This window comes from Streptomyces sp. NPDC056628 (assembly GCF_042792555.1).
Classification (GTDB): domain Bacteria; phylum Actinomycetota; class Actinomycetes; order Streptomycetales; family Streptomycetaceae; genus Streptomyces.
Window position 1 is genome coordinate 1 of record NZ_JBHTWG010000008.1, and the last position, 55,966, is coordinate 55,966.

A 55,966-nucleotide genomic window follows, 5' to 3' on the forward strand; every position below is an offset into this window, starting at 1 on the left:
CCCGCGGGAAGTTCCCGCGGGTCGCCGCCCGTTCCGGAGTCGCTTGGTCCGTCCTCGGTGGGGCGGACCCACTTGCTCAGGACGACTTGCGCGCCCGCGTCGTCTTGGCGGCCGTCTTCTTCGCCGCCGTCTTCTTCGCGGCGCCGGTGGCCTTGTCGGCCGTCCTGGCCGTCGCCGTCCCGCGCGTCGCGGAGCCGGCCGCGACGGTCTTCCTGGCCGTCTTGCGCGGGGCCTTCACCAAGGCGGCGTCGCTGATCCGGTCGGCGTCGAGGACCTCGCGCAGGAACTTGCCGGTGTGACTGGCGGGAACCGCGGCGACCTCCTCGGGTGTGCCCTCGGCGACGACGAGGCCGCCTCCGGCACCGCCCTCGGGACCCATGTCGACGAGCCAGTCGGCGGTCTTGATCACGTCGAGGTTGTGCTCGATGACGATGACCGTGTTGCCCTTGTCGACCAGGCCGGAGAGGACCTTCAGCAGCTTGCTGATGTCCTCGAAGTGCAGACCGGTGGTCGGCTCGTCGAGGACGTAGACCGTGCGGCCGGTGGAGCGCTTCTGGAGCTCGCTGGCGAGCTTCACGCGCTGCGCCTCGCCGCCGGACAGCGTGGTCGCCGCCTGACCGAGCCGGACGTAGCCGAGACCGACGTCGTTCAGCGTCTTGAGGTGCCGGTTGATCGCCGGGACGGCCTCGAAGAAGTCCATGGCCTCCTCGATCGGCATGTTCAGGACCTCGGCGATGGACTTGCCCTTGTAGTGGACCTCCAGGGTCTCCCGGTTGTACCGGGCTCCGTGGCAGACCTCGCACGGGACGTAGACGTCCGGGAGGAAGTTCATCTCGATCTTGATGGTGCCGTCGCCCGCGCAGTTCTCGCAGCGGCCGCCCTTGACGTTGAAGGAGAAGCGACCGGGCAGGTAGCCGCGGACCTTCGCCTCGGTGGTCTCGGCGAACAGCTTGCGGATGTGGTCGAAGACACCGGTGTACGTCGCCGGGTTGGACCGGGGCGTACGGCCGATGGGCGACTGGTCGACGTGCACGACCTTGTCGACCAGGTCGTCGCCGTCCACGCGGGTGTGCCGTCCGGGGACGCTGCGGGCGCCGTTCAGCTCGCGCGCCAGGTGCGTGTACAGGATGTCGTTGACCAGGGTCGACTTGCCCGAGCCGGAGACGCCGGTCACCGCGGTGAAGACGCCGAGCGGGAAGGAGACGTCGATGTCCTGGAGGTTGTTCTCCCGGGCGCCGCGGACCGTGAGCTGCCGGGACGGGTCGAGCGGACGCCGGACGTCGGGCACCGGGATGGCCTTCTTGCCCGCCAGGTACTGGCCGGTCTGCGACTCGTCGTTGGCGAGCAGCTCCTTCAGGGAGCCGCTGTGCACGACCTTGCCGCCGTGCTCGCCGGCACCGGGGCCGATGTCGACGATCCAGTCCGCGACCTTGATGGTGTCCTCGTCGTGCTCGACGACGATGAGCGTGTTGCCCATGTCGCGCAGGCGGACCAGGGTCTCGATCAGCCGGTGGTTGTCCCGCTGGTGCAGCCCGATGGACGGCTCGTCGAGGACGTACAGGACGCCGACGAGTCCGGAGCCGATCTGGGTGGCGAGCCGGATGCGCTGGGCCTCGCCGCCGGACAGGGTGCCGGCCGCGCGGTTGAGCGAGAGGTAGTCGAGGCCGACGTCGACCAGGAACCGCAGCCGCTCGTTGACCTCCTTCAGCACGCGCTCGGCGATCTTCTTGTCGCGGGCGCTCAGCTTCAGTTCGCCCAGGAAGTCCGCGCAGTCGCTGATGGACATGGCGGCGACCTCGGCGATGGACTTCCCCATGACCGTGACGGCGAGGACGATCGGCTTCAGCCGGGTGCCCTTGCACGCGGGGCAGGGCACCTGGCGCATATAGCCCTCGAAGCGCTCACGGCTGGCGTCGCTCTCGGCCTCGCTGTACCGGCGCTTGACGAAGGGGACGGCACCTTCGAACGGCGTCGTGTAGACGCGCTCACGGCCGTACCGGTTGCGGTACCGCACCTCGATCTGCGTCTTGTGGCCGTACAGGAGGGCCTTCTTGGCGCGCTGCGGCAGGCCGGCGAACGGGATGTCCGTCCGGAAGCCGAGGGCGTCCGCGAGGGCGTGGATCAGACGGCCGAAGTACTCCTTGGTGTGCCCGTGCGACCAGGGGTGGATGGCGCCCTCGTCGAGGGACTTGTCCGGGTCCGGGACGATCAGCTCGGGGTCGACCTCCATGCGCGTGCCGATGCCGGTGCACTCGGGGCAGGCGCCGAAGGGCGAGTTGAAGGAGAAGGAGCGGGGCTCCAGCTCCTCGAAGGAGAGGTCGTCGTACGCGCAGTACAGGTGCTCCGAGTACATGCGCTCGCGCTCGGGGTCGTCCTCGGGGAGGTCGACGAAGTCGAGCACGACCATGCCGCCGGACAGGCCGAGAGCGGTCTCGACGGAGTCGGTGAGGCGGCGCTTGGCGGAGTCCTTGACGGTGAGGCGGTCGACGACCACCTCGATGGTGTGCTTCTCCTGCTTCTTCAGCGTGGGCGGACTGGACAGCTGGATCGTCTCGCCGTCCACGCGTGCGCGTGAGTAGCCCTTGGTCTGGAGTTCGGCGAAGAGGTCGACGAACTCGCCCTTGCGCTCACGCACCAGCGGCGACAGGACCTGGAAGCGGCTGCCCTCCGGCAGCTCCAGGACCTTGTCGACGATGGCCTGCGGCGACTGGCGCGAGATGGGGCGGCCGCACTCGGGACAGTGCGGCTTGCCGATGCGCGCGAAGAGCAGCCGCAGGTAGTCGTAGACCTCGGTGATGGTGCCGACCGTGGAGCGCGGATTGCGCGAGGTCGACTTCTGGTCGATGGAGACGGCCGGGGACAGACCCTCGATGAAGTCGACGTCCGGCTTGTCCATCTGGCCCAGGAACTGCCGGGCGTAGGACGACAGCGACTCGACGTAGCGTCGCTGCCCCTCGGCGAAGATGGTGTCGAAGGCCAGCGAGGACTTGCCCGACCCCGACAGGCCCGTGAAGACGATGAGCGAGTCGCGCGGCAGGTCGAGCGAGACATTCTTCAGGTTGTGCTCGCGCGCGCCACGGACGATGAGACGGTCGGCCACGCCGGTCCGCACCTTTCTTGAGAGAAGTGACAGGGGCGAGGCCCCCGTCACTTCCAGACTAGGGGGAGCCACTGACAACGCCGGTCGGTTTCCGTGAGGGTCAACAATCCCGAGGCACCCAGCATGCCCGACGCCGTGATCGAGCCTATAGCACGCGCATTCGATTTCCGGCCCTCGTTCACCACCTTCACCCAAAGGTGTGGTCGAGCTAATGTCAGGCTCATGATTGATCACGCTCGTGACCTGGAGTCTGTACGTGAGGCGACCGAACGACTGCTCACCGCAGCCGCCGAAGTGGACAACGCCGCTGTGACCGAGCCGTCACGGCTTCCCGGCTGGAGCCGCGGTCACGTCCTCGCCCACCTCGCGCGCAACGCCGACGCCCTGGTGAACGTCCTCGAGGGACGTCCCATGTACATCTCCGCCGCCGCCCGTGACGCCGACATCGAGCGGGACGCGCCCCGCCCGCTGGACGTCCAGCTCGCCGACGTCCGGCAGAGCGCCGACCGCCTCCAGCAGGCGGCGGCCGTGCCCGCGGACTGGTCCCGCACGGTGGAGCTGCGCAACGGCGTGACGGACGCGGCGGCCCGCCTGCCCTTCCGCAGGTGGGTCGAGGTGGAGCTGCACCACGTCGACCTGGGCATCGGCTACGAGCTGGAGGACCTGCCCGCGGAGTTCGTGGAACGGGAGACCGACTTCCTCGCGGAGCGCTTCGCCGGGCACCCCGACGTCGAGCCGGTCCGGCTGACGGACGGCACACGCGTGTGGCGCACGGGACGGGACGAGGACGCGGCCGAGATCACCGTCCGGGGCACCGGAGCCGACCTGCTCGGCTGGCTCGCCGGACGCCGCGCGCGCTCCGCGCTGACCGTCGAGGGCGGCTCCTTGCCGTCGCTTCCGCCGCTCTAGCCGACGGACAGCCGGCCTCCACCAGGGTCCGGACGGCCGGCCGTGAGCCCCCGCTATAGGCTGCCGCCATGACGTACAGCGGCAAGGTGACGGTCGGTGGACCCGCCGACGTGCACGAGCTCAAGGACCTGATGATCACCAAGATCGCGGTCGGCCCGATGAACAACAACTCCTATCTGCTGCGCTGCCGGGCCACGGACGAGCAACTGCTGATCGACGCCGCCAACGAGGCGGACACTCTGCTGGGCATGATCGGTGACGACGGCATCGCGTCCGTCGTCACCACCCACCGGCACGGCGACCACTGGCAGGCCCTCGCCGCCGTCGTGGGCGCCACCTGCGCGCGCACCTACGCCGGACGCGAGGACGCCGACGGCATCCCGGTCCCCACCGACGTCCTCGTCGACGACGGCGACGTCATCCGGGTGGGGCGCGTGGAGCTCACCGCGCGCCATCTGGTCGGGCACACGCCGGGGTCGATCGCCCTCGTCTACGACGACCCGCACGGGCATCCCCACGTGTTCACCGGCGACTGCCTCTTCCCGGGCGGTGTGGGCAACACCCGTAAGGATCCCGAGGCATTCGCCAGGCTGATCCACGACGTCGAGACCAAGATCTTCGACGTGCTGCCCGACGAGACCTGGGTCTACCCGGGGCACGGGGACGACACCACGCTGGGCGCCGAGCGGCCGCATCTGCCGGAGTGGCGCGCCCGCGGCTGGTGACGCCGGGCCCGCGCGCGAACGGGAGAGGTCCCACGAGGCCCAGTGCGCCCGGCGTGCGCGCCCCGTGTGAACGACGCGCACACGGTGGGGGCACGCGTGCGCTCCCGGCGCACGACGGCGCGCGGTCCACTGGTCTCAGCCCCGCCCAGGATGACGGCTCCTGAGCGGAACGGGCCGCCGGTCTTTCCATCCCCGCCCTCGGCCGGCGGCCCCGGCGAGCCGCCCTGTCAGGTGTCCGCCCGGCCCTCCCCCACCAGCGCCGCGACGCGCTCCACCCCGAACGCGTACCCCTGCACACCACACCCCGCGATGACGCCGTCGGCCCGCAGGGAGACGTAGGAGTGATGCCGGAACGACTCCCGCCGGTGGATGTTGGAGATGTGGACCTCCAGCACGGGCAGCCCGTCGCAGGTGTTGAGAGCGTCCAGGATCGCCACCGAGGTGTGCGAGTAGGCGCCCGGGTTGATCACGATCCCGCAGTGGCCGAGCCGTGCCTCGTGGATCCAGTCGACCAGTTCTCCCTCGTGGTTGGACTGCCGGAAGTCGACGGTGCCGCCGTGCGCGGCCGCCGTCCTGGCGCACAGGCTCTCCACGTCCGCGAGGGTCTCGGAGCCGTAGATCTCCGGCTGACGCTGCCCGAGCAGGTTCAGGTTGGGGCCGTTCAGGATCATGATGGGGGCGTCGGCGAGGGTGCGGGGCACGGTTCCTCCGGTCCGTTCGGGGTCGTGCGGTGCGGGAACCACCGCTGCTCGGACCCCGGTTTATCACGGTGCGGACGGCTCTCCCGGCCCTCTACCCTCTGGGCATGGCCATGATCGCTTATCCGCCCAAGCCCTCCCCCGGTGACCGTGTAGCCGTCATCTCGCCCGGCGCCGGTCTGCCCGGCCTCTTCCCTCAGCCCTTCGAGCTGGGCCTGAAGCGGCTGCGTGAGGACTTCGGCCTCGAAGCGGTCGAGTATCCGGCGACCCGCACGATGGGGTCCACGCCGAAGGAGCGGGCGGACGACATCCACGCCGCCTTCGCCGACCCGGACGTCAAGGCGGTCCTCGCGTCCATCGGCGGCGACGACCAGATCACCGTGCTGCCGTACCTGGATCGGCAGTTGATCCGGGCGAACCCGAAGCCGTTCTTCGGGATGAGCGACAACACGAACCTGCTGATGTTCCTGCGCAACACCGGCATCGTCGCCTACCACGGGACGAGCGTGATGGTCGAACTCGGCCGCCCCGGCGCCATGAACCCCCAGACCGCCGATTCCCTGCGGGCCGCGCTGTTCACCTCGGGCGAGTACACCCTCAGCCCCGCCGAGCGCTGGAACGACGTCAACCGCGACTGGGCCGATCCCGCGACCTTCGAGTCGGAGGCGGAGATGCGGCCCGCCGACGGTTGGACGTGGGTCCACGCCGACCGCGTCGTCGAGGGCCGCACCTGGGGCGGCTGTCTGGAGATCGTCGGCTGGCTGCTGATGGCCGACCGCGAGATCGCCCACGACCTCTCCGAGTACGACGGCGGTGTCCTGCTGCTGGAGACGAGCGAGGAGATGCCGAGCGGCGAGGAGGTCTTCCGCACCTTGCGGAACATGGGCGAGCGTGGACTCCTGCAGCGCTTCTCGGCGCTGCTCATGGGGCGCGCGAAAACCTGGTCCTTCGAACACCCCAACTCCCCGCAGGAGGCCGCCCGGTACGCCGCCGAGCAGCGCGCGGCCGTCGAGCGCGCCATGCGGGCGTACGCCCCCGACACGGTGATCGTCTTCGACGTCGAGTTCGGGCACACCGATCCGCAGCTCGTGATCCCGTACGGCGGCATCGTGCGCGTCGACGGTCCCGCCCGGCGCATCACCGTCACGTACTGATCACCCCCGGCGCTCCCGCACGCCCCCGTAACCGGCGATCACACCGGGTAGTTGATCCGGCATGCGCGATGCACGCACCGTAACGGCGCCCTCCATGCTGCGGCTGGCGGGCGCCTCGCTCGCCGGGACGGCCATCGAGTTCTACGACTTCTTCGCCTACGGGACCGCGGCCGCCCTCGTGCTGGGGCCGCTGTTCTTCCCCACGTTCTCGCCGGTGGCGGGGACGCTCGCGGCGTTCGCCACCTTCGGCGTGGGCTTCGTGGCACGGCCGCTGGGGTCGGTGCTGTTCGGGCACATCGGGGACCGGCGCGGACGGCGGCCGGTGCTCGTGGCGTCCCTGCTGCTGACCGGGGCCGCCACGGTCGCGGTCGGCTGTGTGCCGACGTACGGGACGATCGGCGTCGCCGCGCCCCTGCTGCTGCTCGTGCTGCGCTTCCTGCAGGGGCTGGGGCTCGGCGGCGAGTGGGGCGGGGCCGTGCTGCTGGCCGTGGAGCACGCTCCGGCCCATCGGCGAGCGCTGTGGTCGAGCTTCCCGCAGGTCGGTCCGGCGCTGGGCTTCCTGCTGGCCAACGGGGTGGTGCTGGGGCTTTCCGCGGGCCTTTCCGAGGAGCAGTTCGCGGCGTGGGGATGGCGCGTGCCGTTCTGGGCCGCCGGGGTGCTCGCCGTGGCGGGGCTGTGGTTGCGGTCGTCGCTCGCGGAGAGCCCGCGGTTTCTGGAGATCGACGACCACGCGCGCGTGCCGCTCGTCGAGGTGGTGCGCGACCACTGGCGGCTCCTGCTGCTGACGGCCGGGGCGCTGTCGGTCGGATACGCGATCTTCTACACGGTGACGACCTGGTCGCTCGCCTACGGCACGGAACGGCTCGGGGCGAGCCGCACCGTCATGCTGACGTGCGTGATGGGCGCGGTGGTGGTGAAGGGTGCGCTCACCCCGGTGATGGCCCTGCTCGGCGACCGGTACGGGCGCCGGCCCCTGTGCCTGGCCGGGTGCGCCGCGGCCGCCCTGTGGATGCTTCCGATGGTCGCCCTGCTCGCGACGGGCCGGCCTCTGCCGATGTTCCTGGGGTTCACCGGTGCGCTGATCGCCTTCATCACCATGTTCGCGGTGATCGCCGCGTATCTGCCGGAGCTGTACGAGCCCCGGGTGCGCTGCACGGGTGCCGCCGTCGGCTACAACCTCGGCGGGGTCCTCGGCGGCGCGCTCACCCCGATCGTGGCCACCGCGCTCGCGGGGCGGGGCGGCCGGGTGCCCTGGGGCGTGGGGGCGTATCTGACGGGGATCGCGCTGCTCAGTCTGGGCTGTTTCGCCCTGCTCCCCGAGACCCGTCCGGCGGCGGCGGTGACGACGGCGGCGGAGCCCGCCACCGGATGACGGGAGCCGGTGACAGGCTGCGCGGCCGGCGCGGTCTCAGGGGTTGATCGCGAGTTCCAGATAAGCCGCGAACAGGACCAGGTGGACGCCGCCCTGGAGCGGTGTCGCCCGCCCCGGGACCACCGTCAGCGAGCTCACCACCACCGTCAGGGCGAGCAGCACCATATGGGTGGGGCCGAGCCCGAGGACGAGCGGGCCGGAGAGCCAGAGGGAGGCCAGCGCCACCGCCGGGATGGTGAGGCCGATGCTGGCCATCGCAGAGCCAAGGGCCAGATTCAGACTGGTCTGCACACGGTCCCCGCGGGCGGCACGCAGGGCGGCGATCGTCTCGGGGAGCAGCACCAGCAGGGCGATGACCACACCGACGACGGCGTGGTGCAGTCCGGCCGCCTCGACCCCGGACTCGATGGTGGGCGACACGCCCTTGGCGAGGCCGACGACGCCGACCAGGGCCAAGCCGAGCAGGCCGAGGCTGGTCAGCGCGGCGCGCTTCGAAGGTGCGTCGGCGTGGACGTCGGAGGTGATCACCTCCCCCTTCCGGCTGACGGGCAGGAAATAGTCGCGGTGCCGGACCGTCTGGGTCGCCACGAACAGGCCGTAGAGGATCAGCGAGGAGACCGCGGCGAACGTCAGCTGCACGGTGGAGAACTCGGGCCCGGGCTTGCTGGTGGTGAACGTGGGCAGCACCAGGCTCAGGGTGGCGAGTGTGGCGACGGTCGCCAGGGCGGCGCCGGTGCCCTCGGGGTTGAAGACCGCCGTGCGGTGCCGCAGGGAGGCGACCAGCAGGCACAGGCCCACGATGCCGTTGCAGGTGATCATCACGGCCGCGAAGACGGTGTCCCGGGCCAGCGTGGAGCTCTTGTCACCACCGTCGATGATCAGGGTCACGATGAGGGCGACCTCGATGATCGTGACGGCGACGGCGAGGACGAGGGAGCCGTAGGGTTCACCCACCCGGTGGGCGACCACCTCGGCGTGGTGCACGGCGGCGAGGACGGCGCCGGCCAGGACCAGCGTGACCACCCCGACGACCGCACCCGGCAGATCCCGCCCCCAGGTGAGGACCAGCAGCACGACCGCGAGCACCGGCACGACGGTCGTCCACCGGGTCGCGAGCGGTCTCAACCGATCGATCATGGAGCGATCGTCGCAAAGGCTCTCAGGGTTCGCATTGTCTGAGGACTGCTCGGGCGGCCCCGCGGGTCCGTCGCGGAGCGGGGGGCTCGGATGTCTGGTGTCGTGGTGCGAAATCGGTCATCTCCTGTCCGTCGCGGTCCAGGTGGGGGCCGATCGCCCCGGGGGCGGTCGGCCATGCGCAGGGAGCGGTGCCCGGCGCTGTGCCGGGCACCGCTCCCGGTGTCGGTTCATTCGGCGTTCTGCCGCCGGCCGGCGGTCAGACGTCTATGCGGTCCTTGGGAGTGCCCTCGCCGCCCTGCTCCACGGCCTCGGCCGCCTCCTGCTTCCGAGAGGCCCGGAGGCTGGTGATCGTGGTGACGATCAGGACGGAGCAGATCACGCCGAGCGAGACGGGGATGCTGATCTCGGGGACGTGGACCCCGGACTCGTGCAGCGCGTGCAGCACCAGCTTCACGCCGATGAAGCCGAGGATGATCGACAGGCCGTAGCTCAGGTGGACCAGCTTGCGCAGCAGGCCGCCGATGAGGAAGTACAGCTGCCGGAGGCCCATGAGGGCGAAGGCGTTGGCCGTGAAGACGATGTACGGGTCCTGCGTGAGGCCGAAGATCGCGGGGATGGAGTCCAGGGCGAAGAGCACGTCCGTCGTGCCGATCGCGAGCATCACGACCAGCATCGGGGTCATGACCCGTTTGCCGTTCTCCTGGATCCACAGCTTCGTGCCGTGGTAGCGGTCGGCGACGCCGAACCTGCGCTCGGCGGCCTTGAGCAGCTTGTTCTCCTCGAACTCCTCGTCCTCCTGGCCGGCCCGGGCCTCCTGGATGAGCTTCCAGGCCGTCCAGATGAGGAAGGCGCCGAAGATGTAGAACACCCACGCGAAGCTGGCGAGGATCGCGGCACCGGCGGCGATGAAGATCGCCCGCAGCACCAGAGCTATGAGGACACCGACCAGCAGGACGCGCTGCTGGTACTGCGACGGCACCGCGAACTTCGCCATGATCAGGACGAAGACGAAGAGGTTGTCGACGCTCAGCGATTTCTCGGTGATGAAGCCGGCGAAGAACTCGCCGCCGGCCTGCCCGCCGCCGAAGATCAGCAGGCCGAAGCCGAAGAGGCCGGCCAGGGCGATCCAGACGACCGTCCAGATTCCGGCCTCCTTGATCGACACGTCATGCGGCTTGCGGCCGATGAAGAAGTCGACGGCGATGAGGGCAGCGAGGCCCACGATGGTCAGGACCCACAGGGTCGTCGAAACTTGCACTGCGCCTCCGGCAGTCGTAACGGCAGATGTCAGCGTCATCGCGCGCCGGAGGTCTCTTCCACCCACGATGGGCCGACGCCCCGGGATCTGGCCTGATCCGTATTGACGGGTACGCCGCAGCAGACAGGGAGTACTCCCCTCCGTGGGATCAACAGTAACCAATCACCAAGGAAAGGTAAAGCGCTCGGCAAAATCCATACCTAAAATGCAGGTCAGGAGTCTTTTACCAATGCTTGGCGCGAGCCTCGGCCACCCGGGTGAGCACCTGCTGGAGCACCTGGCTGCCGGGGGGAACGAGCGGCGGCTCATAGGTCCAGGCGTGCCCGACCCACGGGTCGGCCAGGTGGTCGTCCGGCACCGGGGTCAGACGCAGCAGCGCCCGCCACAGAGGGTCGAGCAGCGGCCCGTAGCCCGAGGCGTCCTCACGGTCGGCCACCATCATCAGATGAACGCCGACCGCCGGGCCCTCGTCGGCGAGGTAGCGCAGCTGGTTCACGGCCCGGTCGTCGAAACCGTGCGGGAAGTCGTTGACGATCAGCAGTTGCTGGGAGGTGTCGAAGCCGGGCGGGAGGGAGTCGGGCGCTCCGCCGCGCAGCGCCATCTGCACCAGGTCGACGCGTTGGGTGAGGCGGGCCAGGACGTCCGCCACCCCGGTCGCGCCCGCCGCGGGCGGGCCCGCGAGCACGCCCGTCCGCACCAGCGGGGCGAGGGCCTGGGCACCCGAACCCGCCGGGTCGATCACGTGCACGGTGAACTCGCCCGCCGGGTAGACCGCCAGCAGCCGGGCCGCGTGCGCCACGGCCGTCTCCGTCGCGAGGCGGCGCATGTCGTGGGCGTCGGTGAAGGAGCCGTCGAGCGACGCGCCGCGTCCGCTGTCGATCCACAGGCCGCGCTCCAGCGGCAGCCGGATCAGCATCGGGATACGCAGGTCGGCGCACTCGGACAGATGGAGGTCGCCCAGGCGCAGGGCCATGGGGATCTCCATCGGGACGCGGTAGCCGTGCCAGACGGGGTTGTCCCAGCGCGCGAACGCGGGCGGCAGCGCGGGCTCGACCACCTCGGACTCGGCGGTGAGCTGGGCGACGTCGCGGTCGAGGGCCGCTCGGGCCTGGTTGACCAGCTCGGTGTGCCGGGCCTGCGCCGCCTCGCGGGCCGCGTCGCCCTGGCCGCCGATCCTGCTGCGCGGGTCCGACAGGGCCTGGTCGAGTTCCTTCTCCATGCGTGACTCGGCGAAGTCGACCGCGCTGCGGTAGGCCGCGGCGGTGCGGGCCAGGTCCTCGAACATGCCCCAGACCTGGTTGTAGAGCCGCTCGTCCATGGACCAGCCGGTGGCGTCGCCGGCGACGGGCTGCGGCGGCCTGCCGGGCTCGGCCGGGGGCGCGGTGGGCGGCGGTGGTGGTGGAGCGGAGGTCTGCCGGCGCGGGTGACTGTAGTCGATACCGCTGCCGGAGCCGGGTGCGGACGGCTGAGCGCCCTCACCGCCCTGGAACGGAGGCTGCGGCGCGGGCTGGCCCGGTATCCCCGGCGCCTGCGGGCCGTACGGCGACGTGGGCGCCGGACCGGACCCGCTGGAGGTGGACACGGGGCCGCCCTGGTCCGGTCCGAGGGCCGGTGCGGCCGGCTGCCGGGAACGGTCGCCGTCCGGGCGGGGCGGGGGTGCCGGCACCGAGCGCGCCAGCCCTTGGGCCACCGCTTCGTGGATGCCGCCGGCGAGTTGGCGGGCCTCGGCCAGGCCCTGGTCGGTGAAGAGGTCGGCGAGTCCGCCCGCGTAGCCCTGGCCGATGGCCCGGACCTTCCAGGCGCCCTGGCGGCGGTAGAGCTCCAGGGCGATCACGGCCGACTCGGAGTCCAGACCGGCCACGGTGTAGCTGGCGATCCCGGTGCCGTCCAGGCCGGTGACCGTGACGAAGGGGGCGGGGACGGCGCCGAAGCGGGTCGGTCCCCCGGCGCCGGTCGGCAGGGCGAGCAGCACACTGACCCGGTGGACGGCCTCGGGCATGGCGTCCAGGTCCACCGCGAGGCGGTGGTCGGCGGCCGCCTGCCGGGAGACCTCCAGGCCGGGCAGGGTGGGGGTGCCGGGATGGGCCACCCACTCCACGCCGTGGATCTTGCCCTGCTCGTCGCCGAGGGTGGCCGCCGCCACCATCGGCGTGCCGGCCGAGACCCTGATCTCCAGACGGGACTGGGAGAGCGGGTGGTTCTGCCCCCGCACCAGCTCGGCCGTCATGCCCTCGTCCCCCTGTGTCACTTGTCGTGTCGTGTGCTGCTCGCCGGGCGGGCCTACAGGTGCGGAAGGATCGCCGGCATCAGGTCCTGGAAGGTGCGGCCGTTGGCCGGGGTGCCGAGCGCGGTCATCGCCCAGCCGGTCCCCGAGCGGTGCACCTTCGCCATGATCTGCGCCGTGTAGGCGCCGCCGCCCGCGAGCGTGTAGCGGGCGAGCTCCTGGCCGTTGGTCTCGTCGACGAGGCGGCAGAACGCGTTCTGCACCTCCTGGAAGGTCTGCCCCGTGAAGGAGTTCACGGTGAAGACGATCTGGTCGATGTGGACCGGGATACGCGCGAGGTCGACGAGGATGGCCTCGTCGTCGCCGCCCTGGCCGACACCGCCGACGAGGTTGTCGCCGGTGTGGCGGACCGAGCCGTCGTCACTCACCAGGTGGCGGAAGAAGACGACGTCGACCGGCTGCTTGTCAGCGAAGAGGACTGCGGAGGCGTCGAGGTCGATCTCCCGCGTGCGCGAACCGAACAGGCCGCGCCGGGGAGCCGCCTGCCAGCCGAGACCCATGCGCACCGCGGTCAGGCTGCCCCCGTCATTCTTCTGCAGACTGATGGCCTGACCCTTGGTCATGTTGACGGTCACGTGCTGATTCCCCTCTCGAACAGTCCCCTGTTGGCCGCGGTCTCCGCGGATGACGAGAACCCTACGCAGGGGCACTGACAGTGACGTACCCCGGTCCCCACTTTGTGTCGGTCTTGCAACACTGCGCGTACGCGCGGGCCGGGCACAGACCAAGGATGTGGGCCGGTCAGGCGATGCCGGCCTCCTTCATCTGACGCAGCTCCTTCTTCATCTCGGACACCTCGTCGCGCAGCCGGGCCGCGATCTCGAACTGGAGGTCCGCGGCGGCGGCACGCATACGCTCCGTCAGATCCTCGATCTGCTGGGCGAGTTCGGCCGCGGGCTGGTCGGTCGGGACCGTCTGCTTGGCCTTGGACTTGCCCTTGGCCGGCTTCGCGGCCTGCGCGGCCTTGCCTCCGAGCGACGGCACCGGCGCCTTGGTGCCCCGGCCGTCCTTCTTCGCCCGGTAACCGGTGCCGAGCAGTTGCTCGGTGTCGACGTCCTCGCGGGCGATCTGCGCGACGATGTCGTTGATCTTCTTGCGCAGCGGCTGCGGGTCGATGCCTTTCGCCTTGTTGTACGCGACCTGCTTCTCACGGCGGCGGTTGGTCTCGTCGATGGCCTTCTCCATCGCCGGCGTGATCTTGTCCGCGTACATATGGACCTCGCCGGAGACGTTGCGCGCCGCGCGGCCGATGGTCTGGATGAGGGACGTGCCGGAGCGCAGGAAGCCCTCCTTGTCCGCGTCGAGGATCGCCACCAGGGACACCTCGGGCAGGTCGAGACCCTCGCGCAGCAGGTTGATGCCGACGAGGACGTCGAACTCGCCGGCGCGCAGCTCGCGCAGCAGCTCGACGCGGCGCAGGGTGTCGACGTCGCTGTGCAGGTAGCGCACCTGGATGCCAAGCTCCAGGAAGTAGGCCGTGAGGTCCTCGGCCATCTTCTTGGTGAGGGTCGTGACCAGGACGCGCTCGTCCTTCTCGACGCGGCCGCGGATCTCGTGGACCAGGTCGTCGATCTGGCCCTCGGTGGGCTTGACGACGACCTGCGGGTCGACGAGGCCGGTGGGGCGGATGATCTGCTCGACCTGGCTGTCGGAGCGGGAGAGCTCGTAGGTGCCGGGGGTGGCCGACAGGTAGACGGTCTGACCGATGCGCTTCTGGAACTCCTCCCACTTCAGCGGGCGGTTGTCGAGGGCCGAGGGCAGGCGGAAGCCGTGGTCGACGAGGGTGCGCTTGCGGGAGGCGTCGCCCTCGTACATGGCTCCGATCTGCGGCACCGTGACGTGCGACTCGTCGATGACGAGCAGGAAGTCGTCGGGGAAGTAGTCCAGCAGCGTGTTCGGCGGGGAGCCGGGCTCACGGCCGTCGAAGTGCATCGAGTAGTTCTCGACGCCGGAGCAGGTGCCGATCTGGCGGAGCATCTCCAGGTCGTACGTGGTGCGCATGCGCAGCCGCTGGGCCTCCAGCAGCTTGCCCTGCTTCTCCAGGTCGGCGAGGCGCTCGCCGAGCTCCTTCTCGATGTCGTTGACGGCGCGCTCCATGCGCTCCGGGCCCGCGACGTAGTGGGAGGCCGGGAACACGTACAGCTGCTGGTCGTCGCTGATGATCTCACCGGTGAGCGGGTGCAGCGTGGACAGCGCCTCGATCTCGTCGCCGAACATCTCGATGCGTACGGCGAGCTCCTCGTAGACCGGGAAGATCTCGATGGTGTCGCCGCGGACCCGGAAGGTGCCTCGGGTGAACGCGAGGTCGTTGCGGGTGTACTGGATGTCGACGAAGCGGCGCAGCAGGTCGTCCCGGTCGATCTCCTCGCCGACCCTGAGGGGGACCATGCGGTCCACGTACTCCTGCGGTGTGCCGAGGCCGTAGATGCAGGAGACCGAGGCGACCACGACGACGTCGCGGCGGGTGAGCAGCGAGTTGGTCGCGGAGTGCCGCAGACGCTCGACCTCCTCGTTGATCGAGGAGTCCTTCTCGATGTAGGTGTCCGACTGCGGGACGTACGCCTCGGGCTGGTAGTAGTCGTAGTACGAGACGAAGTACTCGACGGCGTTGTTCGGCAGGAGTTCGCGGAACTCGTTCGCCAGCTGGGCGGCCAGCGTCTTGTTCGGCGCCATGACCAGGGTGGGGCGCTGGAGCTTCTCGATCATCCACGCGGTGGTCGCGGACTTGCCGGTGCCGGTCGCGCCGAGCAGGACGACGTCCTTCTCCCCGGCCTGGATGCGCCGGGCGAGCTCGGCGATGGCCGCGGGCTGGTCACCGTTGGGCTGGTAGGGGCTGACGACCTCGAAAGGCGCCACCGTGCGTTCAATGCTGGAAACGGGCCGCATGGAATCAACCGTACGACCCTCCGCGGACAACGCGGTCCGATCAGTGGTTCTGCGGGGCCCTGGCAGGTCGCCGGACGGTCCGGCGGACGGTCTGGGGCGGGCGACGGAGCTGGCGCGGGACGGTGGCGTGGGCCGGCACGCCGGGCTTCTCCTCGGCGGGCGGTTTGTCGGGCTGCCCCAGGACCGTCTGCGGCCCGAAGATCATGACCGCTCCGGCAAGGAGCAGGAAGGCGAGCGGGCCGACCAGCATCGGGGCGAGCAGGGAGGCGGGTGAGTCGCCTGCCGTGGCGGCTCCCGTGCCGTGCAGGTGGACGCTGAGGGCGGCCATGCCGGTGTAGTGCATGCCGCTGGCGGCGAGGCCCATGATCAGGCTGGCGCCGACGCTCCAGAGCACTCCCCTGACCTGGCCGGCGGCCCAGAGGGCGGCGGTGGCGGCGAGCATCGCTATCGCGACGGAGGCGGCGACGGTGAGCGTGTTGTACTCCAGCCTGCCGTCGAGGCGCATGCCCGCCATGCCGAGGTAGTGCATGGAGGCGATGCCCAGGCCGGTGAGGGTGCCGCCGGTGAACAGGGCCGTCCCCCGCGCGCCGCGGCTGCCGACGATGAAGATGCCGACGCCCACCATCACGATGGCGATGGCGAGGCTCGCGAACGTCATCGGTTTGTCGTAGTGGATGGGCGTCTCGTCGACCGTGAAGCCCATCATGGCGATGAAGTGCATGGTCCAGATGCCGGACCCGATGGCCACCGAGCCGAGGGCGAGCCAGGCGGGGCGCCGGGAGCGCGCGACGAGCATCGACCTGGTGGTGCAGCGCAACCCGAGCGCACCTCCGAGGCAGGCCATGAGGTAGGCCACCAGCGGTGTGACGATCCCATAGCTGAAACCGTCGACCGTCCCCTGCATACGCGGCTGCCCTTCCGCCTGTTTACATCCCGGAATGTTCGATCGTGCGCCCCCTCCCGGGACCGCCCGAGCGGACCAGGGTTGAGGCAGAGAGTAACCCCCACCGCAAGGCTCGAACGATTCTCCTGCAAAGAATCACGGGCTTGCCCCAGTTGTGCGGCACGAGTGAGCGGACGGGGCAACTCCGGGCGCTCCGTGGCCGACCCGTACTCCCTCGTCGTTGACCCTGTGCTGTCAGAGTTGAACTGACCGTGATCTCCGACACGAGGAGTACGTATGCACGCGCGCGCTGTTGCCGCCACGACGGCCGCACTGCTGGGAACGGCCGCCCTGCTGTTTCCCGCTCCCGCCGCCGGCGCGGGCGTCCGGACCGAGCGGCCGACGGTCATCGCCCACCGAGGGGCCTCCTCCTATGCGCCCGAGAACACTCTGGCCGCCGTCGACAAGGCCGCCGGCCTCGGCATCGAGTGGGTCGAGAACGACGTGCAGCGCACCAAGGACGGCGAGCTGGTCGTGATCCACGACGACAACCTGAAGCGCACGACGGACGTCGAGGAGGTCTTTCCCGGCCGCTCCCCGTGGAAGGTGAAGGACTTCACCGCGACGGAGATCGCCCGGCTGGACGCGGGCAGCTGGTTCGGACCCGAGTTCGCGGGCGCGCGCGTACCGACCCTCCGGCAGTACGTGGACCGCGTCGAATCGCACCGGCAGAAGCTGCTGCTGGAGATCAAGAACCCCGAGCTGTACCCGGACATCGAGCAGCAGACCCTGAAGGTGCTCGGCGACGAGGGCTGGCTCGACGCCTCCCACCTGGCCGGCCGGCTGATCGTGCAGAGCTTCAGCGCCGACAGCGTCCGGGCCGTCCACGAGCTGCAGCCGGCGGTGAAGACCGGCTTGCTCGGCACACCGTCGGTGGCGGACCTGTCGCGGTACGCGGTCTTCGCCGACCAGATCAACCCCTCGCACACCACGGTCTCCCCCGGCTACGTCTCCTCCGTCCACGAGTTCGACGGACCGCACGGCGGGCCGCTGGAGGTGTTCACCTGGACCGTGAACGACGCGGACACGGCCCGGCAGGTCGCCGGGTACGGGGTCGACGGCATCATCAGCAACAGTCCGGACGTGGTGCGGAACGCGTTCCCGGCGGGCTGAGCGGCGCTCCGGGGCACGTTGTCAGTGGCGGCCCGTACGGTGAGCACATGGACAGCCACGGGCAGGACGAGCAGCGAGTGGTGTGGGCCGTGGTCGGCACCGCCATCGGTCCGCTGATGCTGGCCGCCACACGGGACGGCCTGGTCAGCGTCGTGTTCCACGCCACGCCTGAGATACGCGAGAAGGCACTGGAGCGGCTGGCCGCGCGGCTCGGCGCCGATCCGGTCGAGGACCCCGGGTCCGCCCTGCTCGCCGAGCCGATACGCCAGATGGACGAGTACTTCGCGGGGACGCGCAAGGACTTCGAGCTGCCGCTGGACTGGTCGCTGATCTCGGGCTTCAACCGGCAGGTCCTGCGCGAGCTGGCCTCTACGGTGCCGTTCGGGGCGGTCGTCGGGTACGGCGATCTGGCGGGACGCGTCGGGCAGCCGGGCGCCGCCCAGGCGGTCGGCATGGCGATGGGCGCCAATCCGCTGCCGGTCGTGGTGCCGTGCCACCGGGTCGTGGAGAGCGGCGGCGGCATCGGGGGCTTCGGAGGCGGTCTGGAGACCAAGCGGAAGCTGCTCGCGCTGGAAGGGGTCCTGCCCGAGCCGCTGTTCTGACCGGCCTCGGTGTCCGCGCGGCGTCCCGCGGCGGACCGGCCGGACGCGATCGGTTGGGCCCGCGCATCAGAGGGGGAGACTGCGCCCGTGACGACGACATTTTTCACCCGTCCGTACGCGGCCGGTCCGGTGTGTCGCCTTACGCCGTCCGGCTGGCTGTACGCCGGGTCCGGGCAGGCGTCATGACGAGTGTGGAGCGCCGGGCGGCCGTGCCGGCGACGCCCCAGGACCTCGCGGCGCTGCGGCGCCGGACCTCGGCCGTGCTGATCGCGACGCAGATCCTGGGCGGCCTCGGGGTCGCCACCGGCATCGCGCTCGCCGCGGTCCTGGCCAAGGAGGTCAGCGGCACCGAGTCGCTGTCGGGGCTCGCGCCCACCGCGACCGTCGCGGGCACAGCGGTGCTGTCGATGCCGCTCGCCGCGCTGATGACCGCGCGGGGGCGCCGTCCGGGACTCGTCCTGGCCTATCTGATCGGCGCCCTGGGTGCCGGGGTCAGCGTGGTCGCGGCCCGGGCCGGGAGCTTCCCGCTGCTCCTGTGCGGGCTGGCGGCGTTCGGCGCGGCCTCCTCGGCGAACCTTCAGGCCCGCTTCGCGGCCGCCGACCTGGCCGAGCCCGAGCAGCGCGCGCGTGCGATCTCGATGGTCGTGTGGGCGACCACCATCGGCGCGGTGATCGGGCCGAACATCGCGGCCCCCGCCGGCCGCAGCGTCACCGGCCTCGGGATACCCGCGGCGGCGGGTCCGTTCCTGTGGGCGGCGGGGATCTTCCTGCTGTCCGCGGTGGTCGTGGCCGTACTGCTGCGCCCGGACCCGCTGCTGACGGCGCGTGCCCTCGCGCCGGCCGAGGAGCGGACACCCGCGGGGCGCTCCCTGCGCGCGGGGGTGGCCGCCGTGGCCGCCTCGCCGCGGGCCCGGCTGGCGGTCGTGGCGGTCGCCGTGGCGCACACCGCGATGGTGTCGGTCATGTCGATGACCCCGGTCGACCTGGAGCATCACGGCGCCGGCATCGAGCTGATCGGGCTGGTCATCAGCGGGCACATCGCGGGCATGTACGCCTTCGCCCCTCTGATGGGCCGGCTGTCGGACCGGCTGGGCCGGCTGTCCGGGATCGGGCTGGCGGTGGGGCTGCTGGCGTGCGCGGTGTTCCTCGCCGGCACGGCGGGCGGCCGGCACGGGCAGACGGCGGCCGGTCTGTTCGTGCTGGGTCTCGGCTGGTCCGCGGGTCTGGTCTCGGGTTCGGCGCTGCTCACGGATTCGGTGCCGCAGGCCGCGCGAGCGGCCGCTCAGGGCCTGTCGGACCTCGTGATGAACGCCTCGGCGGGCATCGGTGGGGCGGCCGCGGGGCTCGTCGTCGCCACGGCCAGCTACGCGTGGCTGAACTTCTTCGCCGCCTGTCTGCTGCTGCCGCTGGCGGCGCTGGCCCTGTTCACCCGGAGCGGACGGACGGGAGCCGTCGCGGGCGACTGAAGGCGGCACCCCGCCCTCGAACGGGGCCTTTTTCAGGCCGCCATGGACCGCTGCGGCCGGTGGCCGCGCGACGGCAGTCCACATCGCGAAGTCGGTCGACGCCACCGTGACCGTCCTGGAGGACGCACCGGCCGGCTACGCCGAGTTCGACCAAGGCGCCGGCCGCAAGTGCGTGCTCAACCCGCACGGGGCGCTGGACGGAGTGCGGCCGGTCCGACGCCGAAGCCGTGCGGGAGGAGGCCGCGCGCGTGGCCTCCTCCCGCGGTCCCCGGGTCAGTCGTAGTGCCGGGCCTCGAACACGTTGCCGTCGGGGTCGCGGAAGTAGAAGCTGCGCGTGGCGTTCCCGCGGGCGCCGAAGGAGTCGCGCGCGATGTCCGACACCGGTGTGCCGCCCTCCTCCAAGCGGGCGCGCAGGGTGTCGAAGTCCTCGCCGGGCAGCGCGAGGCAGACGTGATGGACGGGGTGGCCGGCGCTCTCCGCGGCACCGGGCAGCATCTTCATCCGCTCGGCCATGGTGAGCGGCATGAGGTCGATGACCGTCTCGTCGTTGAGGCGGACGGAGGGGAACGGCACCGTCCCTTCGGTGAACTCGGTGAGCCGGACGGGCTCCATGCCGACTGTCTTCTCGTAGAAGCCGGCGGCGGCCACCGGGTCACGGACCCACAGGACGACATGGTCGAGACGTGCGGTGTTGTCCTTCATGCGCTCCAGGCTGGTGTCGTCCTCCACAGGCCGCAAGGGTTTGACCGGGCGCGTGTGTCGCCAGGGATGAGGGAGTACCGACAGACAGGAGGCGGTCGCGTGGTGCTGGTGGTGTCGGAAGAAGTGCGGGACGCGGTCGACGCGCGTCGCCCGGTGGTGGCCCTGGAATCCACGATCATCGCGCACGGGCTGCCCCGTCCGCGCAACCTCCAGGTGGCGCTGGAACTGGAGGACGTCGTACGGCGGGAGGGCGCGGTCCCCGCGACGATCGCCGTACTGGACGGACGGCCGCACGTCGGCCTCGACAAGCAGCAGTTGGAGCGGATCGCCAACGAGGACGGCATCCGCAAGCTGGGGCACCGGGATCTGCCGCTCGCGGTGGCGGCCGGGGCGAGCGGTGCGACGACGGTGTCGGCGACGGCCCAGCTGGCGGCGCTGGCCGGCGTGCGGGTGTTCGCGACGGGCGGTCTGGGCGGCGTGCACCGCGAGTGGACGGTGACACAGGACGAGTCGGCCGACCTGGGGCTGCTGGCACGGACCCGCGTCACGGTGGTGTGCGCGGGCGTGAAGTCGATCCTGGACGTCCCGGCCACCCTGCAGCGGCTGGAGACCCTGGGGGTGGCGGTGGCGGGGTACGGCACCGAGCGCTTCCCGGGCTTCTACCTGTCCGACTCGGGACACCCGGTGGACTGGACGCTGCGCTCGCCGCGTGAGGTGGCCGAGGTGATGCGTGCTCAGGACGACCTCGACGGGCCCGCGTCGGCGCTGATCGTCGCCAACCCGGTGCCGGAGGAGGAACAGCTCGATCCCGCGCTGCACGCGCGTGTGCTGGCCGATGCGCTGCACGCGTGCGAGGAGCGCGGCGTGACCGGCCAGGCCGTCACCCCGTTCCTGCTGGACTATCTGGTACGGCACACCGATGGCGCCTCTCTGAGCGCCAACCTGGCGGCGGTGCGCGGCAACGTACGGCTCGCGGGGCGGATCGCGGCGGCCTGGACCGGGGTGTGAGCGCGGCGGAAGCGGCGCGCGACCCGGCGCCCTCGCCGGGCGCCCTCCTGGTCGTCGGGGACGTGGTGACGGACGTCGTCGCCCGCCACCACGGCGCGCTCGCCTCCGGCACGGACACGGCGGCGGCCATCCGGACCGTGCCGGGCGGCGCGGGCGCCAACGTGGCCTGCTGGGCGGCGTACCGGGGCTGCGCGGACGTACGGCTGCTGGGCCGGGTCGGGGCGGACTCGGCGGCTTGGCACGAGCGGGAGCTGGCGGCCGGCGGGGTACGGCCGCTGCTCGTCGTCGACCCGCGGGCGCCGACCGGGACGGTGATCTGCCTGGTCGACGGCGGTGCCGCCGCCGAGCGGACGTTCCTCACGGACAGCGGCGCGTCCCTGCGGCTGGACCCCGGGGACTGGTCGGAGCAATTGCTCGACGGAGTCGGTCATCTGCATCTGTCGGGCTATCTGCTGTTCTCGGAGCCGAGCCGGGCGCTGGTGACGGCGGCTCTGCGATCGGCACGCGCGCGGGGCGTGCGGGTGAGTCTGGACCCGGCGTCGGCCGGGTTCCTGGTGCGCCTGGGCGTCGACCGCTTCCTGGAGGCGGTGGCGGGAGTGGACGTCCTGCTGCCCAGCCGGGACGAGGCCCGCCTGCTCACGGGAGCGGCCGACGCGGCGCGGGCCGCGGCCGAACTGAGCCGCCGGGTGCCGCTGGTGGTCGCCAAGCAGGGCGTGGACGGGGCGCTGGTGGCCCGGGACGGGACCGTGAGCGCCCGTGTTCCGGCCGAACCGGCGGTGGCGCGGGACACGACCGGGGCGGGGGACGCCTTCACGGGCGCCTTCCTGGCCGCATTGCTCAGGGGCGCCGTCCCCGAGGAGGCGGCGCGGGAGGGATGCCGGGCCGGTGCGCTGGCCGTGGGACGGGTGGGCGGCAGGCCCCCTCGGTGACGTGAGGTCCGGCGGCGCGGGTCAGCCGCCGTTGTCCTCCGGCGCCTTGCGTCCCCACGCCGAGATCATCGGTGCGGTGGCCAGGTCCATGCCGCCGGCGGACACGTTCGCCAGGTGGCGGTCGATCTCCTCGTCGGTGGCGATGCCTTCGGCGACCAGCCGGTCGCGGATCTGCCGGACGGTGGCGGACTCCAGCGCGGCGCAGGCGGCCGAGGCGAGCGGGAAGTAGGCGTCGGCCTCCACCCGCCGCAGCCCGGCCTCGCGCAGCAGGCGCGGCAGCCGGCGGCCGTAGGAGAGGTCGGCGCCGCGCTCGGCGAGCAGCGTGCGGAAGCCGTGGCGCAGCCGGTTCGCGAGCTGCTGCCCGGGGCCGTGGTCCTCGGGGCAGAGCAGGGGCTGCAGGGCCGGGTCGGCGTCCTCGATCAGCAGGCGGCCGCCGGGACGCAGGGCGCCGATCATCGACTTCAACGCCTGTTCCCGGTCCGGCACATGGCCGAGGACGAGCCGGGCGTGCACCAGGTCGAAGTCCTCTCCCGGGGCTTCGTCGGCGGCGACGTCGTGGGCGCGCACCTCGACCGGCGGGCGGGCGGCGGGGGCGAGCAGGGAGGTGTCGATGTCGGTGGCGACGATACGCCCGGTGGGGCCGACCTTCTTGGCCAGCCAGGACACCACCGAGGTGCCTCCGGCGCCCACCTCCCAGCAGCGCCAGCCGGGGCCGGTGCCGAGCCGTTCGAGGTGCCGGAACGTCGTGGGGTCGAAGAGTGCGGCGAAGGCGTCGAAGCGCTCGGCTGCCTCGGCCTGCCGGTTGTCGAGGAGGTATCCGTCGGTTCGCGTCATGGGCCGATCATCCCAGTTGCCGCCCTTGTCCGAAGAGGCCGACGCTCGGCCCCGGCGCCCCGAATTTCCCCTTCCCGACCTCGCCTGGATACGGGTGCGCTCGCGTCGTCCACAGGCGGGAACCAAGCGGAATGCGCTGCTCCCACAGGCTTACCCGCGTCTCACCCCCACCTGGCAGACTGACGGGCCACGACGCACTCCGCGGCGAGAACACGGCGGGGCGGCCGTCGAGATGACCCGCGCAGGAGATCCGACGCAGGGAGATCCAGATGTCCATGGCAGGGAATCTGCGCAAGGTCACCGGCCTTTCGAAGGTCGGCGGCCTGCGCAAGGTGGCACGGCTGGCTCATCGGCGTCCCCGCGTCGACCTGAGCCATCCGGCCAGATCCCCGCTGGGCTCCTCGGTGGTGAACTGCGTGACCTATCAGGACGGTGCGCGCGTCCCGGACAGCGGTGACGTGACCGACGCCCTGCAGCGGGTACGCAAGCGCGGCGGCGGTTTCGTCTGGCTGGGGCTCCACGAGCCCACGGACGAGGAGTTCGCCGGCATCGCGGAGCTGTTCGCCCTGCATCCGCTGGCAGTCGAGGACGCGGTGGAGGCGCATCAGCGACCGAAGCTGGAGCGGTACGACGACACGCTGTTCGCCGTGTTCAAGACGGTCTGCTACGTCGAGCACGAGGAGCTCACGTCGACCAGCGAGGTGGTGGACACGGGCGAGATCATGGTGTTCACCGGCCCTGACTTCGTGATCACCGTGCGGCACGGACGGCACGGCTCGCTCGGCCCGTTGCGCGAGGAGCTGGAGTCGAACGCCGAGCAGCTCACCAAGGGGCCGGCCGTGGTGCTGCACGCGATCGCGGACCACGTCGTGGACGACTACCTGAGCGTCATCGACTCGGTGCAGGAGGACATCGACGAGGTCGAGACGGACGTCTTCGCGGAGAACGGCGCACGGGCCGACCCGGGCCAGATCTACCAGCTCAAGCGTGAACTCCTCGAACTGAAGCGGGCCGTGGTGCCGCTCAGCCGTCCGCTGGAGGAACTGGCCACCGTGCCGATCCGTGTGGTGCCCCCGGAGATACAGGCGTACTTCCGCGATGTCGCCGACCATCTGCTGCGGACCAAGGAGCAGCTGTTCGCCTTCGACGAACTGCTGAACTCGATCCTGCAGGCACACCTGGCGCAGGTCACCGTCGCCCAGAACGAGGACATGCGGAAGATCACGGCGTGGGCCGCGATCGTCGCCGTGCCGACGATGGTGTGCGGGGTGTACGGGATGAACTTCGAGCACATGCCGGAGCTGCGGTGGACCTTCGGCTACCCGCTCGTGCTGGTCGTCATATCCGTCGCCTGCGTGGTCCTGTACCGCGGGTTCCGGCGCAACGGCTGGCTCTGAGCCGCGTCACGCCCCCGCCCGGCACGGGTGGCCGGGCAGCGGCGTCCGGGAGGTGACCCCGTCGGTGCCCCCGTGGGCCGGCTGTCAGCGCGTCACCGTCTCCCCGCTGTAGGCGTAGACGCTCTCGGCCCAGTGGCCGACGTCGCTCTCGGGCAGGTTCCGGGCCAGGTCGGCCTCGCTGATCATGCCGACGAGGCGCTTGTCCTCGATGACCGGGAGCCGGCGGATCCGGTGGTCCGTCATCTCGCGGAGGACATCGCTGATGTCGGCGTCCGACGGGATCCAGCGCGGGGTCCCCTGGGCCATCTCACCGGCGGTGACCTTGCCCGGATCGTGACCCATGGCCACACAGCTGACGACGATGTCGCGGTCGGTGAGGATGCCGCAGAGCCGTTCGTTGTGGTCGCTGATGGGCAGGGCTCCGACGCCCAGGTCGCGCATCAACTGGGCGGCCCGGTCCAGGGTCTCGTGAGCCGGGATCCACTGGGCACCGCGGTGCATGATGTCTCCGGCAGTGGTCATGGACTACCTCCCGTCGTCGGACGGCCGGCGCGGCGCGGGACGCACCGTTGTCCAGGCGGGGTCAATTCTCTCCAGGCCCGGAGACCCACGCACCTGGAGTGCCCGGCGCCGCTTCCGGGGCGGCGGCGGGGAAGCGCGGTCAGCCGTTCCAGGCGGGGTGACGGGGGTCGTCGGCGCGGACCAGGACGTCGGCCGTGCCCGCCGGGTCGGTCTCGTGGTCGTAGCGCTCGAAGGCCGGCAGGGTCCAGTGGTCGGCCTCGGGGGTGCGGCGGCGCAGTGCGCCGGATGAGAGGAGGACGTGGACGGTCAGGTCGAAGGGGAACCAGTGCCGCAGAAGGAGGGGTCCGTGGAGCAGCAGCACGCCGCCGGGTGGCAGCCGGGTGTAGGCGCTGCGGGTCGCCCGGTCGGTGACCGGGTCCCACAGGTCGGGCAGCACGCGGCCGTCGCCGCCGGGTTCGAGGGGGCCGAAGACCTCGCGCCACAGGGCACCGGTGTCGAACCAGCCGTCGTAGTAGGCGTCCAGGTCCTGATGCCCGTACTCCAGGCGGACCGAGGCGGGCCGCAGGAAGCCCTCCACGCCGACGGTGAGGGCGGGGCGGCCGCGGACGCGCAGCGCCTGGGCGACCCGCTCGGCCAGCTCCCCCGGGCGGGCCGCCGGAGCGCCGTCGAGGGCCACCCGCGGCCAGGCGCCGCCGTCGGCCGGCCTGAGGTCGAGAAGCCGTTCGGCCAGCCGGTCGGCGAGCCGCTCCCAGGTGATCGCTTCGAGTCGCACAGGGCCCATCATGCGGCAGCCGGCGACCGCGGGGCCCGGCACCCCGATGCCGTGGGGCGCGCGGTGGGCCGGGACGTTCCCCGGCCGCGCGGACAGGGGATGAACCGGGCATGGCACCCTCGGCCACCCCCTCGTCACGCACCGGTCCGCTCGTCGTGCAGCCTCTCAGGAGGCGGCACTGCGCGGTGTGCCGTGCGGGGCCGTTGCGGATGCTCGTGCTGGAGGACGGGGCGCCGTGGTGCCTCGACTGTGCCGACCTCGGGCACCTGGTGTTCCTGGCGCGCGGCGACACCGCGTTGACACGCCGGTCGCGGGAGGAGAGCGGGCTGTCGGCGGTGGTCGTCCGGTTCAACCGGCGCAAGGGGCGGTACGAGCGGCAGGGCGTCCTGGTCGAGGAGGCGGGGCTCGCGCGGGCGGAGCTGCGTTGCCTGGCGGACGCGGAGGCCCGGCGGCGGCGCCGGGCGAGGGACGCACGGCGGCGCGAGCGGGAGGACGCGCGGTTCGCGGACGCCTTCGCGGCGGAGATACGGCGGCTGTTCCCCGGGTGCCCACCGGACCGGGCGCGGGACATCGCCGGGCACGCGTCGGTGCGGGGCAGCGGGCGGGTGGGCCGCAGCGCGGCCGGGCGGGCGCTGTCCGAGGGCGCCGTCTCCTCGGCGGTCGCGGCGTCGGTGCGGCACCTGGACACCTCGTACGACGAGCTGCTGATGTGCGGGCTGCCACGGCACGAGGCGCGCCGGAGGATCGCGGCGACGGTGGAGACGGCCCTGCGGGGGTGGCGGGGGGAGAGGGGAGGCGGGGGTGGGGGTGGGGGCGGGGCCCCCGACACCGAGGACGCGGGTCCGCCCGACCCCACCGGCCCAGGCCCGCCGGGCGCCGAAGACGCCGAGCCCGACGGACGTCCCGAGCCCGACGGACGTCCCGAGCCCGACGGACGTCCCGAGCCCGACGGACGTCCCGAGCCCGACAGACGTCCCGAGCCCGACAGACGTCCCGAGCCCGACAGACGTCCCGAGCCCGACGGACGTGCCTGGGCAGGCGCAGGGCCGGCCGCCCGGCACGGCGTACCAGGACGCCGCCGCCCGCCTCTGACGGGCCGACCGGACCGACGCGACCGGCGGGCGCCTGTCCCCGCGCGCCGTGGCGTCGGTCGGCGGGCACACCGGCGGGGACACCGCCGGAGCCCCCGGCCTCCGTGGACGTGACCGCGCGCCGTGGCGTCGGTCGGCGGGCACACCGGCGGGGACACCGCCGGAGCCCCCGGCCTCCGTGGACGCTCACGTATGTGATCGGGGCGCTCGGCCATGGGCACCGTAGTCGCACAGGTATTTCCTGGTGGTGACCGGAGGGGCCGGGCGGGATCCCGGTGGGACACGGGAGGTGACGTTGGACATGATGGGCGGGCCGTACTTCGTACTCGTCGTGATCGGTGTGGTCGGGACGGGGCTGGTGGCGGGCGTCTTCTGCGCCTTCTCGACGTTCGTGATGCCCGCACTCGCCGGGCTGCCCCCGGCGCAGGGCGTGGCGGCGATGAGGGCGGTCAACAGGGCCGCGCTGATGCCGGCGTTCCTGCTGCTGTTCCTGGGGTCCGCGGTGCTGTGCGCGGTGATCGCCGTGGTGACCTTCGTGCTGTGGCCGGACGGGGTGACCGTGGAGCTGCTGCTGGGCAGCGCGCTGTATCTGTTCGGTTCGTTCGGGGTGACGATGGTGGCGAACGTGCCCCGGAACGAGGCGCTGGAGAAGCTGGAGCCGGGCACGCAGGAGGCGAGCGCGTACTGGCCGGCGTACGTGCGGGAGTGGTCGGCGTGGAACCACGTCCGCACGGTGGCCTCGGCCGCCGCGACGGTGTCGTACGCGCTGGCGCTCAGCTGATCCGTCACCTCCGGGTTCGGGGCTGCTCACCGGCAGGACCAAGCGGCCGAGGAGCCTCGGGAAAGCGCTGTCCGCCACCTGCGCACGTGCCGGGCGGGACGTATCGTGGCCGGAAGGGTGGCGCCCGACGACGCACGGCACACCGCCGGGGCACGCGGACGTGACCCGCGGACGCGACACACGCGCGAGGAAGACGGCCATGGCCGATCCCAAGGGTTTCCTGAACACCCCCCGCCAGGACTGGCCCCGCCGGCCGGTCGGGGAACGGGTGCGGGACTGGGACGAGGTCTACGTCCCGGGGGCGCTGCTGCCGATCATCAGCGAGCAGGCCGACCGCTGCATGGACTGCGGCATCCCCTTCTGCCACGAAGCCTGCCCGCTGGGCAACCTCATCCCCGAGTGGAACGACCTGGTCTCGCGGGAGGACTGGCGGGCCGCGGCGGACCGGCTGCACGCGACGAACAACTTCCCCGAGTTCACCGGGCGGCTGTGCCCGGCGCCCTGCGAGGCCGGGTGCGTGCTGGCGATCAACCAGCCCGCGGTCACCATCAAGAACGTCGAGTGCGCGATCGCCGACCGGGCCTGGGAGGAGGGCTTCACGCCGCCGCGCCCACCGGACCGGCTGTCGGGGCGGACGGTCGCGGTGATCGGGTCGGGGCCCACCGGGCTCGCCGCGGCCCAGCAGCTGACCCGCGCGGGCCACACGGTCGCCGTGTACGAGAAGGACGACCGGATCGGCGGGCTGATGCGGTACGGCATCCCCGCGTTCAAGATGGAGAAACACCATCTGGAGCGGCGGATCGAGCAGATGCGTGCCGAGGGGACCCGGTTCCGGACGTCGACGGCGGTCGGGCGGGACATCGGGGCCGCCGAGCTGAGGTCGCGTTACGACGCCGTGGTGCTCGCCACGGGGGCCACGGCCTGGCGTGAGCTGCCGGTGCCGGGGCGGGAGTTGCGTGGTGTCGAGCAGGCGATGGCGTATCTGCCGCTGGCGAACCGGGTGTGCGAGGGGGACCTGGAGACGTCCCCGATGTCGGCCGCCGGGAAGCACGTCGTCATCGTGGGCGGTGGTGACACCGGCGCCGACTGTCTCGGGACCGCCGTGCGGGAGGGCCCGGCGTCCGTGACCCAGCTGGACATCTACGCCCAGCCGGGCGTGGAGCGGGACGACGGCGCCGAGCCCTGGCCGACGTATCCGAAGGTCTACCGGCTGTCGGTCGCGCACGAGGAGGCGCGGGACCTGGGGTCGGCTCCGGCGGCGGACGCCGACGCCCGGCTGTTCGCCGCGTCCACGCTCCGCTTCTCCGGCGACGAGGACGGGCATGTGGGGTGGCTGCACCTGGTCGAGGTGGACGCGCTGCGCCAACCGGTGCCCGGCACCGAACGGACGCTGCCCGCCGACCTGGTGCTGCTCGCCCTCGGCTTCTCCGGTCCGGACCGCACGGACGGGCTGGTCGACCAGCTCGGGCTGGAGATGGAGCCGCGCGGCACGATCTCCCGGGACGCCGGATTCGCGACGAACGTGCCCGGCGTGTTCGCCGCCGGCGACGCCGCCCGGGGGCAGTCGCTCATCGTGTGGGCGATCGCCGAGGGCCGGGCGGTGGCGGCGGCCGTCGACCGCTATCTGACCGGGAGTTCGCGCCTGCCGGCCCCGATATCGCCGTACGACCGGCCGATGACGGTGTAGGGGTGCGGCCGCCTACCGGCTCGTCCGGCGCCGCTCGTCCGTCCCCGCCACCTTGCCCGTCGCCAGGGCCACCCTGTTCCAGGTGTTGATGGTCATGATCAGGGCCAGGAGCTGCGCCAGTTCCCCCTCGTCGAAGTGGGCCGCCGCGCGGGCGTGGACGTCGTCCGGCACACCGCCCTCCGACACCAGGGTCACCGCTTCGGTGAGGGCCAGGGCGGCCTGTTCCCGCTCGGTGAAGAAGTGCCGGGCCTCGCGCCAGACGGCGATCATGTGCAGCCGGTCCTCGCTCTCGCCGGCCTTGCGGGCGTCGTTCGTGTGCATGTGCAGGCAGTAGGCGCAGTGGTTGAGGTGCGAGGCGCGGATCTGGACGAGTTCGACGAGGGCGGGGTCGAGGCCCTCCCGGGCGGCGGCGTCGAGGCCGATGATCGCGCGGAAGACCTTGGGAGCGGCCTTCGCGAAGTCCAGGCGGGTCCGCGCGGCCTCGGCCGCGGCCACCCCCGCGTCGATGTCCGGGGTGGCCCCGTCGGCCGTCCCGCTGGAGCCCCAAGTGCCGCCGTTCGCGCTGGTGTTCGTCGTCATGCGCTCCAACCTACGGCGGTCGGCGACCGGCTGTAGGGTGCAATTCCATGGCGGAATCATGGGTCAATTCGGCCGAGCGGATCGGGGCCGACCTGCCTCTGGATCTGGCGGCGCACGCCGGTGCGGGCGGTCGGCGGGCCGCGCTCGCGCGGGCGCTGCGCGAGGCGGTGCGGGCGGGGCGGCTCGCGCCGGGCACCCGGCTCCCGCCGTACCGGTCGCTCGCCGCCGATCTCGGGGTCGCCCGGAACACCGTGGCGGACGCGTCCGCGGAGCTGGTGGCCGAGGGCTGGCTCACCGCCCGGCAGGGCTCGGGGACCCGGGTGGCCGAGCGGACCCGTCCCGCCCGGCGGACGGAGCGCCTGCCCCGCGGGGCCCCGGCGCGGGCCCGCGGTCCCCGGCACGACCTGCGGCAGGGCACCCCGGACGCGTCGGCGTTCCCCCGCGCGGCCTGGCTGGCCTCCTACCGGCGGGCCCTGCACCGGGCGCCGAACGAGGTCTTCGGGCCCGGCGACCCCGCCGGGCGGGTCGAGTTGCGGGAGGCGCTGAGCGAGTATCTGGCCCGCGCGCGGGGTGTGCGCACCCGGCCGGACCGCATCGTGATCTGCTCCGGCTTCGCCCACGCGCTGCGGCTGCTGTTCGGGCAGGACCGCGGCGCGCCCGGCGGGGTGCTGCGCGGCCCGCTGGCCGTGGAGGCGTACGGACTGGGGTTCCACCGGGAGCTGCTCGCCGCCGCGGGGGTGCGGACGGTGCCGCTGCCCCTCGACGAGGACGGCGCCCGCGTGGGCCTGCTGGCGCGCGAACGGGCCGTGCTGCTGACCCCGGCGCATCAGTTCCCGACCGGCGGTCCGCTGCACGCGGAGCGCCGGGCCGCCGTGACCGACTGGGCCCGCGCGCGGGGCGCGGTGGTGCTGGAGGACGACTACGACGGGGAGTTCCGCTACGACCGCAGGCCGGTGGGGGCCGTCCAGGGCCTCGACCCCGAGCAGGTGGTCTTCATCGGCTCGGTCAGCAAGAGCCTGTCCCCCGCGGTGCGGCTGGGCTGGATGGCGCTGCCCGAGCGGCTTGTCGGGGGCGTGCTCGCGGCCAAGGGCGAGCGTGAGGCGTGGGCGAGCGTCCTCGACCAGCTGAGCCTCGCCGACCTCATCGTGTCGGGGGGCTACGACCGGCATGTACGGCGGATGCGGCAGCGGTACCGGAGCCGGCGCGACCGCCTCGTGGCCGCCCTCGCCGCGCACGCCCCGCACGTCGAGGTCACCGGTGTCGCCGCCGGACTGCACGCGGTGCTGAGGCTGCCGCCCGGCACCGAGCGGTCCACGGTGAAGGCGGCGGCCTGGCAGGGCGTCGCGCTGGACGGCCTCGCCGCGTTCCGGCACCCGGCGGCGTCCCGGGCGGCCATGCCCGCCCGGGACGGCATCGTCGTCGGCTACGCCACACCACCGGAGCACGCCTACGAGGCCGCGCTGGAGGCCCTGTGCGGGGTGCTGCCGCCGGCACCGGACCGCGGCTGACCCGCCGGAGGACGGCCCGGGAAGCCCCGTATCGAGCGCGTTCTTCGAACTGCCCGAGAAGCGCACTTCCGACGTCCGGGCGGGCCAGGACGTCGGAACCCCTACGGCTTGCGCCCCACCGCGCCGTACCCGGGGATGATCCCGTCGTCCTGTCCGGGGACGGGGTCGCCCAGTTCCGGGTGCCACTGGTGCGGCACCCGCACCCCCGGCTCGACGAGTTCCAGTCCGTCGAAGAACCGGGTGAACTCCTCGCGGGAGCGCAGGGCCAGGGAGACGCCCGCCGCGCGGAGCTTTCCGGCGGCCACCTCCGACTCCTCGGGGGTGAAGTCGGCGGTCGCGTGGGTCATCACCAGGTGGCTGCCCGAGGGAAGTTCGGACAGCAGGCGGCCGACCAGCTCGTGCGCGCCGTCCTCGTCGGGGACGAAGTGCAGCAGCGCGATGAGCGAGAGGGCCACCGGGCGGTCGAGATCCAGCACCTTGCGGGCGCCTTCGACGATGGCGTCCGGGTCGCGCATGTCGGCCTGGAGGTAGTGCGTGGCGCCCTCGTCGGTCCCGCGCAGCAGGGCCTCCGCGTGCGCCAGCACGATGGGGTCGTTGTCGCAGTAGACGACGCGCGCGTCGGGCGCGATCCGCTGCGCGACCTGGTGGAGGTTGGGCTCGGTCGGTATGCCCGTGCCGACGTCCAGGAACTGGCGCACCCCCCGCTGCGCGAGCCAGGTCACGGACCGGTGCATGAACGCGCGGTTGACCCGTGCCATGACCGGCACCCGCGGGTCCAGGGCGAGCATCTGCCGGCCCATGGCCTCGTCCACGGGGTAGTTGTCCTTCCCGCCGAGATACCAGTCGTACATCCGCGCGGGGTGCGGCTTGCTCGTGTCGATCTCGGCGGGGTGCGGCCCGGTCATCGCGAGCTCCCTAAGATCCGTCGGCAGTACATCATCAACTCAGCACCAGTTTAGGGGAATTGCAGGAACACAACAGGTCAGCAACGGGTCGTGCGCGAGGTCAGGAGAGCAGGAAGTCCGCCTTTCCCGCCTTGGCGCCCTCGATGAACGCCGTCATCTCGTCCGTCGAGTAGATCAGCGCCGGCCCGTCCGGGTCGGTGGACTGCCGGACGGCGATGCGTCCGTCGGCGAGTTTCATCGCCTCCAGGCAGTTGCCGCCGTTGCCTCCGCTCCACGGTTTGTGCCAGCCCTCAGTGCCCAAGTCCCGCGCGGGCATGCCGTTGTAGACGGGTATGCGCGGCTTGATGCGATCCATTCACAGCTCCTTGCGGAGATCCCGCAGGATCTCCTTCGTGCGTTGTGCCGTAGCGGCCTGTGCCGCCATGCGGTCCATGACCTCGAGGTGGGTCGCCACCTCGTTGCGCGCGTCGAGGTAGACCGCGCCGGTCAGGTACTCGCTGTAGACCATGTCCGGGAGTTCCGGCATGGCGAATCGGAACAGCACGAAGGGGCCGAACGTGCCGGGATGCACCCCGTTGGCGAACGGGGCGATCTGCAGCGTCACGTTGGGCAGCTTCGTGGCGTCGAGCAGTTTGTCGATCTGGGCACGCATCACCTCCGGGCCGCCGACATGGCGGCGCAGCACGGTCTCGTCCATCACGGCCCAGATCCGGGGCGCGTCCTCGCGGGTGAGCAGACGCTGGCGCCGCATCCTGAGGGCGACGTGGCGCTCGATGTCGTCGGGGCTGGTCTGGCCGATGGCGCCCGAGCGCAGCACACCGCGCGCGTAGTCCTCGGTCTGGAGCAGCCCGGGGACGAAGTGCGGTTCGTAGGACCGGATGAGTGCCGCCGCGCCCTCCAGGCTGACGTACATGGAGAACCAGCCCGGCAGGATGTCGTGGAACCGCTGCCACCAGCCGGGCTTGTTCGCCTCCTCGGCGAGGTGCACGAAGGCCTCGGCCTCGGCGTCGGAGATGCCGTACGCCTTCAGCAGCATCTGGAGGTACGGGATCTTGAGTGAGACCTCGGCCATCTCCATACGGCGGACCGTCGCGGGCGCGACCCGCAGGATGCGGGCGGCCTCCTCCCGCTTGAGACCGGCGCTTTCGCGCAGGTCGAGCAGGCGCCGGCCGAGAACGACCTGGCCCACCGTCGGTGCGGACCGCGGCTCGCTCACGTCCACCTCCAGACACGGGTCGGCCCGTGAGGGCCGGCTCATCTACGACTGACCGACTCGGTCCCGCCGACGGGAGCGGGCCCGCCGCACGGGGGCGGGGGTGCTGGTCGCCGACAGGACGACGGCGCCATTCGAAGATCCGTTCGAAGATCCTGAGGGGTCTTCGGTGATCCCAATTGGCGCCGCTCGACTTGCTGTTGCGAGCAGTGTGCCATGGCCTTCCAGAGAGTCATACGGCACTCTGCAATTTTCAGAGTGACACTTGCCAAGTGTTCACGGCGGGGCGATAGTGGCAAGCGTGATTCCGTCCCCGCCCTTAGGAACAGACGCCACTGTGGTCCCCCACGGTCTCGGTGCCGACGGGGCTCCTCCCACCCGCTCGGACTCCGCCGCGGGGAAGGGAGTCGGCCCCCAGCGCAGGGCCGGGGAGCGCCGGTTCCGCTTCGAACTGGCCGCGCACCCGGGTTCGGCCGCCCAGGCCAGACGCCTGACCGCGGCGCGGCTGAGCGTGTGGTCGGTGTGCGAGGACACCTGCGAGACGGCGGCCCTGGTCGTGTCGGAGCTGGTCACCAACGCGATCGTGCACACCGCCAGCGAGCACATCGTGTGCGAACTGCACGACGGCGCCGACCTCGTCCGCATAGCCGTGCGCGACGAGGGGTGCGCGACGGGTGAGCCCCACTCGTCGCCCGCGCGTCAGGAGGAGGAGCACGGCAGGGGGCTGCTCCTCATAGACGCGCTCTGCCATGCGTGGGGGGCTCACGAACACGGTTCCGGCCTGGTCGTGTGGGCCGAACTGCCGCGCACCGCGGCCGGCGCCCCGGCGGCCGACGGGGAACCGCGGGGCGACCTCGGCTGGGGGTCGCGGCCCAAGCCGGGACCGGCCGGCGGGTCGGACGACGAGGACGACGCCCGGGGACGCCACGACGGGACGGGAACGGGGGCCGTATGGCTGTGATCGGTCTGTCCGGCGGCGGTCAGGCGCTGAGCCTGGACTCGCTGGTCCGCTTCCGCCGCGGCATGCGCACGACGGCCGCGCCGCGGCGTCTTCTCCTCCCGCAGGGCATGACGGCTCCGCTGGGGTGCGACGCGGTGGCGGTCCCCGCCCGCATCGGCCCCCTGGTGCTGCCCCGGCTGCCGCGCGTGGGGTGCGTGTACGCCGACGAGTCGCACTGGTGGTGGATCGTCCCCTCGGACTCGGACTACGCCCTGGAGTGGCCGGAGTCCGTCCGCTACTCGACGGGAGCGCTCGTCCCCGACACGCCCCGGCTGATCCATCTGCCGGACGGCACGGTGCCGTACACGCCGCCGATCCCGCTGTATCTGGCGCTGTGCCGGGTGATCGGCACGACCCCGAGCTGGTCCCGCCAGCTCAGCGCGTGAGCCCCACCGGCTGACCCGTACCGGGCTGACCCGCGCCTGGGGCGTACCCCTGACCGGGGCGCCGCCGCCCGTACGCCCGCGCGCATCCGCCCGCCCGGCCCGCGCCCTGCCGCCGCACGCGTCCGCCCCGCCATAGTGGGCCCTCCGTCGCGACGGGTCCGGGGGAGGGCGTGAGGTGGGGAAGAAGCACGGCGGTGAGGACTCCGGGGTGTCGGAGTCGGAGCGGCTGCTGTTCGGCGGACCGCTGCGGTACGACACGGGATGGAGCCAGCACCACAACGCCTTCCTGGAGCTGAACCTGCGGGCCATGGTGCGGCGGCTGCCGTCCCTGCTGGCCACCAGCTTCCGGCTCGCCTGGCAGGCCGACCGGCGGGCCGCCCGCACCGTGCTGGTCGCGGAGATCGCGCGGGGCCTCGCCCAGGCCGTCGCGCTGCTGGCCGTCAACAGCGTGCTGGGGCGGCTCATCGGCGGCGGGGCCATCGACGAACGGCTGCGGGACGCCACTCCCGCGCTCGTCGCCATGGCCGCCGTCATGGTCGTCTCGACGCTGCTGCGCGCCGCCTCGACGTACGCCACCGGGCGGCTGGAGCCCAAGGTGGAGCGGGTGGCGACCGAGCTGTACCTGGAGCGGGCGGCGGCCGTGGAGCTGGCCGCGATCGAGGACCACGCCTTCCACAAGCTGCTGGACACCGCGCAGTACGGCGCGTCGTCCGCCCGCCGCATGATCGCGTACAGCACCCGGGTCGTGAACGCGGCCATCTCACTGATCGCCGCCGCCGGTGTCCTCACCGTCCTGCACCCGGCGCTGCTGCCGCTGCTCGCCACCATGACGCTGCCCAGCGCCTGGAGCGCCCTGACCAACGCCCGGCGCCGCTACGAGTCCTTCCACACCTGGGTGCAGCACGCCCGCGCCGGCCAGCTGATCAGCGGGCTGCTGACCGAGCCGGCCGCCGCGCCGGAGATCCGCGTCCACGGCGTGGCACCGTTCCTGCTGCGGCACTACCGGGCGATGTCCGAGACGGCCGAGGCCGAGCAGGCCCGGCTGGCCCGGCTGGCGGCGCGCACCGGGCTGATCGCGGCGGCCTGGACGGGGTTCGCGACCGTCGCGACCTACGCGACGCTCGGCGGGCTGCTGCTCGCCGGTGCCATGGCGCTCTCGGTGGCCGGTACGGCGGTCATCGCGATCCGGACCGGCTCCTCCAGCCTGGACAGCCTCGTCCTGGAGGTCAACGCGCTCCACGAGGAGGCCCTCTTCGTCGGTGATCTCCAGCGGCTGTACGCGGAGGCCGCCGAACGGGCGATCCCGGAGGGCGGGGAGCCGCTGCCCGAGGACCCGCGCGAGGTCCGCTTCGAGCACGTCAGCTTCTCCTACCCCGGCGAGTCGTCCCGCCCGGCCCTGGACGACGTCACGCTCACCCTGCCGCTCGGCCGGATCGTCGCGCTCGTCGGCGAGAACGGCTCGGGCAAGACGACGCTGGTCAAGCTGCTCGCGGGCCTCTACACCCCGGACCGGGGCCGCATCCTGTGGGACGACGTCGACGCGTCGGCCGCCGACCGGCACCAGCTCGCCGAGCGCATCGCGATGGTGGCACAGGACTTCAAGCGCTGGCCGTTCACCGCCCGGGTCAACGTGGCCGTCGGCCGCTCGTCCGTGCCGCTGACCGAGGAACGGCTGGCGTCCGCGCTGGACCAGGCCGGGGCGCAGGACGTGGTGGCGGACCTGCCGCGCGGCCTGGACACCCTGCTGGCGCGGCACTTCAGCGGCGGTCACGAGCTGTCCGGCGGCCAGTGGCAGCGGCTCGGGATCGCCCGGGCCGCCTACCGGCGCGGCCGCATCCTCGTCGTGGACGAGCCGACGGCCGCCCTGGACGCCCGGGCGGAGCTGGAGGTCTTCGAGAAGATCCGCGCCCTGGCCTCGGCCGGCCAGACCGTCGTGCTGATCACGCACCGGCTGGCGTCCGTCCGCCACGCCGATCTGGTGCACGTCCTCGACCAGGGCCGGCTCGTGGAGTCCGGGACCCCGGAGGAGCTGCTGGCCACCGGTGGGCTGTACGCGGAGCTGTACTCGCTCCAGGCGGAGCAGTTCACGGCCCGGGTGCCCGCGCCGGAACCGCGCTGACCGGGCGTTCGGCCCTCTCAGGCCGTGGCGTCCGCCGTCGCGTCACCGCGGACGATCACCAGGAAGGCGTCCGTCGCCAGGTCCATCACGACCTCGGCCGGCAGGCCCTCCATACGCCGCGCGTGCGCGAACTCCTCGGCCGGCCATGATCCGCGTGGCCCGCCCGCGGGAAAGCGTTCGAGCACCGTCCGCCCGTTCACCATCCTGCACCTCCAGTGGCGTCGTACTTGTAGGAGTTAACGCCCGCGGGGTGCGGTTCGCCTCGGCCGGTGACGGTACTGAGACGTACTTGACACCCGTTCACCGCTGTCCGTGAACGGGTGGGCACGGCGCATCATCCGAGGCGACGGTCCGTGTCAGTCGTCGTACTCGTCGTGATAGCGCACGGGCTCGCCGCCGGCGGGCGCCCCGAAGACGGACGCGCGCCCCTTGGGCTCCTCCCACTCCTCCTGCCGGCCCAGCGCGGTGAGGTCCAGGAACCCGGTGGTCGAGCCGAGCCCGTCGAGGCCGCGCCCGTACGTCGAGTAGGTGTGGAAGACGCGGTCCCGGTCCCGCAGGAAGCAGCTCAGACCGGGCCGCTCCACCAGCTCGCCGTCGCGTTCGAGGGTCACCTCGAAGTCGTGGTTGAAGCCGGTGCAGCGGGAGGAGTACCAGGGGACCGCCCAGCCCATCCGCGCCTTGAACGGGAGGATGCGGGTGAGGGGCGCCCGGGAGACGGCGGCGAAGGTCGTGCCGCGCGCGTGCAGGTGCGCGAGCTGGCCGACCTGGTCCAGGAAGGCCGAGCAGCCCCGGCAGCCCGCGTCCCACTCGGGCGCGAACATGAAGTGGTGCACGACGAGCTGGTGCCGGCCCTCGAACAGGTCGAGCAGGGTGGCCTTGCCGTCCCCGCCCTCGAACACGTACTCCTCGGTGATCTCGACCATGGGCAGGGCGCGCCGCTCGGCGTTGAGGGCGTCCCGCGCGCGGGCCGCCGCCTTCTCCTTGACCAGCAGTTCCTCGCGTGCCGCGCGCCACCGCTCACGCGAAACGATCTCCGGAAGCGACATCGGCGTCCTTTCTGTGCAACGGTCCGTCCACAGGGGTGACCGGGGCCGGTCGCGGAACTCATCGCCGTGCCGTGAGATTTCTTCGGCGGCACCGCGGCGGCTCCTACGTGTCGTACTCCTGGATGCGCCGGCCGTGGCCGCGGTCCAGGAGCGCGGGCAGCCGCTCCCCCAACTCCCGTACGACGGACGGCACGTCGATCGTCAGGAGCCCGCGGTCGCGCATCAGCACCCGGCCGTCCACGATCGTGGTGCGCACATCGGACGAGCGGGCGCTGTGCACCAGGGTGGCGGCCAGGTCGTGCACCGGCTGGGTGTGCGGGCCGTTGAGGTCGACCAGCACGATGTCGGCGCGCCGCCCCGGCGCGATGCTGCCGACGGTGTCGCCGAGGCCGACGGACCGCGCGCTCTGCAGGGTGGCGTGGTGCAGGGCCTGACGGGCGGTCAGCCAGCGCGGATCGCCGGTCGTGGACTTCTGCACGAGGGCGGTCAGCGCCATCGACTCCCACACGTCGAGGGAGTTGTTGGACGCGGCGCCGTCGGTGGCGAGCCCGACCGGGACGCCGATCTCGCGCAGCGCCCGGACCGGTGTCGTGCTGGGCCAGCCGAACTTGAGGTAGCCGCGCGGCGCGGTGGCGACGGCGACACGGCCGCCGGCGTCGCGGAGCGCGGGCAGGTCCTCGTCGAGGATGCCGGTGCCGTGCGCGATGAGGACGTCGGTGTCGAGGAGGCCGGTGCGCCGGAGCACCTCGACGGGGGTCACGCCGTGCCGTGCCAGGCTGGTGGCGGTCTGGTCGCGGTTCTCGGCGGCGTGCAGATGGACGGGCAGGCCGTGCGCGCGGGCGAGGTCCGCGGTGGCCGCGAGATCGGCGTCGTCCACGGTGTAGGGGGCGTGCGGGGCGAGGGCGGTGGTGATCCGGCCGCCCGCGCCGCCGCGGTGCGCCAGCGCGAACTCCAGCGACCTCTCCCGGCCCCGGGGACCCTGCGAGGAGAAGAACGCCTCACCGAGATGGGCCCTGATCCCGCACTCCTCGACGACGGCGGCGACGGCGTCCATGGAGAAGTAGTGGTCGGCGAAGCAGGTGACCCCGGCCCGGATCATCTCGGCGCAGGCCAGGCGTGCCCCCAACTCCACGTCGCGTGCGGTGAGGTTGGACTCGACGGGCCACACGACGTCGTTGAACCAGGCGTCGGTCGGCAGGTCCTCGGCGATCCCCCGCAGGGCGGCCATCGGGGCGTGGGTGTGGCAGTTGATCAGTCCGGGCAGGGCGATCTGCCCCTGGGCGTCGATGCGTTCGCGGGCGGGCACCCCTCCGGCCTCCGCTCCGCTGACGACCGCCTCGACGACACCGTCCCGCACGATGACGGAGGCGTCCTCGGCGAAGCCGATCTCCTCCTGCTCGTCGTGCGTGAGCACCGTGCACCGGGTGATGACGAGATCGGCGGGGGGAGGCGTCATGGTGTCACGGTACGGCCCCGCGGTGCCCCGCGGGGCCGTTGTGGCGTCAGCCGGCGAGGGCGGACACCGCGGCGGCCTCCGGGACGCGCAGCCCGGTGCGGTGGCGTTCCCCGGCGAGCGCGTCGAGGAGTTCGGTGAGCCGGTCGGTGTGCCGGGAGGTGAGCCGGCCGGCGTCGTCGAGGTGCACGGCGCACGCGGTGGTGGCGTCGACGAGTTGTTCGAGGGTGGTGACGATCTGGTCGGCGCCCCGCGCGTGCCGGGCGAGCGCGGGCAGTTCCGCGGCGGCGAGCGCGACGGCGCCCCGCGCCTCGGCGAGCGTCCGGTATGCCTCGCGGCGCAGCGTCCAGCGCACGGCCCGCAGTTCCCGCACGTCCCCGTCCGCGCGGGCGCCCGACTCGCCCAGCACGTGGGTGAGGTAGGCGGAGACGGCGTCCCCGGCCGCGGTGAGCCGGGCCCGCACTCCCCCGCCGCGCTGCCCGGGCACCGGCAGATGGCCGGCGACGAGCACGATCACGCACGCCAGCAGGGTCTCGCCGATCCGCCCGACGGACGCTGGCGGTTCGCCGCCCACCATGACCAGGGCGAGCACGAGGACGGTGACGACGGCGGTCTGGGCGGCGAAGTGCCGGGTGGCCACGGGGATCAGGGCCCCGCTGACCGCCACGAGCGCGACGAGCCCTTCGGGCCGCGGCAGTACGGCCGCGAAACCGGCGAAGACCAGCGCGCCCCCGACCGTCCCGGCCGCCCGGCACAGCACGCGGGAGACGAGCGGCCCGAGGTCGGGCTTGACGAGGAAGACGGCGGTGGCCGGCAGCCAGTACCAGTGGGTGTGCTGTCCGTACCAGCGGGTGTGGTGCAGCGCCTGGGCGATGCCCGCGCCGGCGCCGAAGCAGAGGGCGACACGCAGCCCGTACTCCCGTCCGCCGGCCCCGAGCACGGTCCAGACGCGGTCCCGCACGGTACGGCGGCGGGCGTGCAGGTTCCGGTTCTCCCGGCCCCGGTCGAAGGCCTCGGCGGCGTGCAGCAGCGCGTCGTCGAGGGCGCGCAGGGCGGGCGCCGACCGGGAGGGCGCGGGCAGCGGCCCGGTGTGGGTGCCGCCGCGCACGGCGGCGGCGAGGCGCCGGGGTCCCTCGCCGGCCCGGTCGGGCACGGCCTCCCCGGCCCAGGCGAGCGCGGTCGCGGCCTCGGCGAGCGGCAGGGCGGCGGCGTACTGGGCGTGCAGCCGCCGCTCGGCGGACGAGGAGGCGTACCGCCGCAACCGGGGCCCGGCCAGGGCGTCCTGGGCGTGGTCGAGGGCGGCGGTCAGGGCGGCCCGGCGCGCGGTGGCCCGCTCGGTGCCGGCGGCGTCCAGCAGGCCGGCGACCGCGTCGTACACCTCGGCGACGGCGGCCCGCTCCCCGTCGAACCGGAAGTCGCCGGCGAGGGCGCGCGGGGTCGGCAGCGCCAGCCGCAGCGCCAGCAGCCAGGCCGCGCCGGCGAGGAAGGCCGACGCCCGCACCCCGGCGCTCTCGGGCAACGGCATCCCGGCGCCGACGGCCGTGGCGACGAGCACCTGGGTGCCGGCGGCGGAGGCGACGGGCCCGATCGCGCAGATCCCTCCGGCGACGAGCCCGAGCACGGTGAGCGCCAGGGTGAGCGGTACGGCCCCCAGGTGGTCCCCGGCGTACGTCCCGCCGAACACCCCGGCCGTCCCCGCGAGCGCGGGCACTCCGATCCGGTGCACGGACGAACGGCGGCTGCCGGGACGGTCGTTGATCCCGGCGAGCATGGCGGCGATGGCGGCGACGACCCCGAGGGTGGCCCGGCCGGTGAGCACCGCCGCGAGCAGGAGCGGCCCGGCGGACAGCGCGCCCCGGACGACCGCGCTCCACGGCACCGGGCCCCGCTGGGCGCGCAGGGCGTGGGTGAGCCAGGGGGGAAGCGGACGGGCCGGGCGCGCGGGGCGGGACACAGGGCTCCTGTCGGGCGAGGGCGGAGGTGCCTTCGGGCGACGGTGGCCGGGCTGTGGACGGTGCGCTCCACCGTACCGCCGGGACGTGTGGCCGAAGGGACGGCGGTGTTGCGGGAGTGTGACGGTGTGCGGGGCAGGACGCCGGGGCGGTCCGCGGGTCACAGCGAGGCGAACAGCGTCTCCGCCTCCGTGACGGCACGCAGCAGCACTTCCGGCCCGGGTTCCAGCCCCGCGAGGACGGCGTCCACCGTCCGCAGTCCGGCCCGCTCCAGCAGCCGCTTCTCGTTGGTCACCCACTCCCCGCGCGCCGCCAGCACGGCGTGCCCGGTCTGCACGGCCGCCGTGGCGACGGCGCCCGCCACCTCCGCGAGCCGGCCGGCCGGGGCGTGGTGCGCCTTGGCGTAGCCGAGGGTGGCGCGGGCGGTGCCGTGCCAGCGCTCGCTCGCGGTGCGCCGCAGCTCCTGCGGATAGCGGTCCGGGCGCGGCAGTTCGCCGCGCAGCACCCGGTTGATCGCCAGCTCGGCGACCACCAGATAGCTGGGGATGCCCGCGAGGTGGAACAGCAGCGGCTCCACCCGGAACCGTCCCCGCTCCGCCTCCGCCAGCTCCCGCTCGACGACGTCGAGGTCGCGGTAGTGCACGTCGACCCGCCGTCCGTCGACGGTCAGCCACGCTCCCCCGTTGAAGACGCCACCGCCCCACCCTCCGACCTCCGACACCTCGCCCTCCCAGCCGAGCGCGCGGAGGTCGTCCGGGTCGAAGGGACCGCGGTAGTAGACGGCCAGGTCCCAGTCGCTGTCCGGGCGGTGGGTGCCCTGCGCCCGGGAGCCGCCGAGCGCGACGGCGCGGACGGTGGGGAGGGCGGCCAGGCGGCCGGCGAGGGTGTCGAGGAAGACGGTGTCGTCGGGAGCGGTGGCCATGCCGGAAGCGTACGGAGCCGGGTGGCCCGTCGCCACGGGGAATCGGGCGGGGGCGGGACCGGCGGAAATTCGGATGCGCGCGGCCCCGCGGGTGCGCATGATCGGCGAGTTGGGCACCTCACCGCTCACGACGTCTCAGCATGCGAGGAGCAGCCTTCATGATCCGCCGCGTCACCTCTCCCGCCCTGTTCCCACCGCCCACGTACTCGCACGCCTCCGTCGTGGAGGCGGGCACGCGGATCGCGTTCCTCGCCGGGGCCGTGCCGCTCGACGCGGAGGGCAAGCTGGTCGGCGAGGGCGATCCCGTACGCCAGGCCGAGCAGGTCGTGGCCAATCTGGCGGAGCAGCTGCGGGCGGTCGGCAGTGACCTGGCCCATGTGCTGTCGACCGACGTGTACGTGGTGAGCGGTGACACCGCCGTGCTCTCCGCGGTGTGGGAGGTCGTCGAGGCGTCCGGGCTGAGCGCGGGACCGCACGCGTCGACGCTGCTCGGGGTGGCCTGCCTCGGCTACTCGGGCCAGCTGGTGGAGATCACGGCCACGGCCGCCGTTCCGGACCCGGAGCGACGGTCCTGAGCGCCGTCGCCCTGCGCCGGGCCACCGCGGCCGACGCGCGGGCCGTCGCCGACGTGTGGCTGCGGTCCTTCACGGCCGCCCTGCCGTCCGTCGTCCGGCCGCACTCCGACGAGGAGGTGCGGGCCTACTTCAGCGAGGTCGTGCTGCCGTCGCAGGAGACGTGGGTCGCCGACAGCGCCGGACGGGTCGTCGGGCTCATGGTCCTCGACGGCGACCAGCTCGCCCAGGTGTATCTGGACCCGGAGTGGCGTGGACGGGGTGTGGGCGACCGGTTCGTCGGCCTCGCCAAGCGGCGCCGCCCGGAGGGGCTGAGCCTGTGGACGTTCCAGGTCAACGAGCCCGCCCAGCGGTTCTACGCCCGGCACGGCTTCGTCGCCGCCGAGTCCACCGACGGCGGCGGCAACGAGGAGCGCGAGCCGGACGTGCGGTACGTCTGGCGCCCGGATCACGGCTGACAGGGCGTCTCACCTCGTCAGGCCCGCCGCGTCGGCCGCCGTCGCCAGCACGTCCCGCAGCATGGCCGGGGTGAGTCTGCCGGTGAAGGTGTTGCGCTGGCTGACGTGGAAGCAGCCGAAGACGTCCAGTCCGTCGAGCGCGACGCGGGTGCCGTGCGCGAAGGCGGGCCGTGGCCGGGGCACGGTCCAGCCGGCCTCCCGCAGCGCGGGCAGCGTCGCCTGCCAGCCGAAGGCGCCGAGCACGACGAGGGCGCGCACCGTGGGCCGCAGCAGCCCCAGCTCTCGCACGAGCCATGCCCGGCAGGTCTCCCGCTCACCGGGGGTGGGCCGGTTGGCGGGCGGGGCGCAGTGCACGGGGGCGGTGACGCGGACGCCGTACAGCTCCAGGCCGTCGTCGGCGGCGACCGAGGTGGGCTGAGAGGCCAGGCCCAGGTCGTACAGGGCCCGGTACAGCACGTCCCCGGAGCGGTCCCCGGTGAACATCCGGCCGGTGCGGTTGCCGCCGTGCGCCGCCGGGGCGAGCCCGACGATCAGCAGCCGGGCGTCGGGCGGGCCGAAGCCGGGCACCGGGCGGCCCCAGTAGGTCTGGTCGGCGAAGGCGGCCCGCTTGGTGCGGGCCACCTCCTCGCGCCAGTCGACCAGCCGCGGGCAGGCCCGGCAGCCGGTGATCCGCCGGTCGAGATCAGCGAGCGCGTCCACCCCTCCACCGTACGGCCGCCCGGTGGGAGGACACCGCCACCGGTCCGGGCCGGGGACTAAGGTCGAGGTATGCCTTCCGAGGACACCGAGGACACCGCAGACATCGAGGGGCCGGCCGGCGCGACGGCCGGACCTGACGCCGCCGGGACGGCCGTCGATCCGAAGACCGCCGCCGCCGTGGCCGCGGCCGAGGCCGCCGTGCCGGAGAACGGCGAGTCCGTGCGGGTCGACAGCTGGATCTGGGCCGTACGGCTGGTGAAGACCCGCTCCGTGGGCGCCGCCGCCTGCAAGGGCGGGCACGTGCGCGTGAACGGCCAGAACGTGAAGCCGTCGCACACGCTGCGCGTCGGTGACGAGGTCCGGCTGCGGCAGGAGCACCGGGAGCGGGTCGTCGTCGTCAAGCGGCTCATCCGCAAGCGGGTCGGCGCTCCGGTCGCGGCCCAGTGCTACGTCGACAACTCGCCGCCCCCGCCGCCGCGCGAGGCCGTCGCCCCGGCCGGCGTCCGGGACCGGGGCGCGGGCCGCCCGACCAAGCGGGACCGCAGGGAACTGGAGCGGCTGCGCGGCCTGATGGGCGGCGGCAGCGGCCTGGGGCAGCCGCGCGGACGGTGACGTCCGGGGCGCTCAGGCGCCCCGGACGGCCAGCCGTCGCAGGTCCGCGAGGGAGCCGCGCCGCGCCCAGGCGATCAGGGCCAGCGGCACGATGAGGATGAGCGGCGTCGCGGCGTTCTCCCCGCCCAGCGCGGTGACCGAGACGATGAACGCCCCCACCATGAGCGCGCTGAGGGCGATCGCCGCGACCGACTGGAGCACGGGGATCAACAGCGCCACGGCACCGGCCAGTTCGAGCACGCCGATGGTGTACATCCCGGTGCTCCCCCAGCCGAGTCTGTCGAAGGCCTCCGCCGCCGAGGGGTGGGCGATCAGCTTGGGCAGCGCGCTCGCGAGCGCGTAGAAGAGGGCGAGCAGGATCTGCAGGCCGCGCAGGGCGATCCGGGCGCCGCGCCCCCGAGGGAACGCGGACCGGGCGAGGACGGTACGGGAGCGGGTGTCGGACATGGGTCTCTCCTGGGGTCTGCGGTCCGTGGTGCGGTCACGGAGGTAGACCGGGCGACTCGCGGGAACTCATCGGCCGCCGGCGGACGTCCCCGGGTACCCGGGGCGAGGGATGCTGGAGGAGAGGTGGTGTTCATGCGTACCGGAAGTGAGCCGACCACCGCGCGCAGTCCGCTGCGGATCCGCTTCTGGCTGTGCGTGTGGGGCGTGGCCTGGGCCGCCTTCGGCACCATCGCCTTCACGCTCGCCGGACGCCCCGGCTGGGCCGTGGCCTGCGGGGTGCTGTGGCTGGTGATCACGATCGACATGACCATGGTCGTCCGGCACATCCGTCAGGGCCCGCACTACCAGCCCGGCCGCGACGTGCCCCCCTACGCGCCGTACGAGGAACCGGGCCGCCCGCCCGCCCGGCCGCCCGGGCCGGGTCCGCGGGACCCGCACGGCCCCCCGCCCCCGCGCCACGAGAAGCCCTAGCGCGAGACCTCAGTCCTCGAACCGGGCCGCCTTGACGTACTCGGGGTTCGGGTCGAGCGCCGCCGCCAGGCGGAAGTGGCGGGTGGCCTGGTCGCTGCGGCCCTGCCGCTCATAGGTGCGGGCGAGCGCGAAGTGCGCGAACGCGTTGTCCGGCTCGCGCTCCAGGACGATGGTGAACTCCAGCTCGGCGGGCCGCAGCTGCGCCGCGGCGAAGAAGGCCCGCGCGCGCAGCAGCCGGGCCGCGGTGTTCTCCGGGTGCGCGGCGATGACGCCGTCGAGCAGCTTGACCGCACCGCGCGGGTCGCGCGCGGCGAGCAGCTGCTCGGCGGCGCGGAAGTCGATGACATGGGTCTCCGGAGTACGTCCGGTGGATCCGCTGGTCTCGGGCACGGCAGAGTCCTTCCCTCGCTGGGAGGGTTCAACGCGTGGACGGCAAGACCCTATTCCGGCCGGCGCCGATCACTCAGCCCGGCGCACGAGCTCCTCCCACACGCCCTTCACGCGCCGCCGCAGCTCCTCCAGCGGTACGTCGTTGTCCACGACGATGTCCGCGATCGCCCGGCGCTGCTCCCGCGTGGCCTGCGCGGCCATCCGGGCGCGGGCGTCCTCCTCGGTCATGCCGCGCAGCCGCACCAGCCGGTCCAGCTGGGTGGCGGGACCGGCGTCCACGACGATCACGAGGTCGTACAGGGGGGCCAGGCCGTTCTCGGTGAGGAGGGGCACGTCGTGCACGACGACGGCGTCGTCGGCGGCCGCCTCCTCCAGTTCCCGCGAGCGCGCCCCGACCAGCGGGTGCACGATCGAGTTCAGCACGGCCAGCCGCTCCGGGTCGGCGAAGACGATGGAGCCCAGCTTGGGCCGGTCCAGGCCGCCGTCCGCCGCGAGGACGTCCTCGCCGAACGCCTCGACGACCGCGGCCAGCCCCGGGGTGCCGGGGGCGACCACCTCGCGGGCGATGCGGTCCGCGTCGATCAGGACGGCCCCGTGCTCCACGAGCAGCTGGGACACCGCGCTCTTGCCGGCACCGATGCCGCCGGTCAGGCCCACCTTCAACATGGAGCCAGCCTAGGGGGTGTCTCGCCGATCACGCAGGGCTCCCGCCGTCCGTCAGCCGTCGCCCTCCCGCTCGGCCAGGAAGCGCTCGAACTCACGGCCGATCTCGTCGGCGGAGGGGATGTCCACCGGTTCGGCGAGCATGTTGCCCCGGGTCTCGGCGCCGGCGACCGCGTCGTACTGGTGCTCGAGGCCCTCGATGAGGTTGGTGAGCTCGTCGTCGCCCTCGCGGATCTGGCGGTCGATCTCGTTCTGGGTCCGGTGGGCGTCCGTCCGCAGCGCGTGCGCGACACCCGGCAGGACCAGTCCGGTGGCCGCGGTGACCGCCTCCAGGACGGTGAGCGCGGCGTCGGGGTACGGCGAGCGGGCGATGTAGTGGGGGACGTGCGCGGCGACCCCGAGCACGTCGTGCCCGGCCTCCATCAGCCGGTACTCGACCAGCGACTCGGCGCTGCCGGGCACCTGCGCCTCGTCGAAGGGGCTGCCGTGGCCGGGGACCAGGTCGGTGCGGTTGCCGTGCGGGGTGAGGCCGACGGGACGGGTGTGCGGGACGCCCATGGGGATGCCGTGGAAGTTCACCGACAGGCGCACGCCGAGCCGTTCGACGATCTCCTTCACGGCGGCCGCGAAACGCTCCCACTCGACGTCCGGCTCGGGTCCGGACAGCAGCAGGAAGGGGGCGCCGGTGGCGTCCTGGACGAGCCGTACCTCGATGGCGGGCTCCTCGTACCCGGCCCAGCGGTCCCGCCGGAACGTCAGCAGCGGGCGGCGGGCCCGGTAGTCCACGAGCCGGTCGTGGTCGAAGCGGGCGACGACCTGATGGGGCAGGGAGTCCAGGAGCCGCTCGACGATCTGGTCGCCGGTCTCCCCGGCGTCGATGTAGCCGTCGAAGTGATAGAGCATGACAAGGCCGGCCGACTCCTGGGCGAGCGCCATGTCGACGACGGCCAGACCCTTCGGCTCCCACGTGTACAAATCCTGCGGATCAAGCACAGTGACCGCTCCTCCTCGTGTCCGTACGTGACAACGCCCGTACGCGCGGCGGCATTCCCCCGGTGGAGGAGCTCTTGATCGTTCCGTGCCCGGCCGGTGACCGGGAACGGCCGAGGGGCCGCACCTCGGAAGGTACGGCCCCTCGGTCAAGCACTGGGTCAGCCGGAGAGCGTCAGCTCTGGCCGCCCGCCAGCTTCTCGCGCAGAGCGGCGAGCGCCTCGTCCGAGGCCAGCGCGCCGCTGCTGTCGGCACCCTCGGAGGAGTACGAACCGCCACCGGACGCGGCCGGAGCGGCGGCCTCGCCACCCTCGGCAGCGGCCTTCTCGTCCGCCTCGCGGGACTTGATGACCTGCGCCTGGTGCTGCTCGAAGCGCTGCTGCGCCTCGGCGTACTGGCGCTCCCACGCCTCGCGCTGGGTCTCGTAGCCCTCGAGCCAGTCGTTGGTCTCGGGGTCGAAGCCCTCGGGGTAGATGTAGTTGCCCTGGTCGTCGTACGACGCGGCCATGCCGTACAGGGTCGGGTCGAACTCGACCGAGGCCGGGTCGGCGCCGAACGCCTCGTTGGCCTGCTTCAGCGAGAGGCTGATACGACGGCGCTCGAGGTCGATGTCGATGACCTTGACGAAGATCTCGTCGTTGACCTGGACGACCTGCTCCGGGATCTCCACGTGGCGCTCGGCCAGCTCGGAGATGTGGACCAGACCCTCGATGCCCTCGTCCACGCGGACGAACGCACCGAACGGAACCAGCTTCGTGACCTTGCCGGGCACGACCTGGCCGATCTGGTGGGTGCGGGCGAACTGCTGCCACGGGTCTTCCTGGGTCGCCTTCAGCGACAGGGAGACACGCTCGCGGTCCATGTCGACGTCGAGGACCTCGACGGTGACTTCCTGACCGACCTCGACGACCTCGGACGGGTGGTCGATGTGCTTCCAGGACAGCTCGGAGACGTGGACCAGACCGTCGACGCCACCCAGGTCCACGAAGGCACCGAAGTTGACGATCGAGGAGACGACGCCGGAACGGACCTGACCCTTCTGGAGGGTGGTGAGGAACGTCTGGCGGACCTCGGACTGGGTCTGCTCCAGCCAGGCACGGCGGGACAGGACCACGTTGTTGCGGTTCTTGTCCAGCTCGATGATCTTCGCCTCGAGCTCCTTGCCCACGTAGGGCTGGAGGTCGCGGACACGGCGCATCTCGACCAGGGAGGCCGGGAGGAAGCCGCGGAGGCCGATGTCGAGGATGAGACCACCCTTGACGACCTCGATGACGGTACCGGTGACGATGCCGTCCTCTTCCTTGATCTTCTCGATGGTGCCCCAGGCGCGCTCGTACTGGGCGCGCTTCTTCGAGAGGATCAGGCGGCCTTCCTTGTCCTCCTTCTGGAGGACCAGGGCCTCGATCTCGTCGCCGACCTTGACGACCTCGTTCGGGTCGACGTCGTGCTTGATCGAGAGCTCGCGGCTCGGGATGACACCTTCGGTCTTGTAACCGATGTCGAGCAGGACCTCGTCCCGGTCGACCTTCACGATGACGCCGTCGACGATGTCGCCGTCGTTGAAGTACTTGATCGTCTCGTCGATCGCGGCGAGGAAGGCTTCCTCGTTACCGATGTCGTTGACCGCAACCTGCGGGGTGGTGGCGGTGGTCTCGGTGCTGCTCGTCATGTGGGAAAGGGCTCCGGTACGGACATTGAGTCGTAGGTACTGCTACGCCGGGAGCCCGTATCGCTCTGATGAAGCCGGACAGCCAAGGAAGCGCCAAACGGGAAAAGACCCTATGGCGCCTCGACAACCGAGGGGACATACAACAGATGCGAGCGCAGCCTGCTACGTCTGAGGTGCGCAGGCCCGCAGCGCAACTTGTAGCATACGGGGGCAGCCGGGCAGGGTCAATGCGCGAAGCCGCACACCCGGGGCGGATCGCCGCATACCCGGCACGAAACCTGTCTCCACAGGCCACACGCGCCTTGGGAACACCCCTCGCGTGACAGCACCGGGAGGGGGCCGCGCCGTTCAGGTGTCGGAAGAGTACGACGAGGGAGCCGATCATCCAAGAGCCCGTATCGCCCGACATTCCGTCCGGCGCCTCCCCCGAACCGCAGGACCCGGAGGCGACCCGGCGCGCGGCCGGCCCCGCGGAGAGCTCCCGCGCCAACCGGGGCTGGTGGGACCGCAACGCGGACGAGTACCAGATCGAGCACGGCACCTTCCTCGGGGACGACCGCTTCGTCTGGGGACCCGAGGGCCTGGACGAGGTGGAGGCCGAGCTGCTCGGCCCGCCCGAGGCGCTGAGGGACAAGGACGTCCTGGAGATCGGGGCGGGCGCGGCGCAGTGCTCGCGCTGGCTGGCCGCGCAGGGCGCCCGCCCGGTGGCCCTGGACATCTCCCACCGCCAGCTCCAGCACGCGCTGCGCATCGGGAGCGTCTTCCCGCTGGTGTGCGCCGACGCCGGGACGCTCCCCTTCGCCGACGGCTCGTTCGACCTGGCGTGCTCGGCCTACGGGGCGCTGCCGTTCGTCGCCGACCCGGTGCTGGTGCTGCGGGAGCTGCACCGGGTGCTGCGGCCCGGCGGCCGGTTCGTCTTCTCCGTGACCCACCCGATCCGCTGGGCGTTCCCGGACGAGCCCGGCCCGGAGGGGCTGTCGGTCTCCGCCTCCTACTTCGACCGCACCCCGTACGTGGAGCAGGACGAGGAGGGGCGCGCGGTCTACGTGGAGCACCACCGCACGATCGGCGACCGGGTGCGGGACGTGGTGGCGGCCGGGTTCCGGCTGGTGGACCTGGTGGAGCCGGAGTGGCCGGCCTGGAACAGCTCGGAGTGGGGCGGCTGGTCCCCGCTGCGCGGCAGCCTGGTCCCGGGCACGGCGATCTTCGTGTGCGAGCGGGACTGACGCGGCCGCCCGTGGCGGGGCGTACGACACTGGGGGCGTGATCCGCTACGACGCCCTGGACGCGCTGCCGGTGCGCGGTGCCCTGCCCGCCCTGACCGACGCCCTGGACGGGCCCGGCACCGCGGTGCTGGTCGCCCCGCCCGGCACCGGCAAGACGACGCTGGTGCCGCTCGCCCTCGCCGGCCTGCTCGGCGACGGGCCGGAGCGGCGGGTCGTGGTCGCCGAGCCGCGCCGGATCGCCGCGCGGGCCGCCGCCCGGCGGATGGCGTGGCTGCTGGGCGAGCGGCCCGGTGAGAGCGTCGGCCACACCGTGCGCGGGGAGCGGGTCGTCGGCCCCCGTACCCGGGTGGAGGTCGTCACGACCGGGGTGCTGCTGCAGCGGCTCCAGCGCGACCAGGAGCTGGCGGGCGTGGACGTGGTGGTGCTCGACGAGTGCCACGAGCGGCATCTGGACGCGGACACCGCGGCCGCCTTCCTGTGGGACGTGCGCGAGACGCTGCGGCCTGAGCTGCGGCTGGTGGCCGCGTCGGCGACGACGGACGCGGACGGCTGGGCCCGGTTGCTGGGCGGCGCGCCGGTCGTCGTGGCCGACGGTGCCGCGCACCCGGTGGAGACGGTGTGGGCGCCGTCCCCGCGTCCCGTACGGCCGCCGCACGGGACGCGGGTCGATCCGGTGCTGCTCGCGCACGTGGCCGCGGTGGTGCAGCGGGCGCTGGCCGAGCGGCCGGGCGACGTGCTGTGTTTCCTGCCGGGGGTCGGCGAGATCGCGCGGGTCGCCGGGCGGCTGGGCGATCTCGGGGACGTCGAGGTGCTCCAGGTGCACGGGCGGGCGCCGGCGGCCGTGCAGGACGCGGTGCTGTCGGGCGGCGACCGGCGCAGGGTGGTGCTGGCGACGTCCGTGGCGGAGTCCTCGCTGACGGTTCCGGGGGTGCGGGTCGTCGTCGACTCCGGTCTCGCGCGCGAGCCCCGCGTGGATCACGCGCGCGGGCTGAGCGCGCTGGCGACGGTCCGGGCCTCGCAGGCGGCCGGACGGCAGCGCGCGGGCCGGGCCGGGCGGGAGGCGCCGGGGACGGTGTACCGCTGCTGGGCGGAGGCGGAGGACGCGCGGCTGCCCCGTTTCCCGGCGCCGGAGATCAAGGTCGCCGACCTGACGGCGTTCGCCCTGCAGGCGGCCTGCTGGGGTGACCCGGACGCGGGCGGGCTGGCCCTGCTCGATCCGCCCCCGGCCGGGGCGATGGCGGCGGCGCGGAGGGTGCTGACGGCCGTCGGCGCGGTGGACGACGACGGCCGGGCGACCGGGCGGGGCGCCTCCCTGACCCGGCTGGGACTGCATCCCCGGCTGGGCCGGGCCCTGCTGGACGGCCCCGACGCGGCCGCCGAGGTGGTGGCGCTGCTCAGCGAGGAACCACCGCGGGAGTACGGCGACGATCTCGCGGCGGCGCTGCGGACGGCCCGGCGGGGCGGCGACCCCTATGCCGGGCGGTGGCGGGCGGAGGTGCGGCGGCTGCGGGCGGGCGCCGGAACCCGCGGCGGCCCGGACGCCCCGGACGACCGCACGGTGGGGCTCGTCGCCGCGCTGGCCTTCCCCGAGCGGGTGGCGAAGGCGGACGGCGGCTCCTATCTGATGGCGTCGGGCACGCGCGCGGAGCTCGCCGAGGGCAGCCCGCTGCGGGGCGCCCCGTGGATCGCGGTGGCGGTCGCGGACCGGCCGGTGGGGCACGGGCACGCGCGTGTGCGGCTCGCGGCCGCGGTGGACGAGGACACGGCCCGGTCGGCGGCGGCCTCCCTGTATCGGGAGGGCGAGGAGGTGCGCTGGGCCGACGGCGACGTGGTGGCCCGCCGGGTCGAGCGGCTGGGCGCCATCGAACTGGTGGAACGCCCGCTGCCGGACGCCGGCCCCGCTCTCGTCCGGGCCGCGCTGCTCGACGGGCTGCGGCGGGAGGGGTTCGGGCTGCTGCGCTGGTCCCCGGACGCCGTGGTGCTGCGGCAGCGGCTGGCGTTCCTGCGGCTGCACCTGGGCGACCCGTGGCCCGACGTGTCCGACGAGGCGCTGCACGCGCGCGTGGACGAGTGGCTGGAGCCCGAGCTGGGCCGGGCCCGGCGGCGGGCGGACCTCGGGCGGATCGACGCCGGCCAGGCGCTGGCACGGCTGCTGCCGTGGGCGACGGGCGAGGCGGGGCGGCTCGACGAGCTGGCCCCGGAGCGGGTCACCGTGCCCAGCGGCTCCCGGATCCGCGTCGACTACGGCGATCCGGAACGGCCCGTCCTGGCCGTCAAGCTGCAGGAGATGTTCGGGCTGGACACGTCCCCGGCGGTGGCCGGGGTGCCGCTCCTGGTGCATCTGCTCTCCCCCGCCGGGCGCCCGGCGGCCGTCACCGCCGATCTCGCCTCGTTCTGGCGGGACGGCTACCGGGGCGTCCGGGCGGAGCTGCGCGGCCGCTATCCGAAGCATCCGTGGCCGGAGGACCCGGCGTCCGCCGAGCCGACCCGGCACACCACCGCGCGGCTCAGGCGGTGACGGGTTCCGCTTCGGTGTCCCGCGCCGGTTGCGGGCCGCCGGGGCGGCGGCCGCGCGCCTCCAGCCAGAGGGACAGCGCGAGCAGCAGCCCGCCGAGGACCAGCAGGCCCCGGGGCAGGTACGACGTCATCAGCAGGACGAGGGTGCGGTTGCCCTTGACCAGGTCGACGGTGTGCTCGATGTAGTCCTCGCGCATCTTGACGTGCCCGGCGAACGCGGTGACCTTGGCGCGGCCGCCGAGCAGGGTGCCGCCGCGTAGCTCCTCCTTGTGGATCTCCTCGCCGTAGACGGGGGCGCCGGTGAGGGGTTCCACCCAGAACTTGCGGACGGTGGTGTACCAGCGGGTCGTGCCGGTCCCCGCCAGCGATTCGGGGGTGACGCCCTCGACGGGCAGGGACTTGGGGAACGGCACCTTCGTCCAGGCGATGACCTGCTCGAAGTAGTAGACCTCGACGCCCCGGAAGTCCTGGGTGCCCCGGTAGTGGATGGGGGCGGTGACGCGGGCCTGCGCGTCGAAGTACGCGTAGTCCCGCCTCTCGGTGAGGAAGGGCCACTTGAACTCGATGCCGTCGCGGCGCACGGGGTCGCCGTCGACCGATTCGCCGGGGGCGTGGACGGGTTCCTGCGTGTGCGCGTCGAAGATGTAGCGCTCGGGGACCCGGGAGACCATCTGGCCGTCGGGGCCGACGACGTACGAAAGGCCGTCCCAGACCACGACGTCGCGGTCGGTGGTCCGCTCGACGCGCTCCGAGGCCGCCACGTCGCCTCTGAGGGTCTGCACGATGGTGATCTTGTCGACTTTCCGGGCCCGCATGGTGCCGTAGTCGAGGAGGGTGGCGTCCTTCGCCTCCAGGACCATGTCCTGGTACTGGTTCGCGGGGACCTTGGCGAGGCGCGGGAAGGCGTACCAGCGCAGCAGCGGGGACAGCGCCGCGCAGAGGACGGCGAGGGCGAGCAGGATCAGGCCGGCCGTGCGGCGCATGGCGGCCTCCCTTCCGGGCGGGCGGTCACGGATGGGCGGGCACGGTGGTCAGCAGCGGCTTCGGGGAGGTGCCGCCGGAGGGCGCGCCGACGGCGGTGAGCGCGAGGACCAGGGCGACGGCGGCGGCGAGTCCGGCCGCGGCGGCGATCAGGGCGCGCATGCGTGCCTCCCGGGGACCCGGAACTGATGCATCGTCAGATCCGGCACCGTAGCAACGGGCCGCCGAGATGAGAACACGTCGCGCACATGCCGGAGGGGCGCCCGGCGGCCGGGCGCCCCTCCCCTGTCTTCCGTACCGGCTAGGCGGACGGCGGGGCGCTCTCCGACGGCTCCTGCGACGGGGACGGCTCGGGCGACGTCTCGGCGGCGGCGACCTTCAGCTCGACCGTCAGGGTCGCGCCGCCCGCCGTGGCGATCCGCAGCAGGAAGGTGCCGGTGGTGTCGTCGGCGTACAGCTTGGGCAGTTCCAGCAGGCCCTCGGCGTCGGTCTTCAGACCGGCCAGGGTGCGGACCGGCTTGCCGTCGGCGTCCTTGAAGTAGGGGCCCTTGTCGTTCTCCGCCGGGTCGTCCGCCGCCTTGATCAGGGTGGCGGTGGCCGCGACCTTGTCCGCGACGGCGCCCTTGAAGGTGGCCTTCACCTCGACCCGCTCGGCGAACTCGCCACCGGGCACGCAGGTCAGCGCGGTGTCGCCGGTGCGGGCCAGGGTGTCGGCGGCGCGCTCGGTGACGGTGGCCGTGTAGCCGAGCCCGGGGACCGCACGGCCGACGACGGTGGCCCGGACCGTGAACTCGCCGGTGTCCTCGCCCGCCCGGAGCGCCGGTGCCACCGCCTTGCCGAAGCGGTCGGTGAGGACGGCGGCGTACTTCTCGCCGGTGCTGAAGGTGGCGTCGGTGTCCCCGGTGATGGCGAAGCGGACGCGGACCCTGGCGACGGCCTTGCCGGACTCCGTCTCGGCGCGGGCGCTGATCCGCTCGGTGAAGGTGCCGCCCGCCATCGCGGTGAGCTTCGCCGTACCGGCGTCCTCCAGGTGGTCCACCGTGTCGGTGGGGGTGGGCGTCGTGCCGGGCGGCGGGGTCGGCTTGGGGCTGCCGGAACCACCGCCGTCGCCCGGCTCGGAACCCCCGGGCTTCGGCGGCGTCGTGGGCTGCGCCGGGGACGAGGGGCTGGACGGCGCCGAGGGCGAGGCGGGCTGCGAAGGCGACGGCGACGGGGTGACGTCCGCCGCGTCGTCGCTGCGGTCGGACGGGAGGGTGCCCGTGCCGTCCGGGATCTCGTGGGTGCCCTTGCGGTAGTACTCCAGCCACCTGCGGACGAGCTGGAGGTAGTCCTGGGAGTTGTTGTAGCTCAGGATGGCGCGGTCGAGGTCGCCCGCCGTGGACAGGTCCCAGCCGAAGCGGCACAGGTAGTGACCGGCGGCGAGGGCGGCGTCGTAGACGTTGTTGGGGTCCTTGCGGCCGTCGCCGTTGCCGTCGCGGCCCGCCCACGCCCAGGTGGAGGGGATGAACTGCATGGGGCCGACGGCACGGTCGTAGCGGCTGTCGCCGTCGTAGGCGCCGCCGTCGGTGTCGCTGATGTTCGCGAAGCCGACGCCGTTGAGCTGCGGGCCGAGGATCTTGGACAGGGTGGTGCCGTTCGCGTCGACCCGGCCGCCGCGTGCCTGGCCCGACTCGACCTTGCCGATGGCGGCGAGGAGCTCCCAGGGCAGGTTGCAGCCCGGCTTGGACGCCCGCAGCGTGGCCGCCGCCTTCTTGTAGGCGTCGAGGACCGTGGCCGGTATGCCCGCCTCACCGGCCGCCGGGGTGACCGTGGTGCCAG

The 55,966-nt window shown here is 72.9% G+C and carries 52 protein-coding genes and 1 pseudogene (1 of these 53 cut by a window edge); 23 read left to right on the forward strand and 30 right to left on the reverse strand.

Annotated elements, in window-relative coordinates; translation table 11 throughout:
• Positions 1–76 precede the first annotated feature (76 nt).
• Positions 77–3,100: an excinuclease ABC subunit UvrA gene (gene uvrA / locus ACFRAC_RS13190; protein WP_382923989.1), complete on the reverse strand. Its 3,024-nt coding sequence runs from the start codon at positions 3,098–3,100 to the stop codon at positions 77–79.
• Between the two features lie 222 nt (positions 3,101–3,322).
• On the opposite strand from uvrA, the gene ACFRAC_RS13195 reads away from it, so the two are divergent.
• A complete protein-coding gene (locus ACFRAC_RS13195) occupies positions 3,323–4,009 on the forward strand; it encodes a maleylpyruvate isomerase family mycothiol-dependent enzyme (protein WP_382923990.1) in 687 nt (228 codons plus the stop codon).
• A 68-nt stretch (positions 4,010–4,077) separates the two neighbouring features.
• Complete coding sequence (locus tag ACFRAC_RS13200; protein WP_382923991.1) at positions 4,078–4,734, forward strand: MBL fold metallo-hydrolase; 657 nt, start codon at positions 4,078–4,080, stop codon at positions 4,732–4,734.
• A 227-nt stretch (positions 4,735–4,961) separates the two neighbouring features.
• Here ACFRAC_RS13200 and aroQ read toward each other — a convergent pair whose 3' ends face one another.
• Positions 4,962–5,435 (reverse strand): type II 3-dehydroquinate dehydratase, encoded by a 474-nt coding sequence (aroQ, locus tag ACFRAC_RS13205; protein ID WP_382923992.1) that lies wholly within the window; start codon positions 5,433–5,435, stop codon positions 4,962–4,964.
• A gap of 104 nt (positions 5,436–5,539) precedes the next feature.
• On the opposite strand from aroQ, the gene ACFRAC_RS13210 reads away from it, so the two are divergent.
• Both ACFRAC_RS13210 and ACFRAC_RS13215 read left to right on the forward strand, forming a co-directional pair.
• Positions 5,540–6,586 (forward strand): S66 peptidase family protein, encoded by a 1,047-nt coding sequence (locus ACFRAC_RS13210; protein WP_382923993.1) that lies wholly within the window; start codon positions 5,540–5,542, stop codon positions 6,584–6,586.
• Positions 6,587–6,680: 94 nt separating this feature from the next.
• Positions 6,681–7,958 (forward strand): MFS transporter, encoded by a 1,278-nt coding sequence (locus ACFRAC_RS13215; RefSeq protein WP_382924177.1) that lies wholly within the window; start codon positions 6,681–6,683, stop codon positions 7,956–7,958.
• Positions 7,959–7,994: 36 nt separating this feature from the next.
• On the opposite strand, the gene ACFRAC_RS13220 is transcribed toward ACFRAC_RS13215, so the two are convergent.
• The 6 genes from ACFRAC_RS13220 to ACFRAC_RS13245 all read right to left on the reverse strand — a co-directional run bounded on the left by ACFRAC_RS13220 (position 7,995) and on the right by ACFRAC_RS13245 (position 16,427).
• On the reverse strand, positions 7,995–9,095 hold the full coding sequence (locus tag ACFRAC_RS13220; RefSeq protein WP_382923994.1) for a calcium:proton antiporter: 1,101 nt from the start codon (positions 9,093–9,095) through the stop codon (positions 7,995–7,997).
• Between the two features lie 256 nt (positions 9,096–9,351).
• Positions 9,352–10,353: a TerC family protein gene (locus tag ACFRAC_RS13225; protein ID WP_382923995.1), complete on the reverse strand. Its 1,002-nt coding sequence runs from the start codon at positions 10,351–10,353 to the stop codon at positions 9,352–9,354.
• A gap of 223 nt (positions 10,354–10,576) precedes the next feature.
• A complete protein-coding gene (locus ACFRAC_RS13230; RefSeq protein WP_382924178.1) occupies positions 10,577–12,580 on the reverse strand; it encodes a TerD family protein in 2,004 nt (667 codons plus the stop codon).
• Positions 12,581–12,633: 53 nt separating this feature from the next.
• Positions 12,634–13,212, reverse strand: coding sequence for a TerD family protein (locus ACFRAC_RS13235; RefSeq protein WP_361343080.1), 579 nt, complete (start codon positions 13,210–13,212; stop codon positions 12,634–12,636).
• Between the two features lie 166 nt (positions 13,213–13,378).
• Positions 13,379–15,523: an excinuclease ABC subunit UvrB gene (gene uvrB / locus ACFRAC_RS13240; RefSeq protein WP_382923996.1), complete on the reverse strand. Its 2,145-nt coding sequence runs from the start codon at positions 15,521–15,523 to the stop codon at positions 13,379–13,381.
• Positions 15,524–15,563: 40 nt separating this feature from the next.
• Entirely contained in the window at positions 15,564–16,427 is an 864-nt protein-coding gene (locus ACFRAC_RS13245) for an MHYT domain-containing protein (RefSeq protein WP_382923997.1), read from the reverse strand.
• A 276-nt stretch (positions 16,428–16,703) separates the two neighbouring features.
• Between ACFRAC_RS13245 and ACFRAC_RS13250 the strand changes: the two genes are divergently transcribed.
• The 3 genes from ACFRAC_RS13250 to ACFRAC_RS13260 all read left to right on the forward strand — a co-directional run bounded on the left by ACFRAC_RS13250 (position 16,704) and on the right by ACFRAC_RS13260 (position 19,647).
• The gene (locus tag ACFRAC_RS13250; protein WP_382923998.1) at positions 16,704–17,579 is read left to right on the forward strand and encodes a glycerophosphodiester phosphodiesterase; all 876 of its coding nucleotides are present in this window, start codon (positions 16,704–16,706) and stop codon (positions 17,577–17,579) included.
• 47 nt (positions 17,580–17,626) lie between these two features.
• The gene (locus ACFRAC_RS13255; protein ID WP_361343069.1) at positions 17,627–18,181 is read left to right on the forward strand and encodes a methylated-DNA--[protein]-cysteine S-methyltransferase; all 555 of its coding nucleotides are present in this window, start codon (positions 17,627–17,629) and stop codon (positions 18,179–18,181) included.
• Positions 18,182–18,363: 182 nt separating this feature from the next.
• Entirely contained in the window at positions 18,364–19,647 is a 1,284-nt protein-coding gene (locus ACFRAC_RS13260; protein ID WP_382923999.1) for an MFS transporter, read from the forward strand.
• A 273-nt stretch (positions 19,648–19,920) separates the two neighbouring features.
• Here ACFRAC_RS13260 and ACFRAC_RS13265 read toward each other — a convergent pair whose 3' ends face one another.
• On the reverse strand, positions 19,921–20,349 hold the full coding sequence (locus ACFRAC_RS13265; protein WP_382924179.1) for a VOC family protein: 429 nt from the start codon (positions 20,347–20,349) through the stop codon (positions 19,921–19,923).
• Between the two features lie 99 nt (positions 20,350–20,448).
• On the opposite strand from ACFRAC_RS13265, the gene ACFRAC_RS13270 reads away from it, so the two are divergent.
• Together ACFRAC_RS13270 and ACFRAC_RS13275 are read left to right on the forward strand one after the other, a co-directional pair.
• A complete protein-coding gene (locus tag ACFRAC_RS13270; RefSeq protein ID WP_382924000.1) occupies positions 20,449–21,357 on the forward strand; it encodes a pseudouridine-5'-phosphate glycosidase in 909 nt (302 codons plus the stop codon).
• Positions 21,354–22,286: a carbohydrate kinase family protein gene (locus ACFRAC_RS13275; protein WP_382924001.1), complete on the forward strand. Its 933-nt coding sequence runs from the start codon at positions 21,354–21,356 to the stop codon at positions 22,284–22,286. The genes ACFRAC_RS13270 and ACFRAC_RS13275 overlap by 4 nt, the downstream gene beginning before the upstream one ends.
• A 21-nt stretch (positions 22,287–22,307) precedes the next feature.
• Here ACFRAC_RS13275 and ACFRAC_RS13280 read toward each other — a convergent pair whose 3' ends face one another.
• Positions 22,308–23,120 carry a methyltransferase gene (locus ACFRAC_RS13280; RefSeq protein ID WP_382924002.1) on the reverse strand — a complete coding sequence of 271 codons (813 nt, stop codon included), beginning with the start codon at positions 23,118–23,120 and terminating at the stop codon, positions 22,308–22,310.
• Between the two features lie 269 nt (positions 23,121–23,389).
• Between ACFRAC_RS13280 and ACFRAC_RS13285 the strand changes: the two genes are divergently transcribed.
• On the forward strand, positions 23,390–24,517 hold the full coding sequence (locus ACFRAC_RS13285) for a magnesium and cobalt transport protein CorA (protein WP_382924003.1): 1,128 nt from the start codon (positions 23,390–23,392) through the stop codon (positions 24,515–24,517).
• A gap of 84 nt (positions 24,518–24,601) precedes the next feature.
• Here ACFRAC_RS13285 and ACFRAC_RS13290 read toward each other — a convergent pair whose 3' ends face one another.
• Both ACFRAC_RS13290 and ACFRAC_RS13295 read right to left on the reverse strand, forming a co-directional pair.
• Positions 24,602–25,039: a CBS domain-containing protein gene (locus ACFRAC_RS13290; protein WP_382924004.1), complete on the reverse strand. Its 438-nt coding sequence runs from the start codon at positions 25,037–25,039 to the stop codon at positions 24,602–24,604.
• 139 nt (positions 25,040–25,178) lie between these two features.
• Positions 25,179–25,811, reverse strand: coding sequence for a uridine kinase (locus ACFRAC_RS13295; RefSeq protein ID WP_382924005.1), 633 nt, complete (start codon positions 25,809–25,811; stop codon positions 25,179–25,181).
• A gap of 110 nt (positions 25,812–25,921) precedes the next feature.
• Here ACFRAC_RS13295 and ACFRAC_RS13300 point away from each other — a divergent pair.
• The 3 genes and pseudogenes from ACFRAC_RS13300 to ACFRAC_RS13310 form a co-directional block, all read left to right on the forward strand.
• Positions 25,922–26,596 (forward strand): annotated as a pseudogene (locus tag ACFRAC_RS13300) (DUF2293 domain-containing protein); the annotation flags it as partial.
• 607 nt (positions 26,597–27,203) lie between these two features.
• Complete coding sequence (locus ACFRAC_RS13305; RefSeq protein WP_382924180.1) at positions 27,204–27,683, forward strand: DUF1772 domain-containing protein; 480 nt, start codon at positions 27,204–27,206, stop codon at positions 27,681–27,683.
• A gap of 199 nt (positions 27,684–27,882) precedes the next feature.
• A complete protein-coding gene (locus tag ACFRAC_RS13310) occupies positions 27,883–29,370 on the forward strand; it encodes a glutamate synthase subunit beta (RefSeq protein WP_382924006.1) in 1,488 nt (495 codons plus the stop codon).
• Positions 29,371–29,382: 12 nt separating this feature from the next.
• Here ACFRAC_RS13310 and ACFRAC_RS13315 read toward each other — a convergent pair whose 3' ends face one another.
• Positions 29,383–29,949, reverse strand: coding sequence for a carboxymuconolactone decarboxylase family protein (locus ACFRAC_RS13315; protein ID WP_382924007.1), 567 nt, complete (start codon positions 29,947–29,949; stop codon positions 29,383–29,385).
• 47 nt (positions 29,950–29,996) lie between these two features.
• Here ACFRAC_RS13315 and ACFRAC_RS13320 point away from each other — a divergent pair, with 47 nt between their 5' ends.
• Positions 29,997–31,457, forward strand: coding sequence for a PLP-dependent aminotransferase family protein (locus tag ACFRAC_RS13320; protein WP_382924008.1), 1,461 nt, complete (start codon positions 29,997–29,999; stop codon positions 31,455–31,457).
• A 101-nt stretch (positions 31,458–31,558) separates the two neighbouring features.
• Here ACFRAC_RS13320 and ACFRAC_RS13325 read toward each other — a convergent pair whose 3' ends face one another.
• The 3 genes from ACFRAC_RS13325 to ACFRAC_RS13335 all read right to left on the reverse strand — a co-directional run bounded on the left by ACFRAC_RS13325 (position 31,559) and on the right by ACFRAC_RS13335 (position 33,578).
• Complete coding sequence (locus ACFRAC_RS13325; protein WP_382924009.1) at positions 31,559–32,362, reverse strand: SAM-dependent methyltransferase; 804 nt, start codon at positions 32,360–32,362, stop codon at positions 31,559–31,561.
• A 100-nt stretch (positions 32,363–32,462) separates the two neighbouring features.
• Positions 32,463–32,717: a DUF397 domain-containing protein gene (locus tag ACFRAC_RS13330; protein WP_361343026.1), complete on the reverse strand. Its 255-nt coding sequence runs from the start codon at positions 32,715–32,717 to the stop codon at positions 32,463–32,465.
• A complete protein-coding gene (locus ACFRAC_RS13335; RefSeq protein ID WP_382924010.1) occupies positions 32,718–33,578 on the reverse strand; it encodes a helix-turn-helix transcriptional regulator in 861 nt (286 codons plus the stop codon).
• A gap of 289 nt (positions 33,579–33,867) precedes the next feature.
• Between ACFRAC_RS13335 and ACFRAC_RS13340 the strand changes: the two genes are divergently transcribed.
• From ACFRAC_RS13340 to ACFRAC_RS13350, 3 genes are all read left to right on the forward strand, one after another.
• Positions 33,868–34,536: an ATP-binding protein gene (locus ACFRAC_RS13340; RefSeq protein ID WP_382924011.1), complete on the forward strand. Its 669-nt coding sequence runs from the start codon at positions 33,868–33,870 to the stop codon at positions 34,534–34,536.
• Positions 34,527–34,961 carry a hypothetical protein gene (locus ACFRAC_RS13345; protein ID WP_361343016.1) on the forward strand — a complete coding sequence of 145 codons (435 nt, stop codon included), beginning with the start codon at positions 34,527–34,529 and terminating at the stop codon, positions 34,959–34,961. Before ACFRAC_RS13340 ends, ACFRAC_RS13345 begins: the two co-directional genes overlap by 10 nt.
• A 175-nt stretch (positions 34,962–35,136) precedes the next feature.
• The gene (locus ACFRAC_RS13350; RefSeq protein ID WP_382924012.1) at positions 35,137–37,080 is read left to right on the forward strand and encodes an ABC transporter ATP-binding protein; all 1,944 of its coding nucleotides are present in this window, start codon (positions 35,137–35,139) and stop codon (positions 37,078–37,080) included.
• A 17-nt stretch (positions 37,081–37,097) separates the two neighbouring features.
• Here the strand turns inward: ACFRAC_RS13350 and ACFRAC_RS13355 are convergent, their stop codons facing one another.
• From ACFRAC_RS13355 to ACFRAC_RS13375, 5 genes are all read right to left on the reverse strand, one after another.
• Positions 37,098–37,283, reverse strand: a complete 186-nt coding sequence (locus ACFRAC_RS13355; RefSeq protein ID WP_062674732.1) for a hypothetical protein — start codon at positions 37,281–37,283, stop codon at positions 37,098–37,100.
• A gap of 153 nt (positions 37,284–37,436) precedes the next feature.
• Positions 37,437–38,126, reverse strand: coding sequence for a DUF899 domain-containing protein (locus ACFRAC_RS13360; RefSeq protein ID WP_382924013.1), 690 nt, complete (start codon positions 38,124–38,126; stop codon positions 37,437–37,439).
• Positions 38,127–38,229: 103 nt separating this feature from the next.
• Positions 38,230–39,582, reverse strand: a complete 1,353-nt coding sequence (locus tag ACFRAC_RS13365; protein WP_382924014.1) for an amidohydrolase — start codon at positions 39,580–39,582, stop codon at positions 38,230–38,232.
• Between the two features lie 46 nt (positions 39,583–39,628).
• Entirely contained in the window at positions 39,629–41,533 is a 1,905-nt protein-coding gene (locus ACFRAC_RS13370) for an FUSC family protein (RefSeq protein WP_382924015.1), read from the reverse strand.
• 158 nt (positions 41,534–41,691) lie between these two features.
• Entirely contained in the window at positions 41,692–42,453 is a 762-nt protein-coding gene (locus ACFRAC_RS13375; protein ID WP_382924016.1) for a nucleotidyltransferase domain-containing protein, read from the reverse strand.
• A gap of 158 nt (positions 42,454–42,611) precedes the next feature.
• Between ACFRAC_RS13375 and ACFRAC_RS13380 the strand changes: the two genes are divergently transcribed.
• Together ACFRAC_RS13380 and ACFRAC_RS13385 are read left to right on the forward strand one after the other, a co-directional pair.
• Positions 42,612–43,028 (forward strand): RidA family protein, encoded by a 417-nt coding sequence (locus ACFRAC_RS13380; RefSeq protein ID WP_382924017.1) that lies wholly within the window; start codon positions 42,612–42,614, stop codon positions 43,026–43,028.
• Positions 43,025–43,483, forward strand: coding sequence for a GNAT family N-acetyltransferase (locus ACFRAC_RS13385; protein ID WP_382924181.1), 459 nt, complete (start codon positions 43,025–43,027; stop codon positions 43,481–43,483). Before ACFRAC_RS13380 ends, ACFRAC_RS13385 begins: the two co-directional genes overlap by 4 nt.
• 9 nt (positions 43,484–43,492) lie before the next feature.
• Here ACFRAC_RS13385 and ACFRAC_RS13390 read toward each other — a convergent pair whose 3' ends face one another.
• Complete coding sequence (locus tag ACFRAC_RS13390; RefSeq protein WP_382924018.1) at positions 43,493–44,182, reverse strand: uracil-DNA glycosylase; 690 nt, start codon at positions 44,180–44,182, stop codon at positions 43,493–43,495.
• Between the two features lie 69 nt (positions 44,183–44,251).
• Here ACFRAC_RS13390 and ACFRAC_RS13395 point away from each other — a divergent pair, with 69 nt between their 5' ends.
• Positions 44,252–44,794, forward strand: coding sequence for an RNA-binding S4 domain-containing protein (locus tag ACFRAC_RS13395; protein ID WP_382924019.1), 543 nt, complete (start codon positions 44,252–44,254; stop codon positions 44,792–44,794).
• Between the two features lie 12 nt (positions 44,795–44,806).
• Here ACFRAC_RS13395 and ACFRAC_RS13400 read toward each other — a convergent pair whose 3' ends face one another.
• Positions 44,807–45,241, reverse strand: coding sequence for a DoxX family protein (locus ACFRAC_RS13400; RefSeq protein ID WP_382924020.1), 435 nt, complete (start codon positions 45,239–45,241; stop codon positions 44,807–44,809).
• Between the two features lie 132 nt (positions 45,242–45,373).
• Between ACFRAC_RS13400 and ACFRAC_RS13405 the strand changes: the two genes are divergently transcribed.
• The gene (locus ACFRAC_RS13405) at positions 45,374–45,712 is read left to right on the forward strand and encodes a DUF6343 family protein (RefSeq protein ID WP_382924021.1); all 339 of its coding nucleotides are present in this window, start codon (positions 45,374–45,376) and stop codon (positions 45,710–45,712) included.
• 9 nt (positions 45,713–45,721) lie between these two features.
• Here the strand turns inward: ACFRAC_RS13405 and ACFRAC_RS13410 are convergent, their stop codons facing one another.
• From ACFRAC_RS13410 to rpsA, 4 genes are all read right to left on the reverse strand, one after another.
• Positions 45,722–46,102: a tetratricopeptide repeat protein gene (locus ACFRAC_RS13410; protein ID WP_382924022.1), complete on the reverse strand. Its 381-nt coding sequence runs from the start codon at positions 46,100–46,102 to the stop codon at positions 45,722–45,724.
• A 69-nt stretch (positions 46,103–46,171) separates the two neighbouring features.
• The gene (gene coaE / locus ACFRAC_RS13415) at positions 46,172–46,768 is read right to left on the reverse strand and encodes a dephospho-CoA kinase (RefSeq protein ID WP_382924023.1); all 597 of its coding nucleotides are present in this window, start codon (positions 46,766–46,768) and stop codon (positions 46,172–46,174) included.
• A 51-nt stretch (positions 46,769–46,819) separates the two neighbouring features.
• A complete protein-coding gene (locus ACFRAC_RS13420; RefSeq protein ID WP_382924024.1) occupies positions 46,820–47,758 on the reverse strand; it encodes a PAC2 family protein in 939 nt (312 codons plus the stop codon).
• A 172-nt stretch (positions 47,759–47,930) separates the two neighbouring features.
• On the reverse strand, positions 47,931–49,424 hold the full coding sequence (gene rpsA, locus ACFRAC_RS13425) for a 30S ribosomal protein S1 (RefSeq protein ID WP_382924025.1): 1,494 nt from the start codon (positions 49,422–49,424) through the stop codon (positions 47,931–47,933).
• 380 nt (positions 49,425–49,804) lie between these two features.
• Here rpsA and ACFRAC_RS13430 point away from each other — a divergent pair, with 380 nt between their 5' ends.
• Complete coding sequence (locus tag ACFRAC_RS13430; protein ID WP_382924182.1) at positions 49,805–50,650, forward strand: class I SAM-dependent methyltransferase; 846 nt, start codon at positions 49,805–49,807, stop codon at positions 50,648–50,650.
• 37 nt (positions 50,651–50,687) lie between these two features.
• Positions 50,688–53,168, forward strand: a complete 2,481-nt coding sequence (hrpB, locus tag ACFRAC_RS13435) for an ATP-dependent helicase HrpB (protein WP_382924026.1) — start codon at positions 50,688–50,690, stop codon at positions 53,166–53,168.
• On the opposite strand, the gene ACFRAC_RS13440 is transcribed toward hrpB, so the two are convergent.
• The 3 genes from ACFRAC_RS13440 to ACFRAC_RS13450 form a co-directional block, all read right to left on the reverse strand.
• Positions 53,158–54,150 (reverse strand): DUF3068 domain-containing protein, encoded by a 993-nt coding sequence (locus tag ACFRAC_RS13440; RefSeq protein WP_382924027.1) that lies wholly within the window; start codon positions 54,148–54,150, stop codon positions 53,158–53,160. The two genes, hrpB and ACFRAC_RS13440, sit on opposite strands and share 11 nt — an antisense overlap.
• A 25-nt stretch (positions 54,151–54,175) precedes the next feature.
• Complete coding sequence (locus ACFRAC_RS13445) at positions 54,176–54,310, reverse strand: SPW_0924 family protein (protein ID WP_361342964.1); 135 nt, start codon at positions 54,308–54,310, stop codon at positions 54,176–54,178.
• A 139-nt stretch (positions 54,311–54,449) separates the two neighbouring features.
• Positions 54,450–55,966: the 3' portion of a lytic transglycosylase domain-containing protein gene (locus ACFRAC_RS13450; protein ID WP_382924028.1), read on the reverse strand. Its footprint extends 238 nt past the window's final position; 1,517 of the gene's 1,755 nt are visible here — the last part of the coding sequence; its start codon lies off the right edge, out of view — the gene reads right to left on this strand; it ends in the stop codon at positions 54,450–54,452.

Bases quoted from the DNA above. Each gene is read 5' to 3' on its own strand.
- ACFRAC_RS13195 (WP_382923990.1), top strand. From the start codon at position 3,323: ATGATTGATCACGCTCGTGACCTGGAGTCTGTACGTGAGGCGACCGAA.
- ACFRAC_RS13200 (WP_382923991.1), top strand. From the start codon at position 4,078: ATGACGTACAGCGGCAAGGTGACGGTCGGTGGACCCGCCGACGTGCAC.
- ACFRAC_RS13210 (WP_382923993.1), top strand. From the start codon at position 5,540: ATGGCCATGATCGCTTATCCGCCCAAGCCCTCCCCCGGTGACCGTGTA.
- ACFRAC_RS13215 (WP_382924177.1), top strand. From the start codon at position 6,681: ATGCTGCGGCTGGCGGGCGCCTCGCTCGCCGGGACGGCCATCGAGTTC.
- ACFRAC_RS13220 (WP_382923994.1), bottom strand. From the start codon at position 9,095: ATGATCGATCGGTTGAGACCGCTCGCGACCCGGTGGACGACCGTCGTG.
- ACFRAC_RS13230 (WP_382924178.1), bottom strand. From the start codon at position 12,580: ATGACGGCCGAGCTGGTGCGGGGGCAGAACCACCCGCTCTCCCAGTCC.
- uvrB (WP_382923996.1), bottom strand. From the start codon at position 15,523: ATGCGGCCCGTTTCCAGCATTGAACGCACGGTGGCGCCTTTCGAGGTC.
- ACFRAC_RS13245 (WP_382923997.1), bottom strand. From the start codon at position 16,427: ATGCAGGGGACGGTCGACGGTTTCAGCTATGGGATCGTCACACCGCTG.
- ACFRAC_RS13250 (WP_382923998.1), top strand. From the start codon at position 16,704: ATGCACGCGCGCGCTGTTGCCGCCACGACGGCCGCACTGCTGGGAACG.
- ACFRAC_RS13255 (WP_361343069.1), top strand. From the start codon at position 17,627: ATGGACAGCCACGGGCAGGACGAGCAGCGAGTGGTGTGGGCCGTGGTC.
- ACFRAC_RS13260 (WP_382923999.1), top strand. From the start codon at position 18,364: ATGACGAGTGTGGAGCGCCGGGCGGCCGTGCCGGCGACGCCCCAGGAC.
- ACFRAC_RS13265 (WP_382924179.1), bottom strand. From the start codon at position 20,349: ATGAAGGACAACACCGCACGTCTCGACCATGTCGTCCTGTGGGTCCGT.
- ACFRAC_RS13280 (WP_382924002.1), bottom strand. From the start codon at position 23,120: ATGACGCGAACCGACGGATACCTCCTCGACAACCGGCAGGCCGAGGCA.
- ACFRAC_RS13285 (WP_382924003.1), top strand. From the start codon at position 23,390: ATGTCCATGGCAGGGAATCTGCGCAAGGTCACCGGCCTTTCGAAGGTC.
- ACFRAC_RS13290 (WP_382924004.1), bottom strand. From the start codon at position 25,039: ATGACCACTGCCGGAGACATCATGCACCGCGGTGCCCAGTGGATCCCG.
- ACFRAC_RS13305 (WP_382924180.1), top strand. From the start codon at position 27,204: ATGATGGGCGGGCCGTACTTCGTACTCGTCGTGATCGGTGTGGTCGGG.
- ACFRAC_RS13310 (WP_382924006.1), top strand. From the start codon at position 27,883: ATGGCCGATCCCAAGGGTTTCCTGAACACCCCCCGCCAGGACTGGCCC.
- ACFRAC_RS13315 (WP_382924007.1), bottom strand. From the start codon at position 29,949: ATGACGACGAACACCAGCGCGAACGGCGGCACTTGGGGCTCCAGCGGG.
- ACFRAC_RS13320 (WP_382924008.1), top strand. From the start codon at position 29,997: ATGGCGGAATCATGGGTCAATTCGGCCGAGCGGATCGGGGCCGACCTG.
- ACFRAC_RS13325 (WP_382924009.1), bottom strand. From the start codon at position 32,362: ATGACCGGGCCGCACCCCGCCGAGATCGACACGAGCAAGCCGCACCCC.
- ACFRAC_RS13330 (WP_361343026.1), bottom strand. From the start codon at position 32,717: ATGGATCGCATCAAGCCGCGCATACCCGTCTACAACGGCATGCCCGCG.
- ACFRAC_RS13345 (WP_361343016.1), top strand. From the start codon at position 34,527: ATGGCTGTGATCGGTCTGTCCGGCGGCGGTCAGGCGCTGAGCCTGGAC.
- ACFRAC_RS13355 (WP_062674732.1), bottom strand. From the start codon at position 37,283: ATGGTGAACGGGCGGACGGTGCTCGAACGCTTTCCCGCGGGCGGGCCA.
- ACFRAC_RS13360 (WP_382924013.1), bottom strand. From the start codon at position 38,126: ATGTCGCTTCCGGAGATCGTTTCGCGTGAGCGGTGGCGCGCGGCACGC.
- ACFRAC_RS13365 (WP_382924014.1), bottom strand. From the start codon at position 39,582: ATGACGCCTCCCCCCGCCGATCTCGTCATCACCCGGTGCACGGTGCTC.
- ACFRAC_RS13375 (WP_382924016.1), bottom strand. From the start codon at position 42,453: ATGGCCACCGCTCCCGACGACACCGTCTTCCTCGACACCCTCGCCGGC.
- ACFRAC_RS13380 (WP_382924017.1), top strand. From the start codon at position 42,612: ATGATCCGCCGCGTCACCTCTCCCGCCCTGTTCCCACCGCCCACGTAC.
- ACFRAC_RS13395 (WP_382924019.1), top strand. From the start codon at position 44,252: ATGCCTTCCGAGGACACCGAGGACACCGCAGACATCGAGGGGCCGGCC.
- ACFRAC_RS13400 (WP_382924020.1), bottom strand. From the start codon at position 45,241: ATGTCCGACACCCGCTCCCGTACCGTCCTCGCCCGGTCCGCGTTCCCT.
- ACFRAC_RS13405 (WP_382924021.1), top strand. From the start codon at position 45,374: ATGCGTACCGGAAGTGAGCCGACCACCGCGCGCAGTCCGCTGCGGATC.
- coaE (WP_382924023.1), bottom strand. From the start codon at position 46,768: ATGTTGAAGGTGGGCCTGACCGGCGGCATCGGTGCCGGCAAGAGCGCG.
- rpsA (WP_382924025.1), bottom strand. From the start codon at position 49,424: ATGACGAGCAGCACCGAGACCACCGCCACCACCCCGCAGGTTGCGGTC.
- ACFRAC_RS13440 (WP_382924027.1), bottom strand. From the start codon at position 54,150: ATGCGCCGCACGGCCGGCCTGATCCTGCTCGCCCTCGCCGTCCTCTGC.
- ACFRAC_RS13445 (WP_361342964.1), bottom strand. From the start codon at position 54,310: ATGCGCGCCCTGATCGCCGCCGCGGCCGGACTCGCCGCCGCCGTCGCC.